This is a genomic window from Crystallibacter permensis, assembly GCF_025960875.1.
Taxonomy (GTDB): domain Bacteria; phylum Actinomycetota; class Actinomycetes; order Actinomycetales; family Micrococcaceae; genus Crystallibacter; species Crystallibacter permensis.
The window spans coordinates 115,344-173,014 of the sequence record NZ_JAODLR010000002.1 but is presented as its reverse complement, the minus strand read 5'-3'; the positions used below and the strand labels follow the sequence as shown (position 1 = coordinate 173,014).

The 57,671-nt window shown below is 63.8% G+C and carries 48 protein-coding genes (1 of these 48 only partly in view); 21 read left to right on the top strand and 27 right to left on the bottom strand.

The window, feature by feature from the left end:
* The 8 genes from B0G38_RS03145 to B0G38_RS03110 all read right to left on the bottom strand — a co-directional run.
* Positions 1-706, bottom strand: partial view of an MFS transporter gene (locus B0G38_RS03145; RefSeq protein WP_264668099.1) — the 5' portion only. The gene continues 533 nt to the left of window position 1, outside the view; 706 of the gene's 1,239 nt are visible here — the first part of the coding sequence; the start codon lies at positions 704-706; its stop codon lies off the left edge, out of view.
* Between the two features lie 893 nt (positions 707-1,599).
* Positions 1,600-2,643 (bottom strand): M20/M25/M40 family metallo-hydrolase, encoded by a 1,044-nt coding sequence (locus B0G38_RS03140; RefSeq protein ID WP_264668098.1) that lies wholly within the window; start codon positions 2,641-2,643, stop codon positions 1,600-1,602.
* Positions 2,644-2,702: 59 nt separating this feature from the next.
* Positions 2,703-3,383, bottom strand: coding sequence for a 4'-phosphopantetheinyl transferase family protein (locus B0G38_RS03135; RefSeq protein ID WP_264668097.1), 681 nt, complete (start codon positions 3,381-3,383; stop codon positions 2,703-2,705).
* Positions 3,383-4,636 carry a heparan-alpha-glucosaminide N-acetyltransferase domain-containing protein gene (locus B0G38_RS03130; RefSeq protein ID WP_264668096.1) on the bottom strand — a complete coding sequence of 418 codons (1,254 nt, stop codon included), beginning with the start codon at positions 4,634-4,636 and terminating at the stop codon, positions 3,383-3,385. Before B0G38_RS03130 ends, B0G38_RS03135 begins: the two co-directional genes overlap by 1 nt.
* Before the next feature lie 20 nt (positions 4,637-4,656).
* Positions 4,657-8,862, bottom strand: coding sequence for a Pls/PosA family non-ribosomal peptide synthetase (locus B0G38_RS03125; protein WP_264668095.1), 4,206 nt, complete (start codon positions 8,860-8,862; stop codon positions 4,657-4,659).
* A gap of 142 nt (positions 8,863-9,004) precedes the next feature.
* On the bottom strand, positions 9,005-10,483 hold the full coding sequence (locus B0G38_RS03120; protein ID WP_264668094.1) for an aspartate kinase: 1,479 nt from the start codon (positions 10,481-10,483) through the stop codon (positions 9,005-9,007).
* Positions 10,484-10,593: 110 nt separating this feature from the next.
* Positions 10,594-11,916, bottom strand: coding sequence for a diaminobutyrate--2-oxoglutarate transaminase (gene ectB, locus B0G38_RS03115; RefSeq protein ID WP_264668093.1), 1,323 nt, complete (start codon positions 11,914-11,916; stop codon positions 10,594-10,596).
* A 408-nt stretch (positions 11,917-12,324) separates the two neighbouring features.
* Positions 12,325-13,107 carry a hypothetical protein gene (locus B0G38_RS03110; protein ID WP_264668092.1) on the bottom strand — a complete coding sequence of 261 codons (783 nt, stop codon included), beginning with the start codon at positions 13,105-13,107 and terminating at the stop codon, positions 12,325-12,327.
* Between the two features lie 480 nt (positions 13,108-13,587).
* Here B0G38_RS03110 and B0G38_RS03105 point away from each other — a divergent pair, with 480 nt between their 5' ends.
* From B0G38_RS03105 to B0G38_RS03080, 6 genes are all read left to right on the top strand, one after another.
* Positions 13,588-17,622 carry a Pls/PosA family non-ribosomal peptide synthetase gene (locus B0G38_RS03105; protein ID WP_264668091.1) on the top strand — a complete coding sequence of 1,345 codons (4,035 nt, stop codon included), beginning with the start codon at positions 13,588-13,590 and terminating at the stop codon, positions 17,620-17,622.
* A gap of 28 nt (positions 17,623-17,650) precedes the next feature.
* Positions 17,651-18,586, top strand: coding sequence for a 4-hydroxy-tetrahydrodipicolinate synthase (gene dapA / locus B0G38_RS03100; RefSeq protein ID WP_264668090.1), 936 nt, complete (start codon positions 17,651-17,653; stop codon positions 18,584-18,586).
* Positions 18,561-19,796, top strand: a complete 1,236-nt coding sequence (locus B0G38_RS03095) for a DUF1624 domain-containing protein (RefSeq protein WP_264668089.1) — start codon at positions 18,561-18,563, stop codon at positions 19,794-19,796. Before dapA ends, B0G38_RS03095 begins: the two co-directional genes overlap by 26 nt.
* A gap of 42 nt (positions 19,797-19,838) precedes the next feature.
* Positions 19,839-19,982 carry a hypothetical protein gene (locus B0G38_RS03090; protein WP_264668088.1) on the top strand — a complete coding sequence of 48 codons (144 nt, stop codon included), beginning with the start codon at positions 19,839-19,841 and terminating at the stop codon, positions 19,980-19,982.
* A 202-nt stretch (positions 19,983-20,184) separates the two neighbouring features.
* A complete protein-coding gene (locus B0G38_RS03085; protein ID WP_264668087.1) occupies positions 20,185-21,516 on the top strand; it encodes a S8 family peptidase in 1,332 nt (443 codons plus the stop codon).
* Positions 21,517-21,529: 13 nt separating this feature from the next.
* Entirely contained in the window at positions 21,530-22,222 is a 693-nt protein-coding gene (locus tag B0G38_RS03080; RefSeq protein WP_264668086.1) for a TMEM175 family protein, read from the top strand.
* A 112-nt stretch (positions 22,223-22,334) separates the two neighbouring features.
* Here the strand turns inward: B0G38_RS03080 and B0G38_RS03075 are convergent, their stop codons facing one another.
* The 4 genes from B0G38_RS03075 to B0G38_RS03060 form a co-directional block, all read right to left on the bottom strand.
* Complete coding sequence (locus tag B0G38_RS03075; protein WP_169995062.1) at positions 22,335-22,556, bottom strand: SCO4848 family membrane protein; 222 nt, start codon at positions 22,554-22,556, stop codon at positions 22,335-22,337.
* A 12-nt stretch (positions 22,557-22,568) separates the two neighbouring features.
* Positions 22,569-23,069, bottom strand: coding sequence for a DUF2505 domain-containing protein (locus B0G38_RS03070; protein ID WP_264668085.1), 501 nt, complete (start codon positions 23,067-23,069; stop codon positions 22,569-22,571).
* Between the two features lie 77 nt (positions 23,070-23,146).
* Entirely contained in the window at positions 23,147-23,356 is a 210-nt protein-coding gene (locus B0G38_RS03065) for a helix-turn-helix domain-containing protein (RefSeq protein ID WP_169995058.1), read from the bottom strand.
* Between the two features lie 115 nt (positions 23,357-23,471).
* Complete coding sequence (locus tag B0G38_RS03060) at positions 23,472-25,571, bottom strand: M1 family aminopeptidase (RefSeq protein ID WP_264668084.1); 2,100 nt, start codon at positions 25,569-25,571, stop codon at positions 23,472-23,474.
* A gap of 282 nt (positions 25,572-25,853) precedes the next feature.
* Here B0G38_RS03060 and B0G38_RS03055 point away from each other — a divergent pair, with 282 nt between their 5' ends.
* Positions 25,854-26,132 carry a DUF1707 domain-containing protein gene (locus tag B0G38_RS03055; protein ID WP_264668083.1) on the top strand — a complete coding sequence of 93 codons (279 nt, stop codon included), beginning with the start codon at positions 25,854-25,856 and terminating at the stop codon, positions 26,130-26,132.
* A gap of 9 nt (positions 26,133-26,141) precedes the next feature.
* Here B0G38_RS03055 and B0G38_RS03050 read toward each other — a convergent pair whose 3' ends face one another.
* Both B0G38_RS03050 and B0G38_RS03045 read right to left on the bottom strand, forming a co-directional pair.
* Positions 26,142-27,041, bottom strand: a complete 900-nt coding sequence (locus tag B0G38_RS03050) for an HNH endonuclease (RefSeq protein ID WP_264668082.1) — start codon at positions 27,039-27,041, stop codon at positions 26,142-26,144.
* 23 nt (positions 27,042-27,064) lie between these two features.
* Positions 27,065-28,378 carry a UDP-glucose dehydrogenase family protein gene (locus tag B0G38_RS03045; RefSeq protein WP_264668081.1) on the bottom strand — a complete coding sequence of 438 codons (1,314 nt, stop codon included), beginning with the start codon at positions 28,376-28,378 and terminating at the stop codon, positions 27,065-27,067.
* A 294-nt stretch (positions 28,379-28,672) separates the two neighbouring features.
* Here B0G38_RS03045 and B0G38_RS03040 point away from each other — a divergent pair, with 294 nt between their 5' ends.
* The 3 genes from B0G38_RS03040 (at position 28,673) to B0G38_RS03030 (ending at position 32,299) form a co-directional block, all read left to right on the top strand.
* The gene (locus B0G38_RS03040; protein WP_264668080.1) at positions 28,673-29,515 is read left to right on the top strand and encodes a hypothetical protein; all 843 of its coding nucleotides are present in this window, start codon (positions 28,673-28,675) and stop codon (positions 29,513-29,515) included.
* A gap of 24 nt (positions 29,516-29,539) precedes the next feature.
* Positions 29,540-30,565 carry a M20/M25/M40 family metallo-hydrolase gene (locus B0G38_RS03035; protein ID WP_264668079.1) on the top strand — a complete coding sequence of 342 codons (1,026 nt, stop codon included), beginning with the start codon at positions 29,540-29,542 and terminating at the stop codon, positions 30,563-30,565.
* A 207-nt stretch (positions 30,566-30,772) separates the two neighbouring features.
* The gene (locus tag B0G38_RS03030) at positions 30,773-32,299 is read left to right on the top strand and encodes a M28 family peptidase (RefSeq protein WP_264668078.1); all 1,527 of its coding nucleotides are present in this window, start codon (positions 30,773-30,775) and stop codon (positions 32,297-32,299) included.
* A 24-nt stretch (positions 32,300-32,323) separates the two neighbouring features.
* Here B0G38_RS03030 and B0G38_RS03025 read toward each other — a convergent pair whose 3' ends face one another.
* Both B0G38_RS03025 and B0G38_RS03020 read right to left on the bottom strand, forming a co-directional pair.
* Entirely contained in the window at positions 32,324-32,962 is a 639-nt protein-coding gene (locus B0G38_RS03025; protein WP_264668077.1) for a VanZ family protein, read from the bottom strand.
* Between the two features lie 50 nt (positions 32,963-33,012).
* Positions 33,013-34,731 carry a sensor histidine kinase gene (locus B0G38_RS03020; protein ID WP_264668076.1) on the bottom strand — a complete coding sequence of 573 codons (1,719 nt, stop codon included), beginning with the start codon at positions 34,729-34,731 and terminating at the stop codon, positions 33,013-33,015.
* Positions 34,732-34,946: 215 nt separating this feature from the next.
* On the opposite strand from B0G38_RS03020, the gene B0G38_RS03015 reads away from it, so the two are divergent.
* Entirely contained in the window at positions 34,947-35,777 is an 831-nt protein-coding gene (locus B0G38_RS03015; RefSeq protein WP_264668075.1) for a response regulator transcription factor, read from the top strand.
* Positions 35,778-35,828: 51 nt separating this feature from the next.
* On the opposite strand, the gene B0G38_RS03010 is transcribed toward B0G38_RS03015, so the two are convergent.
* Positions 35,829-36,053: a hypothetical protein gene (locus tag B0G38_RS03010; protein WP_264668074.1), complete on the bottom strand. Its 225-nt coding sequence runs from the start codon at positions 36,051-36,053 to the stop codon at positions 35,829-35,831.
* 432 nt (positions 36,054-36,485) lie between these two features.
* Between B0G38_RS03010 and B0G38_RS03005 the strand changes: the two genes are divergently transcribed.
* From B0G38_RS03005 to B0G38_RS02990, 4 genes are all read left to right on the top strand, one after another.
* Positions 36,486-37,031 (top strand): alternate-type signal peptide domain-containing protein, encoded by a 546-nt coding sequence (locus B0G38_RS03005; protein ID WP_264668073.1) that lies wholly within the window; start codon positions 36,486-36,488, stop codon positions 37,029-37,031.
* Positions 37,032-37,104: 73 nt separating this feature from the next.
* Positions 37,105-37,680: a hypothetical protein gene (locus tag B0G38_RS03000; RefSeq protein WP_264668072.1), complete on the top strand. Its 576-nt coding sequence runs from the start codon at positions 37,105-37,107 to the stop codon at positions 37,678-37,680.
* 10 nt (positions 37,681-37,690) lie between these two features.
* On the top strand, positions 37,691-38,251 hold the full coding sequence (locus tag B0G38_RS02995) for a signal peptidase I (RefSeq protein ID WP_264668071.1): 561 nt from the start codon (positions 37,691-37,693) through the stop codon (positions 38,249-38,251).
* Complete coding sequence (locus B0G38_RS02990) at positions 38,248-38,724, top strand: hypothetical protein (protein ID WP_264668070.1); 477 nt, start codon at positions 38,248-38,250, stop codon at positions 38,722-38,724. The genes B0G38_RS02995 and B0G38_RS02990 overlap by 4 nt, the downstream gene beginning before the upstream one ends.
* 27 nt (positions 38,725-38,751) lie before the next feature.
* Here B0G38_RS02990 and nhaA read toward each other — a convergent pair whose 3' ends face one another.
* The 3 genes from nhaA to deoC form a co-directional block, all read right to left on the bottom strand.
* A complete protein-coding gene (gene nhaA / locus B0G38_RS02985; protein WP_264668069.1) occupies positions 38,752-40,098 on the bottom strand; it encodes a Na+/H+ antiporter NhaA in 1,347 nt (448 codons plus the stop codon).
* Positions 40,099-40,392: 294 nt separating this feature from the next.
* Positions 40,393-40,632 carry a hypothetical protein gene (locus B0G38_RS02980; RefSeq protein ID WP_074698728.1) on the bottom strand — a complete coding sequence of 80 codons (240 nt, stop codon included), beginning with the start codon at positions 40,630-40,632 and terminating at the stop codon, positions 40,393-40,395.
* Between the two features lie 56 nt (positions 40,633-40,688).
* On the bottom strand, positions 40,689-41,360 hold the full coding sequence (gene deoC / locus B0G38_RS02975) for a deoxyribose-phosphate aldolase (RefSeq protein ID WP_264668068.1): 672 nt from the start codon (positions 41,358-41,360) through the stop codon (positions 40,689-40,691).
* 166 nt (positions 41,361-41,526) lie between these two features.
* Here deoC and B0G38_RS02970 point away from each other — a divergent pair, with 166 nt between their 5' ends.
* The 4 genes from B0G38_RS02970 (at position 41,527) to B0G38_RS02955 (ending at position 46,643) form a co-directional block, all read left to right on the top strand.
* On the top strand, positions 41,527-43,182 hold the full coding sequence (locus B0G38_RS02970) for an ATP-binding response regulator (protein WP_264668067.1): 1,656 nt from the start codon (positions 41,527-41,529) through the stop codon (positions 43,180-43,182).
* 82 nt (positions 43,183-43,264) lie between these two features.
* Positions 43,265-44,800, top strand: coding sequence for a putative bifunctional diguanylate cyclase/phosphodiesterase (locus B0G38_RS02965; RefSeq protein ID WP_264668066.1), 1,536 nt, complete (start codon positions 43,265-43,267; stop codon positions 44,798-44,800).
* Positions 44,801-44,809: 9 nt separating this feature from the next.
* Entirely contained in the window at positions 44,810-45,607 is a 798-nt protein-coding gene (locus B0G38_RS02960) for a class I SAM-dependent methyltransferase (RefSeq protein WP_264668065.1), read from the top strand.
* 127 nt (positions 45,608-45,734) lie between these two features.
* Complete coding sequence (locus B0G38_RS02955; protein ID WP_264668064.1) at positions 45,735-46,643, top strand: formate/nitrite transporter family protein; 909 nt, start codon at positions 45,735-45,737, stop codon at positions 46,641-46,643.
* Between the two features lie 66 nt (positions 46,644-46,709).
* Here the strand turns inward: B0G38_RS02955 and B0G38_RS02950 are convergent, their stop codons facing one another.
* The 3 genes from B0G38_RS02950 to B0G38_RS02940 all read right to left on the bottom strand — a co-directional run bounded on the left by B0G38_RS02950 (position 46,710) and on the right by B0G38_RS02940 (position 48,861).
* On the bottom strand, positions 46,710-46,955 hold the full coding sequence (locus tag B0G38_RS02950; RefSeq protein WP_264668063.1) for a hypothetical protein: 246 nt from the start codon (positions 46,953-46,955) through the stop codon (positions 46,710-46,712).
* A gap of 133 nt (positions 46,956-47,088) precedes the next feature.
* On the bottom strand, positions 47,089-47,925 hold the full coding sequence (locus B0G38_RS02945; RefSeq protein ID WP_264668062.1) for a hypothetical protein: 837 nt from the start codon (positions 47,923-47,925) through the stop codon (positions 47,089-47,091).
* Positions 47,926-48,075: 150 nt separating this feature from the next.
* The gene (locus B0G38_RS02940; protein WP_264668061.1) at positions 48,076-48,861 is read right to left on the bottom strand and encodes a VOC family protein; all 786 of its coding nucleotides are present in this window, start codon (positions 48,859-48,861) and stop codon (positions 48,076-48,078) included.
* Positions 48,862-49,123: 262 nt separating this feature from the next.
* Between B0G38_RS02940 and B0G38_RS02935 the strand changes: the two genes are divergently transcribed.
* Both B0G38_RS02935 and B0G38_RS02930 read left to right on the top strand, forming a co-directional pair.
* Entirely contained in the window at positions 49,124-50,587 is a 1,464-nt protein-coding gene (locus tag B0G38_RS02935) for an aldehyde dehydrogenase family protein (RefSeq protein WP_264668060.1), read from the top strand.
* A gap of 120 nt (positions 50,588-50,707) precedes the next feature.
* The gene (locus B0G38_RS02930) at positions 50,708-51,070 is read left to right on the top strand and encodes a hypothetical protein (RefSeq protein ID WP_264668059.1); all 363 of its coding nucleotides are present in this window, start codon (positions 50,708-50,710) and stop codon (positions 51,068-51,070) included.
* Here the strand turns inward: B0G38_RS02930 and B0G38_RS02925 are convergent.
* The 4 genes from B0G38_RS02925 to nirB all read right to left on the bottom strand — a co-directional run bounded on the left by B0G38_RS02925 (position 51,067) and on the right by nirB (position 57,452).
* Complete coding sequence (locus tag B0G38_RS02925; RefSeq protein ID WP_264668058.1) at positions 51,067-52,047, bottom strand: type IV toxin-antitoxin system AbiEi family antitoxin domain-containing protein; 981 nt, start codon at positions 52,045-52,047, stop codon at positions 51,067-51,069. The genes B0G38_RS02930 and B0G38_RS02925 overlap by 4 nt on opposite strands.
* 363 nt (positions 52,048-52,410) lie before the next feature.
* Positions 52,411-53,610, bottom strand: a complete 1,200-nt coding sequence (locus tag B0G38_RS02920; RefSeq protein ID WP_264668057.1) for a uroporphyrinogen-III synthase — start codon at positions 53,608-53,610, stop codon at positions 52,411-52,413.
* Complete coding sequence (gene cobA, locus B0G38_RS02915) at positions 53,607-54,632, bottom strand: uroporphyrinogen-III C-methyltransferase (protein WP_264668056.1); 1,026 nt, start codon at positions 54,630-54,632, stop codon at positions 53,607-53,609. The genes B0G38_RS02920 and cobA overlap by 4 nt, the downstream gene beginning before the upstream one ends.
* Before the next feature lie 36 nt (positions 54,633-54,668).
* Positions 54,669-57,452 (bottom strand): nitrite reductase large subunit NirB, encoded by a 2,784-nt coding sequence (gene nirB, locus B0G38_RS02910; RefSeq protein ID WP_264668055.1) that lies wholly within the window; start codon positions 57,450-57,452, stop codon positions 54,669-54,671.
* Positions 57,453-57,671: the final 219 nt, after the last annotated feature.

The following is a 57,671-nucleotide window of genomic DNA, read 5'->3' as shown; positions in this document are numbered from 1 at the left end:
TGACCAGTACCATGGCGGTGGCGCACGCAACGACCAGGTTCAGCGCCAGCAGGCTGCGAAGCGTCGGAGTCGCCCGGAAAATCCTCGCCCCGAGCGTGGTGCGGTGCCAGAGCGAGCCTTCTACAGGTGCCGCTGCCGGCACTGGCAGGCGGCAACCGATCACCATCAGCGCCGAGAAAGCGAAGCCGGCAGCGGTTCCGACGAACAGGGAATGATAAGAAATCACGGTCAGCAGCAGTGCCGCCAGCGCCGGGCTGAGCAAAGACTCCAAATCATAGGCCAACCGCGACAGCGACAACGCCTTCGTGTAGTCCTTCTCCTGCGGCAGCACCGCCGGAATCAGCGCCTGGAACGCCGGTGTGAAGGTCGCCGAGGCCGCCTGCAGCAGGAAAACCAGCACGTAAATCTGCCAGACCTCCGTGATGAACGGCAAACACAACGCCATCGCGGCGCGCACCACGTCCGCCCCGACCAGGACGGCCTTCTTCGGCAACCGCTCCACCAGCGCCGCCACGACTGGGGCAACACCCACATACGCGAGCATCTTGATCGTCAACGCCGTGCCGAGCACGGCCCCGGCCATTCCGCCGGCCAGATCGTACGCCAACAGCCCGAGGGCAACAGTCAGCAGTCCCGTGCCGGCCAGCGCCACCACCTGGGCCGCGAACAACCTGCCGTACACCCGGTCACCCAATACAGCCAGCACGGCAATTCTCCCTTTGATCCGCTCCAAGATACATATGTGCATTTATGTGCACATAACTAGTGTAGATCCATGCGCTGGTTGCAACAGGCCTTCACGACTGCCCCAAGAGCAAGGCAAGGCCCGAAGGGCGCAGCAGGGCCAGTTATTTCGCGTTTTTACGTCAGCGCTCCTTGACGTCCTCGGGCAGCTCCTGCCTGCCACTATGGAACTTCCGGCCTCCGTAAGCACAGCAGTCATGGAGCTCTCCATAGAGCTCCTTGCCTGCTGACTCGCGCTCTTCCGGCTCGTGCGCCGCGGTCCTGTGAGCTGCTCCCTCCTACCAGAACAAATTGGCGATGCCAGCGGCGTTCAATTCTGCCGAGTCGTGGATTCGCAGAAGAATGTACCTCTGCGCACATAGAAGCAGTAGGTATCCACTTGGGTCTACAAAACGCACCTGGGTGGCGGTGGTCAGGTCCAAGGAGATGCAACTGCAGGATTCGCTCACGCCGGCCTGCACGTAGATCGGGTAGGACAGGTCCGCCTCCGGCTCCATGTCCGGCAGCCGGTTCTAGTTGATGCCAGCGGCCTGTTGGTAAAGCCTTCCTCATCAGCGTCCACAGATTTTCGCCCGGCTGGGCGCCCTTGCCCTCGAAGTACTGGTTGTAATGCTCGCCCGGACGTCCACCTCAGCGGTAGGACTGGTTGAGCTCGTGGTTTTCCAGGGCAGTCCCGGGACTCCCGCCCAAAGGCCTCGAAGGCTGTGTGGAATCCGGCAGGTGCCTCCAGCGAATCCACCAGCATGTCGCCTGAACGCCTGCACCCCTCGCTGCCTGTGAGGCCATCGTCCTCCCCCCGTTGGCTCCCCGAGTGGGCTTTCGACTTCCCGGGCTGCTCTCTCCTCGCTGCGCCGATTACTCGAGGGCGCTGCTGTCCTCAGCCAGGCTGGTAGCGGCATGTGTGATCGCGTCGGTCATAATGCTCAGCGCCTCCTGATCAACGTTGCTGATGTCATCGCCTGACGTGTGGTAATTGGGATCGCGCGGCTCCCTTGCCTCGCCGCCGAAGAGGTTGGCCTCCTTGCGCGATTTCCTCTCGTCGCCACCGGTGAACAGGCCGCCCACTGCAACGCCTTCCTCAATGAACGCCCTCTGATCGGAATCGAAATTCCACCCAGTAGCCACCCAGGGCTGGTCGCGGGAGTCGAAGTAGTCGGTGAAGAACTCCATGATCTGCCTCGAACCGTCGGGCACTTCGAGCCGGGGCCTGTGATCGGATTCCCGTGCATCATAGACCCCGATGACATAGTTGGGTGAGGCGACCATGTCGAAGTTCAGGTAGGCGGCGATGTTGTCGAGTTCGCCGTCGTCGTCCGCTGCCAAGTCCTCGACGTAGTGCTTGGAACCAGGTGACTTCGAAAATTCCTCCGCTCCCCACCATACAAAGCGCACTTTGTTGTTGGGGTCGTCCTGCTGGCTGAGTTCTTTCGCGGCCTCGAGCAGTGCCGCCGCGCCGGAAGCGTTGTCATTGATCGCCGGGCTGTTCCGCACCCCGTCCAAATGTGCGCCAAGCATGATCACATTGTCCTCGCGGCCGGTTTCGGTCTCGGCAAGGATGTTGAAAGACTCAAAATCTTCGCCGCGACGTTCGAAAGTGAAGTACTGGCGGCTGCTTTGATACCCAATTTTGGCGAGTTGATGTTCGACGTACCGGGCCGCGGCCTCATAACCGGAGGTGCCGGTGGCGCGGTCGCCGTGCTCATCGGCAATTGCTTGAAACACTTTCAGATGGTCATATGCTGTCGGATCCTGCACCTGCGGCTCGGTTGCTGCGGGAACCTGCGACTGCGGCCCGGAGTCGCCCGCTCGCGCAGTGACCAAAACAAGCGCCAAAAGGAGAACAATCGGCACGAGCACGGCGAATACAACAATCATTCTCCGGCGCCAGTACAGTTTCATGTCATCCTTATGACTACAACAATTACGACAGCAGTAGTCTAGCGCGGCGGGGCTGTTGGTCAGCGAATGTCCGAAGGCACATATGCGGTCGTGAGGATCAGGTCCGCGGTGGCCATCCAGCGGCCGTTCAGTTCTTCGATCGTGCTGGCCTGACCCACGCTGGCCGGAGCCGGTAAACGAGCTTGAAACGTCTGGGGATCGTGCTCGATCTGCACCGACACATCGTCGAAATCCAACCATGCCCCCGTGAGGGGGTACCAGGCCTTGTACACTGATTCCTTCGCGCTGAATAACACGCTGGACCATGGCAGCGACGGCTCCTGCCGCGACAGCGCATCGATCATCGACCACTCCTCGGGCCGGCAGATAATCTCACACACCTCCGGCGGCAATACCCTGTTCGACTCCGCATCCAAGCCGATGGCGGCGTAGGTGCTGGACTTGGCCACCACTGCGGCTCGATAGTCCAGGGTATGGGTCATACTGCCGACGATACCGAGGGGCCAGATCGGGGCACCTCGGGCGTCCGGCAGCAGCGGATGGACCTCGTATCGATGGTGGGCTTCCAGGGCGAGTCCTGCCAAGGCACGGCGGGCAAGGGCTCGCACCGTGTGGAACTCACCTCGACGTGCAGCAGTCGCCGTCCTGACTGCCGCGTACTCATCCGGAAGAACCACGTCTGGCAGCAGGTCACCGAAGCACTCCGCCGCGTACGTCCCCGGTGGCAGGAGATCTCTCATCAACGGATGGCCGACCCTGATGCCCCGTCAGAGTCTTCTGCCGGTGCGTATTCGACGATCCGTCGGAAGTTTCTGGCGGCCGCAGCAACCGGTCTCTCCAGCGGGCCTTGTCCCAGCCACTGCTTCCAGATCATGCTGAAAGCGATGGCGACCGTAAGATGCACGAGGAACCACACGTATGGTTCCTGGTAGTGCACCTCAGGGCTGAGCGCGAGCAGGTGCGCAGAGTAGAGGGTCAGGGTCATCGTGCCCATGGCAGCGAGGGGCGCCAGCCAGCGTCCGGCCTTTCGTGCGACCAAGAGGAATAGGCCAGTTACTAGGAGACCGAGACCAAGGCTGTTGGCGATCGACAGCGGCATGTTCGTGTGCGGAGTGACGATGGCGAGCCACCACCCGGAGGTATCCGGAACGGTCTCAGGTCCCCAGAGGATGGCTTCGTCCAGGCCCTCCACAGTCATTCCGGAAGTTGCCAGCAGCTGCTCGTAGCCGCCCGCGAGGTAGAGCAGGATCGAGGACGTCGCGCTGGCCAAGATCGCGAGGGCGGCTCCCGTTCCGGCGACGTAGGCGAGTCTGGAGTTCCTCCGCAGGTCCAGCCGTCCTACCCCCAATCCGACCAGGATGTAGCACATGTACGGTAGTGCCGGGTACGTTCCGGTCAGCAGTAGCTGCGAGGCCACGGCGGCCGGCTCGGAGAAGAGATGCCCCAGAGTGGGGTTGGTGGACGACCAATCAGGCAGCACCGGGGTCAGCCGTTGCAGCAGGATCGGCGAGACGATTGCGAAGACCGCTGCAATAAGGAAGAGTGCTCTGGGTCTTAAATGTAGGAACGGAATGGCCAGCAGGAAGAACACCGAGTAGAAGAGCAGAATGCCATAGGCCGGGGGATCGTCCGTAGGCATGAACTCCGCGATCACTAGGGCTATGACTCCGATAAGGACGGCCCGGACCGCCAGTCCAAGGCGGTTCCCCGCCATCCTCCGCCCCCGGTGCGGCCTCGGTCCACCAGATGACAGTGCCAGGCCCGCCCCGGCCAGGAAAGCGAACAGCGCTGCGGAGTGGCCGAAGAACGGTTGAAACAGCAAAGTTGGGTTGCCGGTGTTCTCATTCTCGCCCGGAAGGATGTGGACGACCATCAACCCAATCAGGGCTAGACCGCGTGCCGCATCGATGCCGGTCAGCCGCGTATTACTCTGTGTCGACGTCACGCCTGCTCGGGCGATGTGGCCTCCTTGGCTGTCCTGAATCAAGCCCATCTTCGTCCTTCTTTCGGGGTCTATGCGATTTCCTGTGCAGGGTTGCCGCCGTACCGGGCGCCTTCCGGCACTTGGCTCCCCTTCATCAAGAAGGAGTCGGCCTCCAGCACCGAACCATCGCCCATGACGACGTCGTAATGCAGGTAGATACCGATCCCCACTGTGACTTCGCGGCCGATAGTGATGGCGTCCAATTTGAAGACGCCGTCCTCCATCGAGTGACACTGCACGATGCTGTGGGCGTTGAGCGTCGTGTCGTCGCCAATACTGACCAGAGTCTTCTCCGGAATGGTGCAGCCGTCGTCGAAGACCCGTCTGCCCATCCGCACGCCCTGCAGGCGCCAGAACAAGGGCTTGAACGGGGTCCCATCCAAGAAAGGCAGCGGATAAGTAATGAACTTCCAGAACCGTTCGTGCCGCCAGAACTTCACGTCATAGACCGAACACATCATCGGACTCAGCGGTTTGAATCCCTGGGCGGCCCGCTCGAGCACGATCAAGAAGGCGATCATGAAGGTGAAGAAACTGACGGTGCCCACATAGAGCCCGAGTCCCTCAACGTCCGGGAATAAGGTAAGCGCGAGCGAGGCCGACAGCAGGCCGGCGAGGACGAGAGCCCACCGGCTGAGCAGGTACAGCCCAATCGTCACTGCATTGTGCCAGTTCTTGGCCGGCAACCTGCGGGCGATCTCGTCCCGGCTGTCTATCTTGAGGAACGCTGCGTCTCGATCGACCGTTCGTGGAATCTCGAATGCCGGTGAACCCAGCAGACCGACATCCCGGCGCACCTCGCCGTGGATAGGGACCATGGCTTTTGTGGCGAAGAGAATGTTGTCGCCGGCACGGGCACTGGCGGGATACGGAACGTCATTGCCGAAGAAATTCTTCGCCCCGATTTTCACCTCGGAGACACGGAAGGACGTGCCCGAGTACTCGGCGTTCATGATCGACAGGCCGTCTGAAACCATGGTCCCGGATCCCACTGTGGTCAGGTATGGATTCTCATGGGTGAGTTCGGGACCGAAGTTCGATCCGGTCTGCTCCAGGTTGGGTTGTTTATAACCCAGTAGTCGGAGGTAGTGCACGACCAGGGAGCTGTCCGCGGTGATATGCATGAATTGGAAGACATTGGTCATCCGGAAGATTGCCCGGTGGACCGCATAGCGTAGGCCATATAGAGGGTAGGTCTGCCCCGGCTTGATCAAGAGGTTGAGCAGCCGAGGAAGCGTCAGCACCCCGACCAAAGCGGTAAGCAGGCCGCCGAACAGCAAGACGAACGAGACCAGCACCAGATCGGCGTAGAACCGCGGGTTCGAATAGTTCAGATGCCCGGTTTGCAGATAGGCCGGCACGAGCTGCGCGATGGCAAACAGACCCAGTGGGCTGAACAGCACCGTGTTGTTGATCAGGACGAAGGCACTGTAGATTACCCGCCGGCGCAGGCTGCTCCGCAGCGGCTCCACCACCCGGTAGTTTACGTCGGTCGGCATGGCAGGTGATCCATGCCAGCTTTCGCCTGGGGGCACGGACTGCAGTCGCTGCAGCGAGGACGAGTGCCCTAACTGCGCCCCGTCACCCATCGCGGAGCCGATATCCAGGACGCACTTCTCGCTTACCTGAACGTCCTTGCCGAGCGTGACCCTCCCCGTCTGAATCCATCCGTTATGGGCGCGATAGCAAAGGTACCGCGTGTCCTTGTTGATCACAGTCCCCTCGCCGATCGTCAACAGATCGGTACACACTGGAATCGTGGGAGTCAGGATGGTGACGTTGGAGCCGATCTTGGCGCCCAGCAAACGCAGATAGAACGGAAGGATGGGAGTGCCGATAAAGAAGACCATCGGGTTGATTCTGAGCAGGACCCGGACGAACCAGAATCGGACATATGACAGACTCCAGATACGGATGTTCTGTTCTTCCCACCGCCCAATGATCATCCATTTAAGCAGGATCGGGACGATGGCGAGGGCGAAAAAGACGCTGGCCCCGAAGATGACCGCACGTCCCCAGACTTCCAGGACACCGGCCCCTGCAGCGACCCAGGTATAACCGACCACCATCGCGGTCATGAAGGCATATGAGTAGCCGATGGTGAACACGGCCTGCAGAAAACCGCAGAGCACGATGTCGAAAGTGGTGGCCCGCCTTCGTTTGGGCCGGGGACGTGGTTCGTGTTCCGCCCATACGTCGGCGGTGGCCGGAGCTGCGATTGCCGCAGCTAGACCTCGAATCGTCGGATGCTCGTAGATGTCCTGGACGCCGACCGGTGGCAGGTCGGAGTTTTTGCGCAGCGCGGCGGAGAAGTGCGCAATCAGCAGGGAGTTCGCCCCGAGGTTGTCGAAGATGTGAGCCTCGACGGAGACGCGTCCCATTCCCAGCACGGCAGCAAGCTGCTCGGCCAGAGCCGCCTCGATATCCGTGGTGGGCTCAGAGTACTCGGCGTCGACTGAAGCGCTCACCCGGTGGCTGGGCGTCGGCAGGTTCTTCCGGTCGGCTTTGTCGCTGGGCAGCATCGGCATGGTCTCAAGCTGCTCGTAGAAGGCCGGGATCATGTAGCTCGGCAGCCGGTCGCGGAGCTCCTCCCTGATCAGCTGCGGCGCGAGATCGGAGACGCCGTTGCGCAACGTATAGAACGCGGCGAGCTCTGTCATCCCCGGTGCTGATTCATGCGTCGCGACCACTGCCTGCGCGATCCCGGGGACTTGCAGGAGCACCGATTCAATCTCGGACAGCTCAATCCGGTATCCGCGGATCTTGACCTGGGTGTCGATCCGGCCGTAGTACTCGATCAACCCGTCGTCCGTGATGCGGCCAAGGTCGCCGCTGCGGTAGATGCGTCCGGAGGGGTTGTTCGGAATGCCCATGAAGTCGGGGATGAAGACTGCATTCGTCTTCTCGGGATGGTTCATGTACCCGACTGCGAGTCCGATCCCGGCGATGCCGATCTCACCCATCTCGCCCCGCGGCAGGGCCCGTGGCTTCTCGGGATCCAGGATCATGGTCGTGTAGGTCGGCAGGGGCTGACCGAGGGTAATGGGCTTGTTGGGGTGCATGACGTCCCACGTGGCGGTCACTGTCGCTTCGGTAGGTCCGTAGACATTGAGGAATCGCCGGCCCGGCCGGTGCCAGCGCTCGGCCAGATCGCGCGGGCAGGCTTCACCGGAGACGAGCAGGAAACGCAGGCCGGGGAGCTCATCCTCCAGCGTGGCCAGCAGGGTTGGTACACAACACATCGCGGAAATACGGTTGTCGGTTACGAAGCGTCCCAGGTCCGCTCCGAGCAGGCTCTTCGAACTCGGCTTGGGCACCAGCGTCGCTCCGACCATCCACGGCACCCACATCTCCTCGACCGAGAAGTCGAAGGCGATCGTCAGCCCCTGATAGACACGGTCGTCGCTCTGATATCCGTAGACCTCGGCGGCGACGCGGACGAAGTTGCAAATGCTGGAGTGTTCGATGCCCACCCCCTTGGGGCGGCCGGTGGACCCCGAAGTATAGATGACGTAGGCCAAGTCCTCGACCGGTTCGGGCTTCTCGATGTCCGTGAGTCGGGAGCCAGGCAGACCCGCCACGTCCGTGGCGGCCGCGTCCAAAGCCAGAGCGCGGCAGCAGACTTCCGGCAAGAGACTGGTCAGGTGGCTCTGGGTCAGCACGCGGCTGGTCCCGGAGTCCTCCATGATGTATCCCATCCGGTCCGTGGGGAACCCGGCGTCCAACGGAACATACGCCGCCTGAATCTTCAGCACCGCCAGCATCGCGACATAGGACCACACCGCGCTGTCGAACAGCAGCGCAATGCGGTCGCCGGCCTGTGCGCCGTCGGCCAGCAAATGACGGGCCAGCTGATTGGCCTGCGCGTCCAGCTGATCGTAGGTCAACGTCGAGTCCCCGGAGTCGACCGCCAACTGGCCTGATCGGCCATCGCGGCGTAACGAGTCGCATTGGCTCTCGAAGAGCGTTTCCAGACGCTCACCCGGTGACCACCGCACACTCTGGTGGTGCGAGGACTGCAGCAGCAACTGGTCCAAAGTAGCTGGCACCGTCTCATGAACTGCGTCAGTTGCGCGTGCCGAAGGGTCCGAGAGCACCTCATACGGCGCTGCGCTGAACTTTGACTCGCTGAGTTCGACGCTCCGTCCGGCGAGTTTGACATGCTCGTCGGCCCGGCCGGCAGAGACCTGGCCTTCACGGTCGCGTGCAGGATAGGAATTATCAGCCAGAGCCATCGGTACCTCTCGTTTTACTGTGCTTTCGGTGTCTGGGGGGGGGCGTGTCTCGGTTAGGGGCCGGCTGAGGTGGTTTTTGACCGCGGGAACGGGCCAGCACGAGCAGGGCGTCCAAGCGTCCGCCTTCCCTTCCAGCCGAATGTCATGGAAATTCCCTTTGCCCCGTTGACGCGGCCGCCTGAACACGAACAGGGGACGTGTGTCTGGCGTGCGGATCGGCCGCCACTTCCTCCTCCGGCGGCGTTAGACCAAAAGCGATCTGGAGCGCGCGGACAGCATCGGCAAGCTGATTGGCAGGCGTCACAGCCGCGATGCACAGTTCCGAAATTGAGATGATTTCCGGACTGATTCCGGCGTCGGCCAGCGCTTGGAAAAATGTGCTGAAGGCAGTGGGGGAAGAGCGCATCCCAAGTCCGGTGAGCGAGACCTTGCCTACTTCGTCGTTGTGGTGGAGGGCTTCGAATCCGATGCGGCTCTGGGCCGCGTCCAGAGCCGCAATCGCTGCCGGCACCTCCGCGGACGGAAGGGTAAAAGTGATATCGGCGAGTTCGGTGCTGGCATCTCGCGGGTTTTGGGCGAGCATTTCAATGCTCAGTCCCGCTGCGGCGAGGTCCTGAAGGAGCCGTGCGGCGGTCCTGGAGCAGTCTGGGATACCAGCGACGGTGACTTGTGCTGCAGAGTTGACGCTTGCCACGTTCGAAACCAGAGTCTGTTCGCCTGCCTGCGCCTCCGAATGGTGCTGGTCGAGACTGGGCAGAATCATTGTGCCCTGCTTTTGCGCGAACGAGGATCGGACATGAATCGGAACGCCGAAGCGGCGAGCGTACTCGATGCATCGGAGGTGGAGAACCTTTGCTCCCGAGGCTGCGAACTCAAGCATTTCCTCGCTGGCGAGCACATCGATCTTGCGGGCATTGGGAACGATCCGCGGATCCGCCGTGTAGATACCGTCGACATCCGTATAGACCTCACAGACGCTTGCGCCTAGTGCTGCGGCGAGCGCGACGGCGGTCAGGTCCGAGCCTCCCCTCCCGAGAGTGGTGACCGTCTTCCCTTTGCGGCTCCTGCCCTGGAAACCTGCCACGACGGCGATCTGACCGTTCTTCAGGCAGGCGCGGATCCGGCGCGGGTCGACATCGACAATGCGGGCTTTGCCATGGAAGTCGTCGGTAATGAGGCCCGCCGCGCTTCCTGTGAATGTCCGAACATCGGCTCCCAGATCCGCCAACGCGATCGCCAGCAAGGCCGCGGAAACGAGTTCACCGGTCGTCAATAAGGTGTCGAGCTCCCGGGCAGGCGGATGAGGCGAAACACTGGCCGCGAGATCCAACAAGTCGTCGGTGGCGTCGCCCATAGCGGAGACCACCGCTACTACCTGATGTCCAGATGCCTGTGTCTCGGCCACCCGCTGAGCAACGCGCCGAATACCTGCGGCATCCGCCACCGATGAGCCGCCGTACTTCTGCACTATGACATTCTTCGAGTGTCCCGCCGTGCCCACCGCTGGCGGCAGTATGTCTAGCGGCAGTGGCCCATCGATCGTCGGGGCGCTGTGCTGCTGGGCGAATGCGTCGTTCGCCATGCGGACAATAGCTTCATCCAGGCGCTTGAAGTTGTTCACCCTGACCCCATCTCTTGGACTGCCGCTACAACTCCGGCCTGTTCTCCTGGTGCATCCGGCGCGCTATCCGCCGCTTGCCAATGTGTGCTCGGACCCGACGTGCTGACCGCCTACTGCAGAACTGAGCTGGACGCCGGTGGCTCAAGGACTTCCCCGCCGAAGTCACTTGATAGTTCTTCGGGCCGTTCACAGCTAACCGAGCGGACCGCCCCTGCGAGAAGGTCGAGCCCGCGGGCCATGTTCTCCGCGCTGATCGTCAGCGCCGGCATGACTTTGACCACTTCTCCCTCCGGTCCGGAGGTTTCTACCAGCAAGCCGCGGGCGAAGGATTCGGCGGCAATTTTTCGTGCCATTGTCCGGTCCGGAAAATAGAGGCCGGCCAGGAGCCCTCGGCCGCGGACGCGAGCGCCTTCTATGCCGGCCGCCAGCGTTGCCAGAGCTGCGTGCAGCTGTACGGCCCGGGCGGCGATCTGTTGCTCGAATCCGCGGCCGTTCCAGAAATGCTCCAGCGCAGCAGTCCCGGTCACGAAGGCCGGGTTATGGCCTCGGAATGTGCCGTTGTGCTCCCCGGGCTGCCAGATGTCCAGTTCGGGCTTGAGCAGCGTAATGGCCAGCGGAAGCCCGAAACCGGAAAGCGACTTGGACAGGCAGACAATGTCGGGACGGATGCCTGCTTCCTCGAAACTGAAAAACGTGCCGGTACGCCCGCACCCGGCTTGAACATCGTCCACAATGAGAAGGACACCGTGCTGTTGACAGATATCAGCGAGCCGGCGCAACCAAGCTCCACTGGCTGCCCTGAGCCCTCCCTCGCCCTGAACCGTCTCCACAATGACTGCGGCGGGTTTGTCCAGCCCGGATCCGCTGTCCTCCAATGAGCGCTGCAGCCACAGCAAATCTTCCGTCTGCCGGTCAAGATAGCCATCATAAGGAATGCTGGAGGCGTTGTTGAGCGGAACTCCTGCCCCCTGGCGTTTCATGGAATTGCCGGTTACCGCCAGTGCGCCGAGGGTCATCCCGTGAAACGCGTTGGTGAAGCTCAGCACCTGATGCCGGCCAGTCACCTTGCGAGCCAGTTTCAGCGCCGCTTCAACACTGTTCGTTCCGGTGGGACCGGTGAACATGACCTTATAGTCCATCCCGCGCGGTACTAGGATCAGTTCCAAGAACGTCTCTAAGAATCGCCGCTTCGCCGTCGTCTTCATATCGAGCGAATGAACTACCGAGCCCGAGCGCAAGTACGTGATCAGCGGTTCCAGCAGGAGCGGATTATTGTGCCCATAGTTGAGTGCTCCGGCGCCTGAGAAAAAATCCAGATACTCTGTGCCGTCCTCGCTGTACAACGAGTCCCCGGCAGCATGGTCGAAAACAGTGTCCCAGCCCCGGCTGTAGCTGCGGACCTCGGACTCCAGGGATGCAAAAATATCCGTCATTTTCTCTTCCTTAGGGGTCGCTGGCTGCTCCGGACGCATCTCCTCGGAGCGGGGCAATGAAGTGAACACGACCCTAGGGAGCAGACCTTTGGAAAATGTTGGGGATAGTCTGTAGATGCGGCCCAGGCATTCGGGCAGGGCAAGGGGGTGGAGCCGTTCTCTGGCCATGGGTTTTTATTGCCCCCGGCAGACCGCTCGTCGTGGTCGTTGGGTTGCTGCCTAGGGATGGGATTTACGCTGGCGCCGAAGAATGCGGCGAACTATGGTTTCTGGATCGCTGATGTGCACTTCTCTGAGCTCGCCTCCGCCGGTGCTGATGGGGGCGAAGAGTACCTGGACCAGACGCTGCGAACGGCGCCAGGAATCGGAGAACTGGGTCTAAAATGGTGCCGAACAATTAGTGCGGGCTTATTGTTCCGTGTCCGGGTCCACGAGGGCGCTGGAGGCATCGAGAAAGACCTCGCGGTTCACGCCCATGACAATTCTGTCGCCGGGCACGGCCGTCTTCAGGAAGCGGGTGACGATGGCCAGGTCGGTGGAAAGGCAGCCCCAGGATTCGCTCATGCCCGCGTGCAGGAAGATTGCGTAGGACAGGCCGGGCTCCGGCTCCATATCCGGCAGCCGGTTGTAGTTGATAACAGCGGCCTGTTCGTAAAGACCTATCTCCATCAGCTCCCAGAGATTTTCGTCCGGCCAAGCGCCTCTGCCTTCGAAGTACCGGTTGTGATGCTCGCCCGGACGTCCGCCCCAGCGGGAGAATTCGTTGAGCTCGTGGTATTCCAATGCCGTCCCGGGATCCTTGCGGCCAAAGGCCTCGGTCACCGTGTAGGACCCGGTGGGTGTCTCCAGCGAATCCACCAGCACGTCGCCGGACCGCCCGAACCCCGCGCTGCCCGTGAAGCCGGTTGCTTCCCATTCCTGGACATAGCCGCCCGGCACCTGCACGCAGCTGGTGAGAACAACCTTGGTCTCCTGGTACCGGTCTGCAATGGCAAAGGTGACCCGTTCCGCATCCCCGGTCTCGAACGCAACCAGCCCTTCGCCCAGGCTGTGGCAGGGACCGTCTACGGCTGCCGACGGCGGAGCTGCCGCCGGCGTGGCGGGGCCGCGGAAGTTTGCAGGCGAAGAACAGGCAGCGAGGGCGCAAACCGCCGCCATCCCCATCCCCATCAGTGTTTTGCGAGTTCCCATCGTGCCCATCTTCGCAACAGACTTAGCTACCTAGTTACACATTTGGGTAAGAAGCCGCGGTTTTCACGCCCTCCGGTACGAAACCAAGTAGTGCGCGCCTCTGGCGCCGGTAGGTGAAACCTGCAAGCGAGTAGCTCGGCCTGCAGAACTCCGGTACCCACTACGCACTACAAAACGGTTACGGCTTCGTAGTGTCAGGGACATGGGGGAATTCAGCGTGGGCAAGGTTCGATGCAAAGTTGCGCCTCGAAGCGATTGCACGAGCGCGCCTTGTTGGGCAGCTGCCGGATCGTTCGCTGATGCGTCGAATCCACGCTGACACCATGTTCTGCCAGTAACATCCGGCTTTCACTCAAGCCATAGCCGGCGCTCCGGTGAGCCTAGATGCCCGGTGCGCCTTAAGCAGTCCTTTGCCGCCATGCCTGTCGGGTCGCGCCGGGCAGGCAGGGCTGCGGGGAAAACAACTTTATGGGGGATCTTTTGGACTTGTCATACAGTCCTGCAACAACCGGGGATATCGCAGAAGGCGTTGCAGACAGGCACACGCACCACCGAATACACAACGATGAACGGCCCGGGGGCCGGCACGGCTTCGGCCCCGATGCCGCCATCTTTCCCCGCCGGGCTGCCACAGACGAGCGCACCCTGGTCGACATCATCCAGTCGACCATCGCGGCCTATCCCGCGGCACCGGCGATCGACGACGGCGAACGATGCCTCACCTACGCAACGCTCGGCTTGCATATTGATGAGATAGCGCGGCGACTCTGGGCCGCGGACATCGGAGCGGGGGACCGCGTCGGGGTCAGGGTGCCGTCCGGATCCGTTGACCTCTACATCGCCATCCTGGGGATCCTGGTTTCCGGTGCGGCCTACGTGCCGGTGGACGCGGACGAGCCGGATGAACGGGCCGAAACCGTCTGGGCCGAAGCCGCGGTGTGCGCCGTCGTCGGTGAAGGGTTGTCGATCACGCCGATGCCGGGCGTGCAGACTCTCGGCAACAGCCCGCAGCCGCACCCCGACGACGACGCCTGGATCATCTTTACCTCGGGCTCCACCGGCAAGCCGAAGGGGGTGGCCATCCAGCACCGATCGGCGGCTGCGTGGGCCGATGCGGAGGCGGAAATGTTCCTGCCGAAGCGCCCGCTCACCCGCGGAGACAGGGTGCTGGCGGGGCTGTCCGTGGCCTTCGACGCCTCCTGTGAAGAGATGTGGCTGGCCTGGCGCAACGGTGCCTGCCTGGTTCCGGCACCCCGCTCCCTGGTCCGTTCCGGTGGGGATCTGGGGCCGTGGCTGGCAGAGCGGGACGTCACCGTGGTTTCCACCGTGCCCACGCTGGCGGCAATGTGGCCGGCCGAGGCGCTGGAGAATATCCGGCTGCTGATTTTCGGCGGCGAAGCCTGCCCGGCGGAACTGGTGGCGCGGCTTGCCGGCCCCAACCGCGAGGTCTGGAATACCTACGGTCCCACCGAGGCGACGGTGATCGCCTGCGGCGCGGCGCTGGATGGCAGCGGGCCGGTGCGGATCGGCCTGCCGCTGCGCGGGTGGGAGCTGGCGGTGGTGGACCCGGACGGCAACCCGGTCAGCTGGGGCGAGGAAGGCGAGCTGATCATCGGCGGCGTGGGGCTGGGCCGCTACCTCGACCCGGCGAAGGACGCCGAAAAGTACGCTCCGATGGACACGCTCGGCTGGGAACGCGCCTACCGCAGCGGTGACCTGGTCCTCGCGGACCGGGACGGGCTGATCTTTGTGGGCCGGGCCGACGAACAGGTCAAACTTGGCGGCAGGCGGGTGGAGCTGGGCGAGATCGATGAAGCCCTCGCCCAGCTTCCGGAGGTGGCGACGGCGGCCGCCGCGGTCCAGTCCACGCCGAGCGGCAACAAGGTGCTTGCCGGCTACCTGGTCCTGGAAGATAGCGGGCAGATTGATCTGGCGGCAGCGCGGGCCCGGCTGCAGGAAATGCTGCCGGCGCAGCTGGTGCCGGCGCTCGGCGTCGTCGACCAACTGCCGGTGAAAACGTCGGGCAAGGTGGACCGCAAGGCGCTGCCCTGGCCACTCCCGGGCAATGGGTCCGAAGGAGCCGGGCATACGCTAACCGGAACGGAAGGCTGGATTGCCGACGCGTGGACCAACCTGCTCGGGCCCGTGCCGCTGACCGGGGAGAGCGATTTCTTCGCCCTGGGCGGGGCCAGTGTCGCTGCGGCCCAACTCGTGGCCACCCTGCGCAGCCGGCACCCCGAAGTGTCCATCGCCGACATCTACGACCGGCCAACGCTGGGCAGCATGGCCGCCTACGTGGATAGTCTCGGGACCAGTACCGCCGCAGAGCGCGATGTCCGGCCCACCCCGTGGTGGACGGGCCTGGTCCAAGCCCCGCTGATCGGTGTGCTCTATTCGATCACCGGGCTCCGGTACGTGACGGGCATCGCCGTCGTCTGCTTCCTGATGTTCAATATTACCGATGCCCCGTGGGTGCCCAATCCACCGCTGCTGCCGCTGCTGGCCGCGTGGGTGGTGCTGTTCACGCTGCCGTTCCGGATGCTTTTCGCCGTGGCCTCGGCCCGGTTGCTGCTGTGGGGTGTCCCGCCTGGTGTTTATGCCCGCGGCGGATGGACGCATCTGCGCTTGTGGGCGGTGGACCGGATTGTGACTTTCTGCAAGCTGGAGCCGATGATGGGTACCCCGATGGCCGGCTGGTATGCGCGGGCCTTGGGCTGCAAGGTCGGCAAGGACGTGCATCTGGATGCAATGCCGCCGGTGACGGGGCTGGCCGAATTCGGCAACGGTGCAACCATCGAATACGAAGTAGACTTGGCCGGACACTGGCTCGACGGCGACCGGCTGCACATCGGCCGGATCCGGATCGGCGAGCGGGCCCGGGTGGGTACCCGCTCGCTCCTGATGAACGACGCCCGCATTGGCGACGGTGCGGAAGTTGACCCGGGGACGTGCGTGAGCGGTCTTGTTCCGGATGGTGAGCGCTGGGCCGGATCGCAGATGGAGCGAGTGGGAACGGCCGGCGATGACTGGCCGGCGGACGCCAACGAGCAAAAGCCCAAGCTTCTCGTCCGGTTGCTGTACCCGCTGGGACTGGCCGGCTTGACGCTGATGCCCATTGCCGCCGTCGTACCCGGTGCTCTGCTGGTGATGTTCGTGATCCGCGGCATCGAGAACCTGAGCGTGGCGCTCTGGACGCTGGCGGCGTGGTCGCCCGTGTTCCTGGTGCTGGCCGTTGTCACCTACCTAGGCATGACTGCCGGGCTGGTGCGCCTGCTGAGCCTGCTGCTGAGGCCCGGCTTCCACTCGCTGCATGGCATCGCGGCCTGGGCGGCCTGGCTATCCAACCTGCTGCTGGCCAAGTCGCTGGTTTCGGTCTATCCGCTCTACGCAAGCCTGCTGACACCGTTCTGGCTGCGGGTACTCGGGGCGAAGGTGGGCAAGCATGTGGAGATCTCCACAATGGAGACGATCCCGCATCTGACCACGTTCGAGAGCCGCTCATTCCTGGCGGACCACTCGATGGTCTCGTCGCCGCGTGCCCGGGGCGGCTGGCTGCACCTCGGTCCGGCCAGCGTGGGGGAGAAGTCCTTTGTGGGTAACTCGGGCATTGTCGGTCCGGACACCCATGTGCCGGATAACTCGCTGATTGCCGTGCTCTCCTCGGCGCCGAAGAACATGCCGTCCTCGTCCAACTGGTTTGGCCGTCCCGCGATGGAACTGCCGCGTCCGGTGGACAATGGTGATTCGGCCCTCACCTACAATCCGCCGCGCCGGCTGCTGGCCGCCCGCGCCGCCGTCGAAGTCTGCCGGTTTCTGCCGGCCGTGATCACGGCTTGGCTGGCACTGGCCACGGTCTGGGTGCTGACGCAGATCTACCTGCAGGCGGGCCTGCTCATGACCGCTGTCCTGTCCGGACCGGTGCTGCTGGCCAGCGCGTTCGCGGCTTGCCTGGTGGCGCTAACGGCCAAGTGGGCACTGGTGGGACAATTCAAGCCGTCCGAACATCCGCTGTGGACCTCTTTCATCTGGCGCAACGAGCTGGCCGACGTCTTCTCCGAATCCCTCGCCGTTCCCGGCCTGATCCGGATGAGTCTGGGCACGCCGATGCTCAACTTCTGGATGCGGCTTATGGGTGCCCGGATTGGCCGGCGGGTCTGGTGCGAGACCTGGTGGCTGCCCGAATTCGACCTGATCAGCATCGGCGACGGCGTCAGCATTAACCGCGGCACCGTGCTCCAGACGCACCTGTTCCACGACCGCATCATGCGCATGGACGAAGTGAAGATGGAAGATTACTCCACCCTGGGGCCCAACAGTGTTGTGCTGCCGGGCAGCCTGGTTGAAACGCAGGCCACGGTGGGACCGGGCTCGCTGGTAATGCGCTCGGAGACCGTCCCCGCCGGCGGAACCTGGGCCGGCAACCCGCTTCGCAACTGGGATCCGGTCCAGGCCCGGCAGCGCCAGCAGTTGCTCGCCGATGCCAGCAATGCCTCAGGCACCGGCCACTCGCAGTAAATCAAATAATCAACAGGGGGAAATTGAAATGACAACCATAGAAAACCTCGAGTTTACGACGCCGGCAGGTTGCGTCTTCGGAAGCGTACTGACGGCCATGGTCACGCCTTTTGATGGATGCGGACGGGTGGACCTGCCGGCAGCCGAAGAGCTGGCACGCTGGCTGACCCGGGATGGCTGGAATGACGGCGTGGTGGTCAACGGCACTACCGGCGAGTCCATCGCCACCTCTGACCACGAGAAGTCCAAGATGATCGGCGCCGCCCGCCGCGCGGTGGCAGGAACCGGGAAAAAGGTCATCGCCGGAGTTGGTTCGGGGGACACCCGGCACAGCATCAAGCTGGCGCAGAACGCAGCCGATTGGGGTGCAGACGGGCTGCTGCTGGTGGCGCCGTACTACTCCCGGCCGTCCCAACGCGGGCTGCTGCGCCACTTCCGGGAGATCGCGGACAGCACCGAACTGCCGGTCATGCTCTACGACATTCCCAAACGGACCGGTGTGGCCATCGAACCGGAAACGCTGGTTGCCGCGGCCCAGCACCCGAACATCGTGGCGGTCAAGGATGCCAAGGGAAACCTCGAAGCCAGTTCCTGGGTAATGCGGGAAGCGCCGCTGGCCTACTATTCGGGCGACGACGCGCTGAACCTGCCGCTGCTGTCCATCGGGGCCGTTGGCTTCGTCTCCGTGGTGGGCCATGTGGTGGGGGACCGGCTTCAGGATCTGTTCCACCTGTACTCGCAGGGACAGATTGACCAGGCCCTCGCCGTGCACCGGGAACTGCTGCCGGTCTACCGCGGCATGTTCCGTGCCCCGGCTGCTGCGTCTGTCAAGGCAGCACTGCAGTCGCTGGACCTGCCCGGCGGCAGCGTCCGGTCCCCGATGGTCGAACTGACCACAGACGAAACCAAGGCACTGCTGGCGGATATGGAGGCTTCCGGTGTTCTACGGACGGTCACTGTTTGACCAGAAGACCGCCACCACGGCAGCTAAGAGGAAGGACCGGATCATTGGGGTAGACGCAGCCCGCGGACTGGCCCTGATCGGCATGATGGCCATCCATATTCTGCCCGGCTGGAACGAGGACGGTGAGCCCACGTTCGCCTGGCAGCTCCTCTCCGGGACCTCGGCCGCGCTGTTCGCGTTCCTGGCCGGGATCTCGCTGGCCTTCGTCTCCGGAGGTGCGCGGGCTGTTGGGGGCCGCACACTGACGGCGGCGAAGGCCTCGCTGGCCGTGCGTGCCCTGATCATCGCGGGTATCGGGCTGCTGATCGGCCTGCTGGACCCGCCTGCCGCGATCATCCTGGCGTACTACGGCATGATGTTCCTGCTGGCCATCCCGCTGCTCGGCCTGAGCCCGAGGATGCTTGGCTTTGCAGCAGTGGGCTTCGCCATCCTGGGGCCGATCCTGATGCAGGCACTGCGCCGGCCGCTGCCGGACCTGGAGGGGTACGACCCCTCATTGAGCTTGCTCTTCAGCGACCCGGGAGGGGTGGTCAGTGCCTTGCTGTTCACCGGCTCTTTCCCGGCCGTTCCGTACATGGCCTACATCTGCGCAGGGCTGGCCATCGGCCGGATGAACCTGCGCTTGCGGGATGTCCAAAAGCGGCTGGTAATCGGCGGAGCCATCCTCGCCGTCGCAACCTGGCTGTTCGCCCTGCTGATGCTCGAGCCGATGGGCGGACGGGAAGCATTGGTCGGGAGTTCCCCCCGGCTAGGCGCCGAGGGAGTGGAAGAGGTCCTGATCTGGGGGCCGGAAATAGGGCTGCCGACCTCCTCCGGATGGTGGTTGACCGTTCTTTCGCCCTACTCATCCACCCCGGTGGAAATCCTGAACACGCTGGGAGTCGCCGCCGTCGTTCTTGGATTGATGTTGTGGGTGGGCAGCAAGGTCATGTGGATCATCACTCCGCTGGCTACGGCCGGTGCCATGACCCTGACTCTGTATTCGGTCCATCTGGTGGTGCTGGCTACCGGATTCCTGGCCCAGCAGCCGCGCCTCTCGCTGGCCATCCAGATTGCCGCCGCTGTGCTGTTCGCGGTGTTGTGGCGCAACGTCACCGGCAGGACGCAGGGCCCGCTGGAACGTGTGGTCGCGCAGGCCTCGGACCGCACGCGTCGGCGCATCCTCGCTTCTGCAGGAACAGTCAGCCCGAACCCCGAACACAAACCGTGAAGAGTTTCGCCGAATCCCGCCCGATGCGGGATACTTTTATCCGTGACCACAGACCGGGAGGCCGCCGGCAAGGCCCTGTATGAAGAGCGCATGAAGCTGCTCGACGGCCTTTGGATGCCGGACGCCCCGCCGTGGGCGGAACTCCCCGAAGACGTCAAGGAACGCTGGCGCACCTATACGGACTGAACCGTTCTCTCCGCAAACGGTGGATTTCCGGGCGGCAACGTCATGCGGGACATGATTTTGCCGCAGCTATGGACGGTTCTTCCTCCGGGGGTACATACTGTGATTCCAAAGGGGTTTATAACGATATGGTGAAGCGCTTGGGGGCAGGTGGCCGCATATCGATTTTGGGGATATTGGGATCGAACCTGCTTCGGAGGAAATCATGGGGAGTCTGCATCCAGCAGCGCGCCGTTTGCTGGCCATTGTGGCTGCATCAGCAACCGCTACGGCCGGAATGGCTTTTCTCGGATCGCCGGCACTGGCCGAGACCGAGGACGACTACATCGTTGTTTTAAAGGACTCCGTTGCCGATGTTGAGGACATTGCGGCGGACCACCACGAGGAATTCGACGTCGAGGAGACCTCGACATACAGCGAGGCAATCTCCGGCTACGCCGCGAGCATGACCGCTGCCGACGCCGAGCAGCTGGGCGACGACCCGGCAGTGGCCTACGTTGCCCTGGACCGACAGTTCACCCTCGCGGCGCAGAAGACGCCGGTCAGCGTGACGCGCACCGGGGCTGATCAGTCCAGTGCCAAAGCCGGCGACGGCGCCGGTGACGTCGACGTCAACATTGCCGTCATCGACACCGGCGTGGACGCGACCCACCCGGACCTCAATGTCCGCGGCGGCGTCGACTGCAGCAGCGGCTCCGCGGTAGACGTACCGGCGCCGGTGGACGTGATGGGCCACGGAACTTCGGTGGCGGGCGTGGCGGCGGCACGCGACAATGATCTGGGCGTGGTGGGCATGGCTCCCGGTGCGCCGATCTGGTCCGTGCGGGTGCTGAGCGACGCCGGGACGATCTCGTTGTCCAGCCTGATCTGCGCGTACGACTGGGTGACCGGGACGCGGACCGATAACGATGCGGACAACGACATCGCCGTCGCCAACGTGAGCATTGCCGGACCCGGGACCGACGACGGCGCCTGCGGCAGCGAGAGCGGCGACCCCATGCATGCGGCGATCTGCCGTTCGGTTGAAGCCGGCGTGACCTATGTGGTGGCGGCCGGCAACGGCGCGACGGATATGGCCGGAGTGGTTCCTGCCGCCTATGACGAGGTACTGACCGCGACGGCGATCGGCGACTTTGACGGCAGGCCCGGCGGGGAGGCATCGCCGGTGTGCCTGGGCCAGGACGTGAGTGCTTATGCGAGCGATGACCGGCCCGCGAGCTTCTCCAACTTCGCAACACAGGGTGACGACCTGGAGCACACCGTCGCCGGCCCAGGAGTGTGTGTTGAAACGACGGCCCGTGGCGGTGGCACAGCTTCCCCGCACGGCACCAGCTTCTCCTCGCCTGCTGTGGCCGGAACGGTGGCGCTCTGCCTGAACCAGGGCACCTGCACCGGATCCGTGGCCGAGGTGATGGACAGCTTCGTGGAGGCGACCGAGCAGTACAACAACGACAACCCCGACCACGGCTACGAGGGGGATCCCCAGCGGCCGGGTTCGATCTACTACGGCCACCTCATCCGCGGCTCGTTGTTCTAACCTGAGGCTGGCCTTGACGGAGGGCACCGGCGCAGGGCAGGAAGGAGAGCCGGAGCGCCGCGAAGGATTGCGGGAGCGGCACCGGAAGCTCTTCGGCTCCGGTGCCTCCCTCGAGCGGCTGGTGTTTTTCAGCGACGCGGTCTTTGCCATCGCCATGACGCTGCTGGTGCTGGAAATCATCATTCCCGAAGGACTGGATCAGGAGCACTTGGGCGCTGCCCTGCTGGCGGCCACGCTGGAGTTCTTCGCCTATGCCGTCAGCTTCGCCGTGATCAGCACCGCCTGGATGAACCACCACCGAAAATTCGTTGTCATCCGGCGTTATGATGCCCGTCTGCAGTGGCTGAACCTGCTTCTGCTGTTCTTCATTGCGGTCCTGCCGATGCCTACCAGTTTCCTGAGCAACTATGGCGGGGAGATTTCACCGTGGCCGGCGGTTCTCTATGCGAGCGTGACGGCGGCCGTTTTTGTCATGCTGAACCTGATCTGGATGCATGCGTGGCGGGCAAAGCTAATGACCGAGGACGTGGACCGGGCTATGTACCGGTACGTGTTCTGGTCCATCCTGCCGGTGCCGCTGGTGTTTGTGCTGAGCATCCCGGTAGCGTTCTTCCACACGGATGCGGCCATGTATATGTGGCTGCTCATCATCCCCGCCGTGGTGATCACCCGCAGAATCGGCAGGAAGGGGGCGGACGCCGTATGACCGGCCCCTGGGAAACGCGAGAACGTCCCTGCCGGTACCGCCGCCCTCGTGGGAGGGACGATCTGGTTCGTCAGGGACGTTCTCGTGAAAAATCAGCCAGGCAGAAGAAAAGCTAGCCCGCCATGAGCCGGAAGCCGATGACCAGGGTGGCGATGCCCAGGATCATCGACGTGGTGATGAGCATGAACCGTGTGGTGAGGTAGCTGGTCATATTGCCCTTGTCGTCCTTGGACCGCGGGTCCTTCCAGACTTGGAGCAGGAACGGCACCCAGGCGATGACGCTCCACAAGCCGGCGAAGACCAGGATCCAGGCCAGGGCAGCAGGTACGTTCACAGTCTGTAAGCCCTATGCCCGGCCGGCGATCCAGGCTTCGGCCTGCTCCGCCTGGATCCGCAGCGCCTTGCCCAGCATCGGCTCGGCCGCAGAGGCGATCTTGCCGCCCAGGAACGGGATGCCGGAGGTGACTTCACCTTCGAGATCCACGCGGGTGGAAGCGCCTTCGGAAACCAGCTTCTGCACCGCGGCCACGTCCACGGGAGCACCGGCAATCTTGACGCCGACGTTAACGGTCCGGGAACCGTCGGCCTCCGGGGCCTGCCACTGCTCGGTCTGCGTCACGTTCAGGAACTCGCCCAGCATCTTGCGCGCGATGTCCGGGAGCCGGGTGGTGGGAATGTTCCGGACCACGGTGAGCGTGAAGGGACCATCGACGTCGCCCTCCTGCTGCACGGAGACCAGGCTGCCGCCGACCATCTCGCTGATGTGGCGGAGGAAGTCCGCGCTGACAAAGGTCTCGGTAACCTCGGCAACAGGGTGGGACAGGTTGGTGGAGGCGCTCAAGGCCATAGGTGGACTCCAAAGATCGGTCTCGGTTGGGATCAGAGTCCATCCTACTGGCTGGCACGGATGTGGCGCCCCCGGTGCTAGCTCGACGGGTCGGCCTCCACTGCGGCGTCCGCAAGATAGTCCGCGACCGCCGTCTCGTTGATCCGGAATGAGTGGCCGATGTGGACGGCCGGCATCTCGCCGGAGTGCACCAGGCGGTACACGGTCATCTTGCTGACATTGAGCCGGGCGGCGACGTCCGATACTGTCAGGAAGTTGCCGATGTCCAGGTTTTGTTCATGTGACATTTTTCCTCCCCAGGAAAGGTAAAGCCACTGTAGGCCTTGGCTGTGGCATGGGTGGCGGAAACACGCTGGTGTTGTCGTTTCGATACCGCGGGTGGCCCGCCGTTACCTGATCGCGTCACAGCTCGCCGGGCTTCCCGGGGGTGAAGAGCCAGGTGTCGAAGAGTTCCGTCAGGTCCTGCCCCGAGTACTGCTCGGCAAACTGGATGAACTGTTTCGTGGAGACAACCTTGCCGGCTTTCCCGGTACTCCAGGCCTTCAGCAGCGGGAAGAATGTCTTGTCGCCGAGCTCCTCGCGCAGTGCGTGCAGCACCATCGCGCCGCGGGCCTGCACCGAGGCGTCGAAGACGCGGTCCGCTCCCGGATCGGAGATGCGCAGGTCCCAGAAGGGATCGTCGTCCGGAATGCCGCCGTAGAATTCGAACGCATCCCGGGCCTTGCCGAGATTCTGTTCCTCATTCCACAGCCACTGCGCGTAGGTGGCGAAACCGTCCGCCAGCCAGGCATCCCGCCACGAGGCGAGCGACAGGCTGCCGCCGAACCACTGGTGCGCGAGTTGGTGCACCATCATCGAGTCGGCGCTGGCCGGATCGTAGAACCAGTCTTCGGAGTAGGTCGGCCGGCTCTGGCTCTCCAAGGCAAACCCCAGACCGTCAATTCCACTAACGACGCCGCCCGCGGCCTCCGCGGGATAGTCACCGAAATTGTCGGCCAGGAAACCGATGATTTCGGGCTGGCGGGCCAGTCCCTTTTCCACCCTGGCGCCAATGGAGACCGGAGTGGAAACGCCCGCTTCCCAGTCATCCTCGTTGCCCGGGCTGCCTTCCGGCGCACCGGGAACGGTCCAGCCTTCCAGCCGGTCCCGGTTGCGGTCGTTCTCGAAGGACGTGGTGCCCTCGTCGGTGGAGACGATGATGTCCTCGATCAGCACGCCGTCGCGCTGGCCGTTGATGTCGCTGGCGTAGGTGATGGAGAGCTCCACGTCCGTGCCCTTGTAGGCGGACAGATCGAACTCCCACTTCTCCCAGCCGTCGCTGGTGCCGCTGGCAGCCCACCACTTACCCGAGGTGCCTTCGGCCGTGCAGCCGCCCTCGCCGTCGTCGGTTTGGTAATGCTTGAGGAACGGGTGCACCTCGTGCCAGGCGGGGCAGGCCAGGCCGGTGTCGGCGGTGGCGTGGCCGGTAGTGTCCTTGAGCGTGGTCCAGTCCTCGGTGCCAGCAGTGCGGGCCTCCACGAACGCGAAGTCCCAGCCCGGTTCCGTATCGCGCTCAAGCCAGAAGGACAGCTCGGCGCCGTCGTTGGGAATGCTGATGGTGCGGCTGAGCCGCTTGTAGGAGGCGTCCGAGGTGTGGGACCAGGCCAGGCCGTTGCCGTTGCGCGGCGTGATGACGGACTTCAGTTCCGGATCCAGCGCGTCCCAGTAGTCGATGCCGTCCTTGGCATAGGAATCGATCTCGAACTCGCCGACGCTCATCGAGGCCAGGTACGCCGGCAGCTGCTCCTTGGCTTCCCACGTCCACGTGGTCCGGCCGCTCTTGGACTTCTTGTCGGTCAGCGCGCCGTTGGCGAGGGCTTCCCAGCCGTCCGGCACGGAGATGTTGTAGGTGTAGGTGGCCTTGTCCCGCGGGTGGTTGTTGGACGGGAACCAGGTGGGCGCAGTCAGCGGGTGGCCGGTGACCGTGGCGCCGGTTTCGGTGTGGATGAAGCCGGCCAGGCCTGGCTCCTTGATGGTTTTGGGTACGCCCGAGTACTTGACGGCCACGGTGAACTTGTCGCCCTTGCGGATATTCTGCGGCGACTGTACCTTCAGTTCGCCGTCCTCCGGAACGGACCAGTAGGCAGAGAGGCCGTTGACCTCGACTGACTCCACCGAGAGACCGCGCAGGTCCAGGTGGAAGGAGGAAAGATCCTGGGCGGCACGGGCGCTGATGGTGGCAATGCCGTCCAGCTTGTCCGTGGGCGGATGGTAGGACAGGTCCAATTGGTAGTGCTTGACGTCGTAGCCGCCGTTGCCGGCCTGCGGGAAGTACTTATCGCCCACGCTCGCCGCGCCGGGCTGGGATTCGAACAACCGCGGATCGGGCGCTGCGAGGGCAGCAGTTCCCGGCAGGACAGTCAGGCCCGCGGCCAACGATGCCGCAACGGCCACCGCGATGCCGGTCCGGCGCCATACTGCCGGCCCGGTTGGTTCCGTGCCTGACCTGGATCTGAAACTCATGCTGCCCCCTGAAACAGCGCTGTCGGTGTCTCTACCGTGCGCTGCTTCTGCAAGTGGTGTCAATGAATACGGTGGGTGCAGTTGTTACTGCGCTCCGGTGCCATTCTTCGTCCCGGTGCTTGGGAAAAAGTTATGTTGCAACGTTTACGTTGCGGTGGCACGCGCACCCCTGTATCTCGTCAGCGGAGATGGGTAATCTGGCTATAAGGAATACCGTTCAGGGGCGACATTGTCCGCGGCTCTATGGCAAGGTTGCTTCCGCGTCGAGGGAGATGCATTGCAATGAATGCAGAATGGTTCTTAGTCGGAGGAGCGTGGCTTTTCGGCCTGGTGTTGCTGATGGTTGTGGTGCTGCTGGCTGTCATGGTGGTGCGGGCCTTTGTGACCACCACCCGTGGCGGGCAGGAGCCGTACCTGTTGACCCCGGCAGCAACGCATCATGCGCCGCCGCCCCGAAGCGTGGCACGGCAGATCCTGGACCAGAGGCTGGCCCACGGCCAGATCACGTTGGACGAATACCAGGAGCGGCTGCGGGTCCTCGGCGAAAGCAGCAACGTGTAGCCCGTCGGGTCAGTCCTGGTTTCCGGTGCCCTTGATCTGCAGCAGCCGGGCGGCATCCCGCTGGGCCGATTCTTCCTCCGGGCTCAGCACCGAACCGGAAATGTGCGGCGGGGCCGCCATCAAGCGTCTCAGTTCTGCGGGGGAGTAGGCCACGGGCGTGCGTTGGTGCGCCATCACGTGGCAGTTGGCGCAGAGCGGTACCAGATCGGTCAGCGGATCCAGCTGATAGTCCGCGCCCTGTTCGGCGGCCGGAACGATGTGGTGGACCTGGATGTAGTCTTTGCCGAGCCCGCCGTAGGCCGCTGCGAAATTGAAACCGCAGGCCGCGCAGCTGGATCCGTGGTGGCGGATGCAGGCCGTTCTCGCCTGCGGACCGACTTCGTACCGGTTGGCGGAAACCTTCAGCAGGGCCTCATCCGGAAGCGCACCCGGCACGGCCAGCGTCGGCTCAAACTGCGACGGCCCTGCATAATCGGCCCAGACATCGCGCAGCGCGGGAAGTTCGGCGGGCGGGATAGGCTCGCCCCAGCCGCGGACCGAGTCCCACGGCATGCCGGGAACGCGGCTGGCCAGCTCGTCGCGGGGAACATGTTCGCCCTGGCGCAGGAGGGCGTCGAAAACGACGTCGACGGCGGAGCCTGGTTGGGGGTCCGCGTTGCCATGCCCGGAAGCCCCGTCCGGTCCCACCACGCCATGGCCGATCAGTCCGCGGTCCTTCCCGCCGGTGAGCAGCAGCCACACCTCGGCGCCCGGGGAAGTCTCTGCCTGCCAAACGGGATCCTGAGGAAAGCCAAGGCTCCAGTTGGTCCGGAACCCGCCGGTTTCGGCGACAAGCTCCACTACCTCGGGGAAGGCCGGTTGCCAAGCATCCCAATCGGCAGGATCCCAGCCGAGGACGATCGCGTTCATGGGTTCCTCCCCGGCCGTCGGGGTCAGGGGCGGCCGATTCCCTTGTAGGTCCAGCCGGCCTCGCGCCAGATGGCGGCGTCGAGGACGTTGCGGCCGTCGAGGATGCTCTTCTCGTCGACGAGATTGGCGACGGCGGCCGGGTCCAGTTCGCGGTATTCCTTCCATTCGGTCAGGAGTACCAGGGCGTGGGCCTTGGCCAGCGCAGTCTTGGTGTCGGGTTCGTAGGACAGTTCGGGGAAGCGGCCCTTGGCGTTGGGCAGCGCTTCGGGGTCCGTGACGGTGACGGTGGCGCCCTGGAGCTGGAGCTGCTGGGCGACACTGAGCGCGGGGGAGTCGCGCACGTCGTCGGACTCGGGTTTGAATGCAGCGCCCAGGACGGTGATGCGTTTGCCGATCAGGGAGCCGCCGACGAGTTCGCGGGTCAGCTCGACCACGCGGGAGCGGCGGCGCATGTTGATCGCGTCCACTTCGCGCAGGAAGGTCAGGGCCTGGTCGGCGCCGAGTTCGCCGGCGCGGGCCATAAAGGCGCGGATGTCCTTGGGCAGGCAGCCGCCGCCGAAACCGACGCCGGCGTTGAGGAACTTGCGGCCGATCCGCTCGTCCATGCCGATGGCGTCGGCCAGGGCGGTCACGTCGGCGCCGGCGGCTTCGCAGACCTCGGCCATGGCGTTGATGAAGGAGATCTTCGTGGCCAGGAAGGAGTTCGCGGCGGTCTTGACCAGCTCGGCGGTGGCGTAGTCGACCACGAGGCGCGGGGTGTCGTTGGAGAGCGGGGTGGCGTAGACCTCGTCCAGGGCGGCGGTGGCACGTGCGCCGTTCTCACCGGCCGGGACGCCGTAGACGAAGCGGTCCGGGGTGAGGGTGTCCTTCACGGCGTGGCCTTCGCGCAGGAACTCCGGGTTCCAGGCGAGGACGGCGCCGGGTGCCTTGGCGGCGACCATGTCGGCCAGGCGGGCGGCGGTGCCCACGGGAACGGTGGATTTGCCGACGGCGATGTCGCCTTCGTGCAGGTACGGGATGAGTTCGTAGAACGCGGAGTCGACGTAGGTCAGGTCCGCGGCGTATTCGCCCTTGCGCTGCGGGGTGCCGACGCAGACGAAGTGGACCTGGGCGCCTTCGGCGTCGGCCATTGACGTGCTGAACTTCAGCCGGCCGGTCTCCTGGACCTCGGTCAGCAGTTCCGGCAGGCCGGGCTCGAAGAACGGTGCGCGTCCTGCCTGGAGCTCGGTGATCTTGCGCTGGTCTACATCGATGCCAACGACTTCATGACCGAGCTTGGCCATGGAAGCCGCGTGGACGGCGCCTAGGTAACCACAGCCAATGACGGAGATACGCATACAGATCCTTTGAACGAGACTTCTTGGAAAAACCCTATTGACAGTATCCCGCAAACATGAAGAGAAGATTAAAACGGCACGGAACTTGAGGGGACCTTGAGGTTCATGCTTTAGGGTGTGGACAAGCCTAAACGCTTGTGCCATCTGGGGACGGTCATGCGATGGGCGATTAGTGGGGAGTTGGGGAACTCATATGTCTGTACTTTTTCGCGTCCAAAGTGCCATCCATCCGTCTGGACAGAAGTATCGAACAGCCAGTTGTGCAGAACAGCTGGTGTTGCCATGACCGGATTCATGAGCGCGCGCGTCCATGCCGCCGCGGACAACGGAACGGTCCTGGTCGGTGTGCTGTGTCTGGCCCTGGTGTTCCTGTTTTTCGCGCTGCAGCGCAAACCGCCGCGGCTGCTGAAGACCGATCCTGCCATGCTGCCGTCCACGTTTTTCACCGGCGTCATGGCAACGGCCCTGTTCGCCGGGCTTACCGGCGGCGGGACCTCGGAGATGATCGGGGCAGGCCTGGCGGCCGGCGCTGTTTACGGGCTTTTCTGCAGCTTCGTCCGGCAGCGGCCCGCGCGGTCGGGCAGCCTGCACCTTGTCCGGTCTTTCATCGAGTTCATCATCGCCGCGGCCGCGCTGTTCTACGCGAGCACTGCTTACTTTGAGCTGGCGGTGCAGTCCTCCGCAGCCGGGCTGCCGCGCCCCTTCTGGACGGCGGCGTACATTGCCCTGCTGGCCGCTGCGTTCATCGCGGTCCTGCCCAATACGCTGCACAAAATGGGCAGCCACGGCTGCATCCTTGACGTGGGAATGTGCACTTATGCCGCCCTGGTGTTGCTGACCTTCTGCCTCGCGCCCACCGGCCTGGCGACGCTGGAGCTGCCCGGGGTCGGCTGGATCTGGGCGATCGCAGGCGTGGCCGTGGTCCTGATCGCCAGCGTGCTGGCGCCCGGAGCAGTGACGGCCGCCGGCGGCCTGTTCCTGCTGCTGGGCGGGGTGCTGCAGGACGCCTCGGCCGGGACGGATTTCTCGCCGTCGTCGCTCGTCTCCGCCGCGGTTCTGGGCGCTTATGCGGTGTGCTTCTGGCTGTGCCTGGGTTTGACGCAGAAAGTACTTCCGCCGGTCGTGCAGATGCGCTAAGTTTCATCGCAAGGGGGAACATCCATGAAAATGCATAGAGGTGTCCGGGCAGGTGTTGCCGCAGCGGCCGCGGCCGCCGTCGTTGTTCTTGCAGGTTGTTCCGCCGCTCCGCCGCCGCTGGTTCCCACGCACAGCGCTGACACCGGTGCGCTGCGCGAGGCTGTCAACGCCCGGGACATCATGGACCACCTCGAGGCGCTGCAGGACGTGGCCGATGCCAACGGCGGCCACCGGGCCGCCGGCAGTTCCGGCTACGAGGAATCCGCCCGGTATGTCGAGGAGCAGCTGCGCGCGGCCGGGTATAACCCTGTGCGCCAGCATTTCACATACAGGGACGACGGCGAGGAAGTCGAGACGTTCAACATCCTCGCGGAAACCGGCGGCAGCGACGAGCACGTCATTGTGGTGGGCGGGCATCTGGATTCGGTGCGCCGCGGGCCCGGCATCAACGACAACGCCAGCGGGGTGGGCGCCATCCTCGAAACGGCGCTGCGGATGGCGGACTCCGGGACCGAGCCGGCCAATAAGGTGCGGTTCGCGTTCTGGGGCGGCGAGGAGGAGGGGCTGAACGGATCGCAGCATTACGTGGACGAACTCAGCGGCAGCGAGACCCGGCAGCATGCGGTCTACCTGAACCTGGATATGGTGGCCTCACCCAACGGCGTGCGATTTGTGCACGACGGCGACGGCTCGACTTTCGGCGACAACGCGCCCAATGGTTCGGATGAGATTGAGGACGTTTTCGTCGACTATTTTGCTGACCGCGGACTGGAGGTGCTGCCCACTCCGTTCGAAGACGGCGACTCCGACTACACAGCCTTCGTCAAGGCAGGCATTCCCGCCGGCGGGCTCTTCACCGGCGACGCGGGCACCAAGAGCGGGGCGGAAGTGCAGGACTTCGGCGGCGAGGCGGGAGTGGCATACGACATTTGCTACCACGAGTCCTGCGACACAATCGAGAACGTGGACACGGACCTGCTCGAGGAAATGGCGGACGCCCTGGCACACGCCACCATCGCCTTCGCCACGGCCACTCCCGCGGAGGATTGAGCGGGCTTAGCCCGGATCGCCGCGGCTCGAGTTCGGACTGAGTTTCCGAGTCCGGCACAAGGTTTTGTCAACCCCTGACGGCGATTTTCCCTCCTCGCAGGGCGAACTGGTTGTGCGCTCTTCCGGCCCGGGAATCCCTCGACTAACGTCAGCAACACGACCGGTGTTGGGGGCCATGCCGGGCGACATTCAACCGAAATCAGGGGAATGACGAAAATGAATCATCGTCGCAATAAGCGCATCGGGGCGATAACCGCCGTCGTCGCTTTGGCACTCGGCGCCGGGCTGCCCGCCAACGCGGACAACGGGACGGACACGGAAAAGCTGCGTGAAGCCGTCACTGCTGAGAGCATCATGGACCACCTTGAACAACTCCAGAAAGTGGCCGCGAACAACAACGGGAACCGCGCAGCCGGAACGGAAGGCTACGAGGCAAGTGCCGAGTACATCGAGGACGAACTGGAGGATGCCGGCTACGATCCGGAGCGCCAGTACTTCGACTACGAGCAGTTCGTCGAGCACACGCCATCGGAGCTGGCACAGGTCTCGCCGACGGAGAAGACCTACATCAACGGAACCGACTTTACGACCATGGAGTACTCGGGTGCGGGTGAAGTCGAGGCCGCAGTAACAGCGGTGGATGTGAACTTCACCGATCCGGCGGCCTCGACCAGCGGATGCGAAGCGGCCGACTTCGAAGGCTTCACAGCCGGCCACATCGCGCTCATCCAGCGAGGCACCTGCACCTTCGGAGTGAAGGCACAGCTGGCTGCGGATGCAGGTGCTTCGGCAGCCATCATCTTCAATCAGGGCAACGGGGACGACCGGTCCGGCCTCCTCAACGGCACGCTGGGCGAGGCCGTTAAGATCCCGACCGTGGGTGCCACCTACGCGGTGGGCCAGGCCTTGGCCGCGGAACCGGCGACAACGGTGCGCGTCAACGTTGATGCTGAAGTCAAGCAGTCGAGGACCTTCAATATCCTGGCGGACACCGCCGGGCGCGCGGACCGCACCGTAGTGGCCGGCGCCCACTTGGACAGCGTGGCCGAAGGCGCCGGCATCAATGACAACGGTTCCGGCAGCGCTGCCATCCTGGAGACAGCCATCCAGATGGCTGAGCAGGACGAAGACGGGCCGCGAAACCGCGTGCGCTTTGCATTCTGGGGAGCAGAGGAAAGCGGACTGATCGGGTCCACCCACTATGTCTCCCAGCTGAGCAAGGAGGAGATCAAGCAGCACGCACTCAACCTGAACTTCGACATGGTTGGCTCGCCAAACTTTGTGCGCTTTGTGTACGACGGCGACGGCGATGCTTTCGGCCAGATCGGTCCGAACGGGTCAGCTCATATTGAACACGTCTTCAACGACTACTTCGCCTCGCAGGGGTTGGCCTCAGCGCCGACGGCCTTCGACGGGCGCTCCGACTACTTCGCCTTCATTGAAAACGGCATTCCGGCCGGTGGTCTGTTCACCGGCGCAGAGGGGATCAAGAGCGAAGAGCAGGCCAGGGATTTCGGCGGCACGGCGGGTGCAGCCTACGACCCCTGCTACCACTCGGTCTGCGACGACACTAGCAATATCAGCATGGACGCCTTGGAACAGATGTCCGATGCGATTGCGCACGCCACGCTGACCTTTGCTGAGACCACTTCCGCGGTCAATGGCACGGCCAAGGGTGCCTCCAACAGCGGTGCTGCTGACATGAAGTTCAAGGGCAATGCCGCACAGAAGTAGCCGAAAATAAACCGAGCGCTACAGCTAGCGGTCAGCGCCGCCGTCGTTCATCTGTTTCGGATGTTCGGCGGCGGCGTCCTCTTTGGCCACGCGCCGGTATTCGAGGAACGCATACAGGATCACCAGGCCCAGCGCCGAGCCATGGGTGTTGGCGAGGACATCCTGCATGGTCCCGAAGCGGCCGGGCAGGAACGTGTCCTGGACCAGTTCGATCATGAACGAGACGGCGAAGGCAGCGGGCACGGCGATCCAGCGGTAGCCGGCGCGCAGGAGGGTGCCGCCCAGCAGACCGATCGGCACGAACATCACAATGTTGGCGCTGGTCTCCACCAGGTTGTAGTCGATCCAGTCCGGCGCCCCGAAGGCATGTAGCTTCGCCAGCACCTGCAGGATGGTGCCGCTCGCGTCGCGGTCCACCGGCGTTGGCCACAGGACTACCAAAGCCACCGTCAGCAGGTAACCGATCAGCAGGAAGCCGGGCAGATGCCCGCGCCGGCCGCCGGCTGGTGCCCTCAGCAGCCGGGCGCCGTTCTTGGCGTCGTGCCGTCGCCGGAACCAGGATTCAAGCCTGGCCCAGAGCCGCGACCGGCGCATCGCCAGCACGGCGGAATTCCACCTCGCCGACAACGGTGCCAGCTTCGTCCCGAACTTCTTTCCCAACATCCCCAACTTCGTTGCCCACGTCCCCAGCTTGGTCGCTAACGCCTGCCGCATCAAACCCTGTCCGCCGACGTCGTCTCCGTAGAAGGGACCCGGTCACCGCCGTCGGCCGGAAGCAGGACCGTGAACGTGGTGCCCTTGCCGAGCTTGCTGGTGAAGCTGATCGAGCCTCCGTGCGCCTCCACGATGGCCTTGGTGATCACCAGACCAAGTCCAACTCCGGGGATCGCCGCCCTACGCACCGTGGGGGTGCGGAAGAACTTGGTGAAGACCCCGCCCAGGTCTTCTTCCGCGATGCCCATGCCGTGGTCCTCGACTTCGAAGCCGACCCGGCCCTCTGCCTGCCATGCACGGACGGTAACGTGACCGCCCGCGGGGGAGTACTTGATGGCATTGGAGAGCAGGTTGTCCATCACCTGGCACATTCGGTCATGGTCAATGAACGCCTCGAGATCGCTAGGGCTCTCATTGACCAGTACGACGCCGGCTTCCTCCGCCCGAGGTGTTGCCGAAGCCAGGCAGGATGCGATGACCTCGGCCAGATCGACGTTGCGTTGCTCGATCTTGGCCGGGCCGGAGGCGGTGGTGAGCAGGTCCGAGACTAGCTGGAGCAAACGCTCGGCATTGCGCAGCGCCACACGTAGGGATACGGCCAAGGAGCCGTCCGGATCCTTCAGCTGGGTCTCCTCCAGCGACAGATCGAGGTAGCCGATGATGGAGGTCAGCGGGGTGCGCAGCTCGTGCGACACGCTGGCGACGAAATCGTCTTTGGCAGCAAGGGCGTTCACCAGATCCGTGACATCGCTGAAGGCAACGACAGAACCGGCGAAGGTGCCGTCGTCGTCCCTCATGGACCTGGCGGAGATGGACATTGCCCGTTGCTGCTTGCCCTCGCCGATCCAGACCAATTCGTCGGAGAAGGTCTCCCCGCGCACGGCCCTCAAGACCGGCCGCTCATCCTGCGGAATCGGCGAGGTGCGGTCCGGTTTGTACACGTGCAGCTGGCGTTCGTTGGGATCAGTATTTCCCGGGGGAGCAGCCAGCATATGGTTCTGCTGCTGGCGCCGGTTCATCAGGATGTCATGCCCGTCCTTGTCCACGGCGACCAGACCGACGCCGACCGTGTCCATCATCGTCTGCATGAGTCTGGAACGGTTCCTGGTTTCATCCAGGACAGCCTGAAGTTCGCGGTCTTTGGCTTCAAGCACTGCCTGTTTGTCCGTCTCGCTCAGGCTGAATATCGACGCCGTAACGCAAATGGCGAGCATGATGATAGGTATGAGGAACGGATCGGCCAGCCCGGCTGCGGTAACCGGCTCACGGGAGGTCAGAACGGGTACCCAGACCAGCAGCAAGGGTGCGAAGAAGCTGATGATTCGGGCGGCAACTGGGGCTATGCCGGACCATGCCAACCAGAACACCGGGAAAACCGCCAGCATGCTCAGTCCGCTCAGCGACTCCGCCCCGCCTGTCCTCAGCGCCGCTACGACAACGAAATCCAGCAGCGGGATGACCCAGTAGGTGGGGTAGGGCAGGCGGTCCCAAGGGACCAGAAAGCTGGCAGCCGTCAGAACTGCCAGCATGATGAGCCCCGCCTGGAAAGCGACGTCGTTAAAGCTGTCCGGAAAGAAGATTGCCGCCACCAGGGCCACCAAGGTCACGGAAATCACCAGCGGCATCTGGCTCAGGAAGACCCGGTACCGCAGGTTCAGCTCATGAAACTGCTTCCGCACGCCGATCATGGCCAGCGCGTTCTTGACGACTGCGGACATGTTCCCCGGTTTCCTGTTCCTGCAGCAGATGAGACCTGATACCCGGCACAGTTTTGTTCTACCCGCCGGAAATTCAGTATAAAGGTGGGCCTGTCCCGTTCCGGCCATGGTAGCCCGGCAACGCCGCAAAAAGTGTCCTTGGTGAAAGGTATAATACGAACAGTTGTTGCACCGAGGTGCATCATGGGTGTGCGGGCAAAAAGTTCGGGGGGATTTTGGAAGCATCACGGGTAGCGGTCATCGTCGAAGATGACCGCGACATACGGGACCTTATCGAGGCTGTTCTGATCCAATCTGGCTTCGAGGTCCATGCTGCGGCGAGCGGTGAAGAAGGCGTACAAGCCGTGGAGAAACATGACCCGTCCATCGTGACTCTGGATCTTGGCCTGCCGGATATGGACGGGTTCGAAGTAGCCCGACGGATCCGTCTCTTCAGCGACAGCTACATCATCATGCTCACCGCGCGCGCGGAAGAGTTGGATACCTTGCTGGGACTGGAATCCGGCGCCGATGACTACATCACCAAACCCTTCCGCCCGCGCGAACTGCGGGCCCGCGTCGCAGCGATGCTCCGGCGGCCACGCATGGGCGACACTGGTGCGTCTCCCGTGGGGCAGACACCGGTGCCAGCCGCCCCGGCCAACGGATCAGAGCAACCGGAAGGCAATGGGCAGACTCAGGTAGCCGAACCAGCGACTAATGGAAACCCTCCCGGCACGTACTTGCACAATGGGCTTCTGCTGAACCACCAAACGCGAACTACCGAGGTCAACGGCCAGGAGATTGAGCTCACCCGCACCGAATTCGACCTGCTCCACGCGTTGATGGAAAGCGGGCGAGTGGTGCGCACGAAGACGGACCTTGTCCGCCGGTTGCGCTACGAGGACTATGACACCGGCTCGTTCATCAGCGACGCCGATATGCGCGCTATCGAGGTCCACATCGGTAATCTTCGCAGGAAACTGGGCGATAACTCGCGTGAGCCGCGGTGGCTGGAGACCGTTCGCGGAGTCGGTTACCGGCTAGCCCCCAAGACCCTCCGCTAACCGACCCCGCTATACCAGGCGTCTGGCTTGCCCTCCTGTATCTGACGCCGTTCAGTTCCTCCGACGCTCTGCTTTTGCTTCCAGGTACTCCAGCCGTAGCTGGACCATGGTGGCGCGACCGCACGCAGCGATTTCTTCCAATAGGTTCAACGTGCAGGAAGTCCTGATGTCCTCGCCCAGACGAAGTAGCATCGCTTGCAGGTTTGCTGCCAACTGGGACAGCCTGCCGGCGCCGGCCATCGCACTGGATACCTTCAGGCTCAGGACCACGTCCATGGCAGCCTTTGCATCAGAACCTTGGATAGCCTGGCACAACCGGGCATGTCGTTCCTCCCAATTGCAAATGAAGCCCCGGACGAATGACCGGCATCTCTCTTCATCCTCAAGCTCAGCCGCCAGCTGACGCAGCGTCTCCAGAGAGACTAGCGGCGCAACTTTCGGCATATCGCTACCGCCCTTCTGCCAGTCAATTGACCGCCCGCACTTGTTCCCTGATCCTGTAGTTCGTTACGGGATTCATCGTGCCTTGCCATACTCAGGATGCACGGCAAGAAAGACTCAAGATCGGCTCAAGATTGCTTGAAGTGCAAACTTCGTCCAAATCTTGAGGAAATCTTCCTGTTTTCTTTCGTGTTCCCAAAAGCGATTCTTGAGCCAGCCCTAGCAAGGTGACTTAAGTCAGCAATAAAACGAGTGTTGGGGCTAAACATGAACAAGATGACAAAGGGCTCGATCGCGACCGGGGTGGGAGTAGCGCTGCTTCTCGGAGGCGGCGGAACCCTAGCGATGTGGAACATCAACGAGCCTTCCGACGCCGGTTCCATTAAGTCTGGAAACATGACTCTGGAAGCCAGCGTGGGTGAGTGGACGATCAACGGGGACACTTTCTTATCAGCCGCCCAGATCAGTTCCCATCCCATAGTTCCAGGAGATGTACTCACCTACTCTCAAAACCTCAAGGTGGGTCTTGTCGGTGATCTGAGGGCTCGACTCACTGTTGAAAAGCCACAGGACGACGCGACGAATTTTGACGCCGATACCTTCGAGATTTCGGAGGTCGTCCTGAAAGATGCAATCGGGGGATCAGCCGTCGCCAATCCGCTCACTGCTCCTGAATCCTCCGTCACCGCGACAACGACTTTTACATTCCGTGGCGACACCGGTGAGCTTCCGGGAGACATGGGAAATGAAAGCATGGACGCCACCTACAATTTCGGTACCGTGCAGTACAGGCTGGAGCAACTCGAACTGTAAGCCGTTCGCGGGTTACTCGGGAAACTTAGAATCTGCGTCGAATCACCGTGTATTTGTGTAAAGGGACATCAACATGGGGACTAAGTCGTTGCTGAAGGCCAGCGCTCTCCTCGCTGCCGCCGTCGTGCTTGGCTTGTTGGCGGTCCAGGGGACTTATGCACTGTGGAACAAGATGGTGCCGGTGGGGGCCGGCACCATCCCGACAGCGGATTTCCGTGTGAGCCTGACTGATCTGAGCACTGGCGTTCCGATTGATATGACAGACAGCACCGGGACTTCAGCGCTGGTGTCTTTGAAACCAACCGGCAGTCCTTCTCCAGGGAAACCTGCGTATGCAGGGGTCAGGATCTCTAACGTCACAAATGCTGGCTCGGATTTCGCGGTCCGGGCCAGCACCGGCGAAGTGAGCATTACCAATGTTGCACCCGGCCTCTCGGGGCTCTTGTCAGTCAACATGCAGGCCGTGCTGGTTGAAAAAACGAACTGCTCAGCGGAAGACTTTGCCGGCACAGCGTCCTCGGGCTCTGCCACTGCCAACATTAGCAAGAACAGCTCAGCTGTTTTTTGTTTTCAGATCCTCATGACCGGGGACGCGCCAAGTGGCGGTTCGGCTCGCGTCGACGTCCCCATTATTGTGAATCAGCTCTGAACGGAACATCATGACAGTCACCTATGTTGAGGCGAAGCCACACCAAAGAAAGCACTTCCTGGGCAAGGCCATAGGCATTGTGGCGCTCTGTCTGGCCTTGTTTGCGGCCGGGATTCTGATCGTCATCCCCGCAGCTACGGGCTCACAGCCGTATACCGTCCTGACGAATTCGATGGCTCCGAAGTGTCCACCGGGCACACTGATGATCGTGAAGCCAGCCGACTTCGGTTCCCTGAGCCTCGGCGACGTCATCACCTATCAGCTGGACTCCGGGAAACCAGAAGTCATCACACACCGAATCGTGTCCGTCGGGGTAAATCAGGAAGGCGATCGGACTCTCATCACGAAGGGAGACAATAACTCTGTCGAGGATGAAGTTCCAGTCCAGGAAGTTCAGGTCAGAGGAAAACTCCTATACGCCGTTCCGTACGTGGGGTGGGTATCCAACTGGATGGAAAGCGGTAATCGTAACGGCCTGGTCAAATGGCTGGCTGTAGGGCTAATCGCTTATGGAATGTACAGTATTGCTCGCGGTACCCGAGACTCCCGCCGAAAGAAGAAAGCATCTTGAGCGCTCAGGGCGGGCCATTGCTTTATCGCCTTCGCCGGATGCCGGGCCTTATAGGCGCCGCTGTCATGTTCTGCCTGGTTGTCCTCATGGGTCTTGGCGGAACGTCGGCCGTCGCAAAGTGGTCCCAGTCAGCGACGGTAGGCATCGAGATTGTGGCCGAAAGTTGGTCACCAACTTGTACGGTCTCCACGGACGGAACGACGTTCACGATTCAATGGGCACAAGTTCCGGGAATTGAGTACGTCCTTGAAGCCGTCTGGATGAACGGCGAGGGGCATGCACCACCTGGTCAGCAGAAGCCCTTCGATTTTGTGCCGATAGATTCGGGAACTGGTCTGATGACACTGCAGCTAACACAGTCGGATCTCGACTTGAAGAGCGGCTGGAGGGTTCGCGTGACAGGTGGATCTGCCGGAGAGGAAATTTTCGTCTTCAACCTGACTCAATCCGGAGGAACCGGAACATGCGCGTAGGAGCTTGCCAGCCAACTCAGTTGGGATCTAGCTGCGGCCCTCGCCCTCAAACACATCGGGGATGCCGTCCTGATCCGTGTCCGCCGTCTCGATTTCCTCGACCTTGCGGTAGTGGCGGTTGCGGGCACGGAGGATGACGGTGGCGGCCAACGCGGAAACCAGGGATCCGGTCAGCACCGCCACCTTCGCGTGGTCGTGATGCTCGGACCCGAGGGCGAAACTAAGGTCGTTGACTAGCAGCGATACGGTGAATCCCACGCCAGCGAGAATCGCGATCCCGAAAACGTCGATCCACTTCAAGGTCGGGTCCAGATTGGCCTTGCTGAGTTTGGTCAGGGTCCAGGTGGTCAGCATGATGCCGATCGGCTTGCCGACAAACAAGCCGAGGATGATGCCCAGGGCAACGGTATCCGTGAGGGAGGCACCGAACCCATCCCAGCCGCCCAACGCGACGCCAGCGGAGAAGAATGCAAACACGGGAACGGCGAAACCCGTTGAGAGCGGGCGGAAGCGGTGCTCCAGCTGCTCGGCCAAGCCTGGGCCAGCATCCGGGCCGCCGTCCTTCTTGCTGCGAAGTACCGGCACCATGAAGCCCAGCAGAACGCCGGCCACTGTGGCGTGCACACCGGAGGAGTGCATCAGGCCCCAGGTGATGATGCCCAGCGGGAGGAGGATGACCCACGCAGCGATGTGGTTCTTGGCGAAGAACTTTGCGTACTTCTGCGTCAGGAATGCGAACAGCGCCAGCGGGACAAACATCAGGAGCAGGAACGGGACATGGACTTCTTCGGTGTAGAAGAACGCGATGATGGCGATGGCAATGAGGTCATCCACCACAGCCAGGGTGAGGATGAAGATGCGCAGTGCGCTGGGCAGGTGCGAACTGATGACGGCGAGTACAGCGACGGCGAAGGCGATGTCCGTAGCGGTGGGAATGGCCCAGCCACGCAGCGCCTCGGGGCCGGCTGCAAGGTTGACGATCACATAGATGAGGGCCGGAACTGCCACGCCACCGAAAGCCGCGGCGATAGGCACGATTGCTCGGCTGGGGGAGCGCAAGTCGCCTGCGACGAATTCCCGTTTGAGCTCAAGGCCGGTGAGGAAGAAGAAGATCGCCAGCAGACCGTCGGAAGCCCATTTCCCGATGCTCAGGTCCAGGTGCCAGGGCTCGTAGCCGATCTTGAAGTCGCGGATGGCGAAGTAGCTGTCCGCGGCGGGGGAATTGGCCCAGATCAAGGCTGCCACCGCGGCAATCAGCAGCATGATGCCGCCGACGGTTTCCTTGCGCATCAGATCGCTGAGCCGGACGTATTCCGGATAGCTGCCGCGGCTAAGAATGGTCTTCTTGCCGTTTCCGGGGGCGGGGTTAGTCACTGGTTCTCCAGACGATTTTTGACATCACGGACGTACTCGACGACCAGACTTCCCGTCACACCGTGAGCCAGTTTACATCCCAGGGCGTGAGGTGCGTCATCTGTTACTGCGTCAGCCGGACACTGCGAACGACCGCGACGGATGGCAAGCTGCGGGGCAAATTGGCTTGCCTTAACGAGCTGAGCGCACAGCCTAGCTGTAGGTGCCACCGGGTTTTCGGCCAGAGCCGAGCACCGGAGTTCTCCTACAACCAAAGGCTGTGCGCCCAGGTGTGTGGGGCTGTGAAGCCTGGACTTAGCGGGAAGTGTTGAGTTCTTCGTGCGAGTCCGAGCGCCCAAGGATTTCCTTGGGGATGAAGAATGCGAGGGCAAAGAGCAGCAGCCCGATGCCGAAAGCCGGAATGGCGCCGATCTGGGGCTCCAGGCCAAAGGCGACCAGGCTGGCGCAGAAGAGAACCATCATGATGACGAAGGTGATGATGTTGCTGACCAGATGGCCTTCGCCGGAATGGGAACGCTGCTTGGGGGTTGCCATGGAACTGATTCTCCTCGTTGATGCCGTGCTAAAAGAAGTGCCCAAAATTGAGCGGATTAGTATGCGGAAGTAGCTTGCTCACCGTTAACAATAGCCACTGATGAGCTCGCTCCAATTCTCGTGGCACCGGCTTCGAGCATCGCGCGGGCGTCCTCGAGTGAGCGGATGCCCCCGGAAGCCTTGACTCCGAGCTCCGGACCGACCGCCTTGCGCATCAGGGCAATGTCTTCAACGGTTGCCCCGCCGCCGCTGAAACCGGTGGAAGTTTTCACGAAATCCGCGCCCGCCTCGGCCGCGACCTCGCAGACCAGGGTCTTCTGTTCGTCCGTGAGGAAATGTGTTTCCAGAATGACCTTCAGGGCCGCGCCGCCGGCGTGTACGGCATCGGCGACGGCGGCGATGTCCGTGTAGAGCGAGTTGCGGTCATTGGCGCGGGCCGCGGCGATGTTGATCACCATGTCGATTTCGTCCGCGCCGTCCAGGTTGGCACCGCGGGACTCGTAGACCTTCACATCGGTGGGAGTGGCTCCAAACGGAAAGCCGACGACGGAGCAGGTCTTTACACCGGAACCCTTGAGCGTGCTGTGCACCAGGGCAGTCCAGAGCGGGTTGGTGCAGACCGAGGCGAACTTGTGCTCCACGGCCTCCTTGCACACTGCAAGGATGTCTTCGCGGGAAGCGTCCGGCTTGAGCAGCGTGTGGTCAATGTAGGAGGCAATCCCGGACATAGTCACCCTTTCGACGGCTTGTTCTGGAGCTCCCATCTTTGCATAGAAGCACTGCCCTCGCATGGGTCACGGCGAGTCGCCCGCGGTGGCGGCGAAGGGGTCCTTCGGCAGGCGCAAACGGGCGTGCCGGTAGGTTCCAGCGCCGAACACGTGGTGAGATATTGGGATGACACCTACCGCGGACTCACCGGCCGACGGCGAGCCTGCACCTTTGGCCCTGGTTGCGGGATGTTCCCACGCGCTGGCGGGCATCCCGGCGGCGCTGCGTGCCGCGGGCATCTCGGTGGCTGACGCAGCGGGGGCGGCAGGCGCGGCACCGGATGTCGCCGTCGTTGCCGTGGGTCCGGATGCAAACGGAGCCGACGTGCTGGCCGGACTGTCAGCCGAAACCGCCGAAGGAACCGGTGGGCACCTGCCGGTCATCCTGCTGGCCAGCGAGGGCATGTCCGCAGAGGAAATTGCGGCCCTGGACGTCGCCGATTTCCTGATCGGACCTGCGCCGGAACAGGAACTGGTCCTGCGGATCCGCACCTTGCTGCGGCGGACCAAGCAGCAGCAGCGCCGGCGCGAGTCTACCGCGCAGTTGCGCCAGCGCACCCGGGCGATTTCGGCGGCAATCCGTTCATCAAACGACCCGCAGTTCATGGCCGAACAGGTGATCGCCGGTCTGAGCGAGACTTTCGGAGCTGACCGCAGCTGGATCCGTACCTTCGGCGACGAACGCGTTCCGACGCTGGAAATGGGCTGGGACAGCGACGGCATCAGTGCCTCCGCACCCGCCCTGCCCACGGAGGAGGCCGAGCGGCTGGCAGCGATGCTGTGGGAGGACGAGAGGGTCCTGGCCGTGCCGGACCACGACGGCGCGGAGCTGCCCGATTTGGAATCCTTGAACAAAGCGGCCGGCAAAGACGGGCTCAAGACCTCCGTAGTGGTCCCGCTCGGCCACGGCGGTAAAGCATTCGGGCTGCTCTGGCTCGCCGGGATAGCCACCGCCCGCGAATGGGCGCCGATCGAGCTGTCGCTGATCCAGCATGTCGCCGGCAACCTCGCCCACGGCCTGGTGCAGGGCCAGCTCATCACCGCCCAGCGGCAGGTGCTGAACCGGGTGCGCGAACTGGACCAGGCCAAGAGCGAATTCGTCGCCACGGTCAACCACGAACTGCGCACCCCGCTGAGTTCGATCATCGGCTACCTGGACATGATCATGGACGACGGCGTGGGCGAACTTCCGCACGAAACAGCCAGAATGCTCAAGATTGTGGACCGCAATGCCCACCGGCTGAACGGCCTCGTTGAGGATGTGCTCACGCTCTCCAGGAGCGACGCCGGAAACATCCAGCAGTCCATCCGGCCGGTCAGGCTCTCCGTCTTATTGCAGTCCGTCCTCAGCACGCTGGCGCCTGCGGCAGCGGCCGGCCGGATTGACCTGAGCCTTCGGGAGCCGGCTTCGGACGTCCAAGTGGACGCGGACCAGGAACAGCTGGAGCAGGTGTTCGTAAACATCATCTCGAATGCGGTGAAGTTCACGCCCGCCGGCGGCAGGGTCGCCGTCGACATCAGCAGCAGCGTGAGCGACGCCGGGATCCCGCGGGCCTGCGTCAGGGTGCGTGACACCGGTATCGGCATCCCGGCCGACGAGGTGCCCAAGCTGTACGGCCGGTTCTTCCGTGCGTCCAATGCCACCGCCGCCGCCATCCAGGGCACGGGACTCGGCCTGTCCATCGTGCAGGACCTGGTGCACCAGCACGGCGGGGAACTGCATATTTCGTCCCGGCTGCATGAAGGGACCACGGTCTCCGTCCAGCTGCCAGCGCGCCGCTGAAAGAGCAACCGGTTGAGGTAGCAGCTGAAGGTAAAGGTTTCACATAAACTGGTGGCGTACGTTGCTATTTCGAAGGGGAACCATGGACTCCGCACCCGTTGAGGACCCGCGGCTGCAACAGCTGGTCGAGGGTGTCGTCAAGCTGGCCGCGGGCGATCTCAGCGCCAGGATCCAGCCTTCCGAGAAACGGGATGATATCGACGCCGTCATCACCGGCGTCAACCTGCTGGCCGAAGAGCTCCACTTCATCTACTCGGACCTTGAACAGCGCGTCGAGGAGCGTACCGCGGCGCTGATCGAGGCGCAGTCCAAGCTGCAGCGGATGGCGATGACGGATGCGCTCACCGGGCTGGCCAACCGCTCGGCCCTGCGTGACCGGACCCGGGAAGCGCTTGCCGCGGCCGACGGCGGGAAACGTGCGCCGGCCGTGCTGATGCTGGACCTGGATTCGTTCAAGCCGATCAATGACAGCCTCGGCCACAGTGCCGGGGACGAAGTCCTGGTGGAGGTGGGCCGCCGGCTGTGCTCGGCCGTCCGGGACACGGATACAGTGGCCCGGCTGGGCGGGGACGAGTTTGCCATCCTGATTCCGGAGGCCACCGAGCAGGATGTCGAAGCGATTGCGGACCGCGCGCTGCGGGCACTGCAAAGCAGCATCACCGTGGGCACAGTGAACGTCTGGGCGATGGCCAGCATCGGGGTGAGCATCGGCGCCGAGGGGACTTCGGCCGCGTCCCTGCTCCGCGATGCCGACGTCGCCATGTACGAGGCCAAATCGCGCGGCCGGAACAACGTCCAGGTTTTCCACCCGTCCATGCTCCATGCCACGCAGCAGCGCTCGCGCACAGCCGCCGAGCTGCGCAACGCCATTGAGAACGGTGAACTGCTGCTGTACTACCAGCCCGTGGTGGAGCTGGCGACCGGCAGGATCATTGGCATCGAGGCGCTGGTCCGCTGGGTGCATCCGACCCGCGGCATGATCATGCCGGAGAGTTTTATCCCGGTGGCCGAGGAAACCGGACTCATCGTGGATCTGGGCAGGTGGGTCCTGCAGGAGGCGCTGCAACAGCTTAAGTCTTGGAACGACGTCGTACCCTTGCCTTCGCAGCTCAAGCTCCACCTGAACCTTTCGGCAGCCGAGCTGATGCGGAACGACCTGCTGGAGGACATCGCAAGGTCGCTGGAGCGGCATGGCATCGACCCGGGGCGGCTGGTTTTCGAAATCACCGAGACCGTGCTCATGACCCGGGAAACCGAAGAGGCGCAGGTGCTGGGAAAAATACGCGGACTGGGCGTCGGGCTGCAGATCGACGACTTCGGCACGGGCTATTCCTCCATCAGCTACCTGCGCACGCTGCCCGCCGACACGGTGAAAGTGGACCAGTCCCTGATCGAGGGGATGGACAACGACGCCGGTCAGCAGACCTTCGTGGCGGCCGTCCTGCAACTGATCGCGTCGGCCGGGCTGCAGGCCATTGTCGAGGGCATCGAGACGGCGGAGCAGGTTGCCCAGCTGCGCCGGCTGGGCTGCCGCTTCGGCCAGGGCTATTACTTCGGCAGGCCTGTCCCGGCGGAGGAAACCGTGGCTTTACTCAATTCACCGCTGCCGTCTGCGTAAGGTAACTTCATGCCAAAAATCTGGGATTCGGTTCTGCTGCTCCCCAAGCTCGCCCGCCTGGCTTCCCGCGTACCCAAAAATCCGCACCATGCGTGGGAAAACTACTGGGCCGGCATCACCCGCACCGGCAAAGACGGCGAGGTCCTGTGGGACGCCGCCGCCGAGTCCGAACGCCTAAGCTACCTCGTGCCGATCAAGGAGCACTTTGATCCGGCATTGCCGGTGGTCGACGTGGGCTGCGGCAACGGCACCTTCACACGGTGGCTGGCCACCCTGTTCCCGCAGGTGCTGGGCGTCGACGTTTCCGCCAGCGCCGTCCGCCGTGCCCAGGCCGAGGCCGAAGCGGAAGGCCTGCGCGATGTGGAGTTCGCGGCGATGGACGTGGTGGCCGACGGCGCCGGGGACCTGCTGCGCGAGCGGCTTGGCGGCTCCGCCAACGTGTTCCTCCGCGGCGTGCTGCATGTGCTTAAGCCGGAGGAACAGGCACGGCTGGCGGCGAACCTGCACACTCTGGTGGGGGAGCAGGGCAGCGTGTTCCTCGCCGAAACCAATTTTCAGGGGAACCGGTTCCAGTACGTGGGCCACCTTGGAGCCACCCGCCGCGGCATTCCACATCCGCTGCGGCGGGCCATCGAGGGGCTGCCCATGCCCGGACACTTCGGCCAGCCGGAACTGTCCGAGGTCTTTCCATCCTCGGAGTGGCAGCTGCTAGCTGACGGACCGGCGATCATCGAAGCGGTGCCGATGAAACAGGACTCGGTGACGGAGCAGATTCCCGGCTACTTCGCCGTCCTGCAGACAAACTGAGCCCTGGACGTCACTGCCGTCGCTGATGCGGGTGAGGCTCAATTTACAGAGCGGACATCAAGGTGCAATCCCGCCGGGACACCGTCTCCGTAGCGTTGCTTCACATCAACGAGCAACCGGAGGAAACATGTCCTACGTCAAACCGGAACAGGTAGTCGAGGCAGCCGTCGCGGCGGGCAAGGCCAAGGCCGAAGCAGGCAATCTGCAGTTGCTGATGCGCGGCGTTCTCGGCGGGGCGATCCTGGCCTGCGCGACCACGCTGGCCCTGGCGGCGACCGGCCAGACCACCGGAATTGTCGGCGCGATCGTCTTCCCACTCGGCTTTGTGATCATCGTGATTCTCGGCCTGGAGCTGGTAACCGGCGCTTTCGCGGTCGTCCCGCTGGCCGTTTACCGAAGGCAGGCCACGATGGCGGATATGCTGCGCAATTACGCCGTCGTCATCCTTGGACACCTGGTCGGGTGCCTGGGGTACGCGGCGGCGTATGTCGCGGTGATCACCCGGATGGGAACCTCCGACGCCGATCCGATGGTCGCCACGCTGGTCAACCTCGCGGAGGCCAAAACGCTGGCGTACGCCGAACTGGGCGGAGCCGGGTTTGCGCTCGTGTTCATCAAGGCCGTCCTGTGCAACTGGATGGTCACGCTCGGGGTGGTCATGGCTATGACCTCCACCTCCACCGGCGGCAAGATCCTGGCGATGTGGCTGCCGATCACGTGCTTCTTCGCCCAGGGATTTGAGCACGCGGTGGTGAACATGTTCGTGATCCCGGCGGGCATGATGCTTGGCGCCGACGTGGGTGTGGGGGACTGGTGGCTGTGGAACCAGGCGCCCGTGCTGCTGGGCAATTTCGTCGGCGGCGTGCTGCTGACCGGGTTCGCGCTCTACCTCGCGCACTGGAATACCACCGCTGCGGGGCCGCTGCTGGAGTTGCAAGAGGAGCGGGGGCACGGGCTGGCGGAGCAGCTGGAGAGCGAACTGGAGGAAGAACTGGAAACAATGGCGTCTGCCCAGGGCGAGCCGGCCAAACGCTGACGCGGCTGTGCGCATGCGGACGGCCGGCGATGCTCAAGATCATGTCCCTTGGCCTTGGCCCGGAACTCAGCCGCGTCCGGTCCCAGCCTCGTCTTCGCCGCCGTGCCCCGCAGTGTCCTCGGCTTCCCTGGCCTCCTCCTCGGCCTCTCGCCGGTGCTGCTCGAGCTTTTCCTCAGCCTCGCGCCGCCGCTTCGCCACGGCCCGCGGGTCGTCGACGGGCAAGGCGCCGCCTGGCTTGGCAGGCCCGGCATACGAGCTGCGGTCATGCTCCCGGGGACCGTGGCCAGAGGATTTCGGTTCGTTTTCGTTCATGTGCGCATAGTTCCACATTCGTTACGCCGGCAAAAGGGCGTGTGCATAGAAGGAAAAGTGGTCTCTGACTCCGGGCCGTTCGCGGCCGGGTGCTCCCGGGGCTCCGCGCGGTGTCGGCCCGGCGCACCCGGAGTCAGAGCCTTTTGCCGGCCAGGAGCTTGGCCGCCGCTGTTCCCCGCGCACCGGCGCAGTTCTTGGTGTAGGTGCCGAAGATGAGTTTGCTGTTCACGCCCATCTGGAAAGCCATGCAGTCTGCCGCCTGTTCTATTCCGCCGGTGCCGGTGGTTTTGTAGATCTTGTTCAGTTTGGCCCGCAGTGTGCCCTGCTGCGACGGCGGGTAGAGGCTGAACTCGCGGATGTGCGCGCATTCATGCAGGGCGGCATATTTCAGCAGGTTCCCCGCGGGCCGGCGGGCTACATTCATCCGCAGCGACGTGCTGTAGGTGTAGCTGCGCAGCCGGTCCTCTTCCAGGATGATCACGTTGGGGCAGTATTTCTTGACCTGGTTGTAGACGGTCTTCTTGTAGCCCTTGTATGATCTGGGGTTCTCGTGCCGCAGCGTGACGTGCTTCGACTCCCACCGGGCTTCCTTGCCGCTGGCGTTGACCACCAGGCGGTACTTCTTCTTGACGGTGGCCGCGGTGTGGGTGGTCCGCACGGTGACAGCAGTGGAGCTGGCCTTCCCGGCCTGCTTCTTCCACGTCAGCTTCTGCAGCGTGATCCACTTGCCGTTGCGCGATTCCTGCAGCACACCCGTCCGGTTGGTCTTGATGTTCTTCAGGACATAGTGCTGCGAGAAGCGTTTATAAGAGGCGACGTACCCGCCGGCATTGCTGAACAGCGCCTTCGAGTTCGAGCTTCCCACGGCGATCACGGAAGTAGCAGGCAGGGCGGCGTTCGCCGGCGCCGCGGGAAGCATCACTCCCACTGTGAGGGCACCGGCAAGCAGGGCAGTCGTGCAGCGTTTCACATCGAGATCCTTCTCGAGTGACGGACAAGGCCCTACTGCCCCGCTGAAGGAACTGCCCGCGAATGATTATGGATGAGTCTCCATCGTCGATGCACCGCAAACGTGGGTCAACGCCCCAATAATGGGGGCCCGATTTTGAGTGTTCCGGGGTCAGCCCTGCACAGCCGGCTCCTGCAGCACCCAGAAAATGGCGCCGTGCGGATCCTGCAACATGGCCATCCGCCCCACGCCCGGAATGTCCACCGGCTCCCGCAGGACCGTGCCGCCGCCCTTCTGCGCAATAACGGCGGCGGCGTCCGTGTCTTCGGTGCCGAAGTAGACCTCCCAGCGCGGAGACTTGTCCTCGGTCTCGGGCTCCTTGAAGCCCGCCACATACATCCCCGCGGCCTTGAGCATGGTGAACGTGCCGCCGTCGACCTGCTCCTCGTGTGCCTCGCCGCCCAGAACATCGAGGTAGAACGGAACGGCGTGGTCCCAGTTGTCGGCTGCCAGTTCGTGCCAGACAATGGTGCCGGGCTCGTTGATCAGTCCGGCACCGGTGTGCTGCCCGGACTCCCACAGCAGCAGCGGCGTCCCGACACCGTCCTCGATGGCGGCCATGCGGCCGGACCCGGGGACGTCCGTGGCGGGCATGACGATGAGCCCACCGGCCGGAATCACTTTCTCCAGCGTGGCATCAAGGTCATCGACGGCAAAGTAGGTATTCCAGGCAGTCGGCACACCCGCTTCCACCGCTTCCGGGGTCTGCCCGGCAATCGCGGCGACGGGAACGCCGCCGATCGTGGCCGTGGCGTAGCTGCCTTGGGCCGAACTCGAGCTGTCCGTATACTGCCAGCCGAACAGGGCGCTGTAGAACGTCTTGGACGCCCCCGGATCCGGCGACTGCAGGTCGACCCAGGCCGGGGCGCCCTGCGGAAACTTCTCGACTGTGCTCATGGCTGCTCCTATGATCGGGCGGCTGATGTTGCAGTTCCCGGCCAGTCTAACCGCGCGCACGGACAGGATGGTGCCGGAAGGATGACAGCGGTCTGCCGCTTGCCTTGGGAAGCGCAGAAGGTGGGGCGGACGCACACCTATCTTTCCGCCGTCGTGCGTGATAGCAAGGAAAGTAACCTTACTATTCAATGCAGGCGCGGCTGTGCGTGTTGCAGCGCGTGGGCGCACAGGCCCGGGCGCCTGCCGGACAGGGAGGCACATCATGGCAATTCAGCGTGACCTGATCATCGGCGGAAAGCATGTTGCCGCCGCATCCGGCAAGACCACGGAGGACATCAACCCCTACACGGGCCAGCCCTATGCCACGGTCGCTGCCGCCGGTGTGGAGGATATGACCCGTGCCGTCGACGCCGCCGCCGGTGCCTTCGACCAATGGGCGGGCATGGCCGCCAGCGCACGGCGCAAGATCTTCTTGCGGGCGGCCGACCTCCTCGAGGAACGCGCCGAAGACGGCGTCTCACTGATGGCCGGCGAAGTGGGCGGGGTGCGGAGTTGGGCGCTGTTCAACATCGGCCTGGCCGCGAACATCCTGCGCGAAGCGGCTGCAGCGACCACGGCTCCGCAGGGCGATGTGCTCGCCACGGATATGCCCGGCGCGTACTCGCTGGCGGTCCGGCAACCGTTCGGCGTGGTGGGTGCCATGTCGCCGTGGAATGCGCCGTTCATCCTGGGCATCCGGGCGGTCGCGATTCCGCTGGCCGTGGGAAACACGGTAGTGCTGAAGCCGAGCGAGGACGCGCCGCTGTCCTGCGGGCTGTTCCTGGCCGACGCGCTGCTTGACGCCGGGATCCCGGATGGGGTGCTGAATGTGGTGACGAATGCGCCCGAGGATGCGGCCGACGTCGTTAGCACCATGATCGCCGACGAGCGCGTCCGCTGCGTGAACTTCACCGGTTCTACCGCCGTGGGCCGGAAGATCGGCGTGCAGGCGGCCGAGCACCTGAAACCCGCGATTCTGGAGCTCGGCGGGAAGAACAGCCTCGTGGTGCTCAAGGACGCCGATCTGGACTATGCGGTGGACGCCGCCGCCTTCGGGTCCTTTATGAACGCCGGGCAGATCTGCATGTCGGTGGACCGGGTGGTGGTGGACAAGAGCCTGGCAGCGGAGTTCACCGAAAGGTTCGCGGCGAAGGTCTCCGGGCTGCCGACCGGTGACCCGACCGACCCGGACACCGTGATCGGGCCGGCGGTCAACGCGAAGTCCGCGCAGCGCCAGTACAGCCTGATCGACGACGCGCTGGCCAAGGGTGCCACAGCGGTGGCCGGCGGCCACAAGCTGGAAAACTCGCTGGTTCCCGCGACCGTGCTGACCGGGACGACGCCGGACATGAAGATCTACCACGACGAGATCTTCGGCTCCGCGACCACCGTGCTGGAGGCCGACAGCCCCGAGCATGCGGTCGAACTGTCCAACGACACCAAGTACGGACTGACCGCGGGCGTGATCACCGAGAACATCCACGAGGGTCTGAAGGTGGCGCAGCGGCTGCGCACCGGGATTGTCCACGTGAATGACCAGCCGGTGGCGGACGAGCCGATGGCCCCGTTCGGCGGCGTGCAGAACTCCGGTTACGGCAAGTTCGGCGGGCAGGCCGGGATCGATTCGTTCAGCGAGCTGCGCTGGGTGACGATCCAGCAGTACGGCCACGCGCAGTACCCGTTCTAACGGCAAGTGTCTGTTCTTCTTGCGGTTAGATAACGAGTGAAACGAATGATCGGTAAATCCTTCCATCAACCTGTCCGGCAGGGTAAAGTGTGCCTGTTGTCACTATGAGGATAGTGAACTATGACTCCCTGGAAAGGGGACAAAATGCCGCATGAGGTGGCGATGCTGCGCACCGACGAGCCGGTGGCCACAAGGCCGTCCGACAGCACGTTGGAGCTTGGCGAATTTCTTGGCGCCCACGGGGAATGCCTCCTGCAGGAAATCCAAACCCTGCTGGCGGAACTCGACGGCAAGGTCACCCGGTACACCTGGCTGAAGTCTTCCCAGGACGCGCCGAAGGAACAGCGGGCCGAGAACATGCGCTCCCTGGCGTTCATGCAGACGGCGTTGGAAGACATCACCGCCACGGTGGTCGGCATTTCAGTGAGTTCCCAGAGTGGTCCGGGCATGGAAACTACCGGCAAAGTCTCCAGCTGGGGCTAGCGAGCCTGCTGGAGCGCTGCAGTGCGGGCCGAAGCAAGCTTCATCGCGTTTATGAGCCGGGCTTTCAGTCCTTCGGGATCTGAAAAGTCCGGCCAATACACGCGACAGAAGTTCCAATGAATCTCGGTCAAAGCGTTTTCGCGTTTCCGCTCTTCCAGAAGAACTTGGTCGGTCGGCCCATAATCGAAGTACTTGATCCGGCCATCGAATTCAAGAGCCAGCATGATGTCCTTCCACGCGAAGTCCAACCTATGATCACCGTGTCTCGTTGAAACCCGGAACTGAGGTTCAGGCATCGGAATGCCGAAGGTACCTAGAAGCAGACGAGTGCGCGTTTCGCCTGGTGATTCGGAGCGGCCGTCCAGGAGGCTGAGGACTCGGCCCGCTTTTTTGATGCCGCGCTTACCCGCGTGCGCGTGCACAAGCTCGCGCATCCCCGTTAGGGATGCTCCGCGGTGGAGCGCATGATCACCGATGACCGCAGCCTGATGAAGGTTCAGTGTGCGGGCACAATCAACTACTGTTCGTTCCAGCGTGGTCACCGGAAACAGATTCCCACCGGGGCCTTCAATCCAGGTCACCTGGTCGGGGTCTAGCTTCAATGTGTGGGCCAATGTATCCCTGCTCTGTGATGACCTCGTCCAGGAAAAGTCGAGAGTCACATGCACCTCCGAGGAGACGCCCCAGGTGTGGAGGCCGTGGAGCCGGGCAGCTGTCACGTGGCTGTAGGTGCCGCCATGCCGGGCTGCCAGCAAATGTGCTTGGATCCGGAACAAGTCCCGTTGGTCCGGCAGGCTGTCCCTCCAGACGTCCAGCGGAATGTAGGCGCCTCTGCGTATCCGCACGAGCACGTTATTTCGAACAGCCGCGGCCAGGAAGGCGGTGCTGAGACCCAGGTCCGCCAATTGGGCTGTAGTGGCCACAAGAGAAGAAGGCCAGACATCGAGTGCTTTCATCTTGAGCAAGTCGCGGTCCATTCCTCCAGTCTGGGAAGAACAGGCGTCGAGGCTACGCATGCAGGGACCGAATGTGGAAGTCGAGATGTGCTTGTGCCACTGTGGAGGCCAGATGCAGGCCCCCGGTGACGCGCACCGCCGGTCCGATGCGTGTGCTAATTCCGTCGGGGTCTCCTGAATGAGAACTTGCATGCACGAGATCGTTCCTCGGCCGCGAGATCGTGGCTTACAGGAGGGCTGCCAGGCAGGGAGGGACGATCTCGCAGCAGCGCGCACAAGCGAGGCGGGTATGCAGCACATTTTCGGTGCACCGCATGAGGCACCGTACCCGTAACGGCGGCCGTGATGAGGCCCCCCGGAGTGGCTCAGGGGAGGTACCTCGAGCTAGACGTTGAGGCGGTAGCCGCGCTTGATGACGGTGGCTACCAGCGACGGATCTGGCAACGCCTGGCGGAGCCTGCTGATCGCCATGTCGAGCGCGTGCTCGCCGGGGGCGTCGGGCAGGCACTCCAGCAAGGCCTCGCGCGGCAGCACTGCTCCGCCGGCGCCGGCCAGCGCGCGGAAGATCGCCAGGGGCGTGGGGGACAGGTCCACCCGTTCGCCATCCAGGATGACCGAGCGGCCGCGGATCTCAAGCTCCCCGAGGACCGTGTTGAAGCGCTGGATCTGGTTGCCGGACAGGTGCTCCACCACCAGCCGGATGAGCGCGCCCATCCGGTACCGCTCCGGCATGATCGGCCGTACGCCCGCGTCCTCCAGCGGCTTGGCGGTGACCGGTCCCACCGCGGCGGCAACAACGTCGTGCTTGAAGGCGGTGACGAGCGCGTCGAAGAGGCCCAGCTCATGCGCGGTGCTCCACAGCGCATCGACCGCGGGCGCACTGGTAAAGGTGACCACGTCCAGTTGCCGGGTGATGACCGCCTCGATGAGCCGGCCCACCTTGCCATCGGCACCCTCCGGTTTGATCCAGCGGTAGGGAGTGACAGTCAGGATTGTGGCGCCGGCCTCGCGCATCCGGGCCAGCTGTTCGGCATCCGTGTACCCGTGCAGTTGGATGGCGACGGTCAGCCCTTCCACCCCCTCTTCCAGCAGCATGTCCACCATTGTGGCGGTGCGTTCGTCGTGGCTGATGCCGGCGTCGTCGAGTCCAGCCGCCCGCACTGCGCCGCGTGCTTTGGGACCGCGGACGAAGATCCGCGACGCCGCGAGGATGTCCATCAGGTCCTCGCCGAGACCGTGGGCGTCCGCGGCCTCGCACCAGCGGCGCATGCCGTAGGCGGTGGTGATCAGCGTGATGTCGGGGCGGGCGCCGAGAATGGCTGCGGTGTCCTGCATCAGCAGATGGTCTTCCGCCACCGGGGCGATCCGCAACGCGGGGGCATGCAGGACCTGGGCGCCGCGGCGTTCCAGCGCTGAGATCAGGTCTTCGGCCCGGCGGTCGGAGGTGACGCCGACGCGGAAGCCGGCCAGGGCGTGCGCGTTGGGCAGCTCCGCCACGTTGCGGAGGTCCTGGTCCGGAGGTTGGATAACGTCCCGGTCGGGAGCGGGAGCGGGAGCGGGAGCAGCGACTGGCGTGCCCATCATGCTCCCAGTTTGTCGGCGAGCTCGGCTAGCCTGCCGGCGGTCTCTTCGCAGCCATTGGCCAGTCGCACCACTTCACCGATGACCAGGATGGCAGGCGGTTTCACTCCGGCTGCCCCGGCGGCCGTGACGGCACCGGTCAGCGTGGAGATGGTGGTGCGTTGCGAATCGCTGTAGCCGCGCTCGATGATTGCTATCGGCATGTCGGCTTTCATCCCGGCGCGGCGCAGTCCAGCTGTGAGCTGGGGCAGGGTGCCGACACCCATCAGCACCACCACGGTTCCGCCGAGACCGGCGAGGTGTTCGTATTCAGCGTCGGTCAGCGGCGCGTGCCCGGAAACCACCGTGAACAGGTGGCTGACTTCGCGGTGCGTCACGGGGATGCCGGCGGCGGCCGGGACCGAGATGGCGCTGGTGATACCGGGGACCACGGTGACGGGGACACCTGCCTTAGCGCAGCTGATGACTTCCTCGCCGCCGCGGCCGAAGACATACGGGTCCCCGCCCTTGAGCCGGACCACATTGTTGCCGTCCTGCGCGGACTGGATCATCAGCCGTTCGATCTCGCGCTGCGTGACTTTATGGTGCCCGGGGCGCTTGCCGACGTCGATCAGCTCGGCGCCCGGCGCGTACTCGGCCAGGTTCCGGTGCGGGGCCAGCCGGTCAAAGAAGACGACGTCGGCCTCCTGCAGTACCTGCCGTGCCCGCACCGTCAGCAGGTCCCCGGCCCCGGGACCGCCGCCGACCAGGGTGACCTGGCCGCCCGGTGCTGCGGCTTCCTCCCGGGACACGAGCAGCCCCAGCCTGCGGCAGGTTTCCGGCAACGCCGACCAACGGATGTCGCCGTCGTCAATCGCCACCACCAGTGCCACGCCGTCGAGCATTTCCGGTTTGTACGCAGCGGGGGAGGACAGGGTGCGGACGGTGGCGCCGGCGGCACGGTAGCGGCGGATGGCACGCCGCGCAGCCTCGGGAGCGCCGGCGACGAGGACCGTGTAGCCGGTCAGATCCGTATTCGTGAACATAAGGCTTCTCCTTCAGGGGCGGACGTAGGCGTTCGGTTATTCGGCAGTGCGGACAGGGATCGAGGAGCCGAGCAGCACCGGGCCCTCGCCGGCGGCTGCAGCGGCACGTTCGTCCTCGGTTGCGGGGCGGATCATGCCGCGCTCGCTGACGTTGGCGATCGAGTTATCCTGCTGGTCCGGCGCGTTCACAAACGAGCGAAAACGCCGCAGCCGGTCCGGGTTTTTCAGCGTAGCGGCCCACTCATCCTCGTAGTTATCAACGTGACGTGCCATTGCTGCCTCGAGGTCATCGGCGATCCCGAGGACGTCATTGATGACGACGTCCTTGACATGTTCGATGCCGCCGTCCAGGTCTTCGACCCAGCGTGCCGTACGCTGCAACCGGTCCGCCGTGCGGATGTAGTACATCAGGTAGCGGTCGATGTATTTGACCAGCGTTTCGTCGTCCAGGTCCTTGGCCAGCAGCTGGGCATGTGCCGGGTTGGCCCCGCCGTTTCCGCCTACATACAGGTTCCAGCCATCCGCGGTGGCGATCACCCCAACGTCCTTACCTCGGGCCTCCGCGCACTCCCGGGCGCAGCCGGAAACACCCATCTTGAACTTGTGCGGGGCACGCAGCCCCCGGTAGCGCAGCTCCATTCGGGTGCCCATCGCCACCGAGTCCTGCACCCCGAAGCGGCACCAGGTGGAGCCGACACAACTCTTCACATTGCGCAATGCTTTGCCGTACGCCTGGCCCGACTCGAAGCCCGCTTCCACCAGTTCCTTCCAGATCTCCGGCAGCTGCTCCAGCCGGGCACCGAACATGTCAATCCGCAGGGCGCCGGTGATCTTGGTGTAGAGCCCGTACTTCTCCGCCACGCGGGCGATCACGCCGAGCTTCTCCGGGGTGATTTCGCCTCCGGGGATACGCGGGACCACCGAGTAGGTGCCGTTTTTCTGCATGTTGGCCAGTGCGCGGTCGTTGGTGTCCTGCAGCGTGCCGCGGCCGCCGTCGAGCGGGTATTCGGTCAGCTGCGACGCGAGGATGGAGCCGATGGCGGGCTTGCAGATGTCGCAGCCCAGCGGGGCACGCGTGGCCGTGGTGCCGTCCGCAAGCTCCAGCTCCACCGGGGTGCCGAAGCGCAGGAAGATCTCCTCGGCACTGGTCAGCTCCAGGGCGCGCACCGCCTCGAAGAGCTCCGCGCGGGAGAGAGCGAAATGCTCGCACAGGGCTTTCGAAACGGTGATGCCGTTCTTGGTCAGCTCGGTTTCGAGCAGCTTCTTGAGCATCGGGACGCACGAGCCGCACTGGGTGCCCGCGCGGGTGCAGGCCTTCAGTCCGCCGAGGTCCTGGACCGGGTCCTGGCCCTCGCAGGCGCCGCAGCCGTTGACCGCGTCCCGGATGGAGCCGGCCGCCACGTTGTTGCACGAGCACAAGATCGCGTCGTCCGGCAGCTCGGTGTCCGGGGCGTCCCCGCCGCCAGCAGCGGAGAGGTACGCCCCGGGTTCGGCGGGCAGCTCACGGCCCAGCAGCGGGCGCAGGCTCTGGTACGGGGCGGCGTCGCCAACGAAGATGCCGCCGAGCAAGGTCTTGGCGTCGTCGGTGGTGACGATCTTCTGGTAGACGCCGCGGGCCGGATCCGCGTAGACGATTTCCAGCGCGTGCTCCGTCTTCGCGAACGCGTCGCCGAAGCTGGCCACGTCCACGCCGGAGAGCTTGAGCTTGGTGGCGGTGTCGAAGCCGGTGAAGGTGGCTTGCCCGCCGGACAGCCGGTCCGCGACGATCTCGGCCATGGAGTTCGCCGGCGCCACCAGTCCTACACACAGGCCGCCAAAGTTGGCGACTTCGCCCACGGCCCAGATATTCTCGACGTCGGTGGCGCAGGTTTCGTCGATCACGATGCCACCGCGTGCGCCCATCCGGAAGACGGGGACGAAGTCCTCATCGCCCAGCTCCACAGGCTTACCGGCGGCCCGGCTGGCGGCCGCTTCGGCTTCGGCCTTGGTCCGGTTGTTGATGGTCCGCGCCAGTTCGTCGCGTGGCCGGACGCCGATGGATACCACTACCATGTCCGCCGGGATGATCCGGCCGTCGGCCATTTCGACGCCGGTGACTACCGGTTCGCCGTCCGCGCCGGGCTCGGCCAGGACGGCCTTGGGGAAAACGCCGCCATGGACTTCCAGGCCCTTTTCGGCGACGAGCCGTCCCATGGCCTGGCCCGCACCCTCGTCCAGCTGGGTGCCCATCAGCCACTTGCCGCCGTCGATAATCACGGGCTTGGCCCCGAGGCTCTGCAGCCCGGCCGCCGCCTCAAGCCCCAGCAGCCCGCCGCCGATCGTCACCGCGTTGATGGTGCGGCCGTGATTTTTGGTCAGCTCGGCGACCTGTTTGTTGATGCCCCAAACATCCTCCAGCGTGCGGTACACGCTGGTATGCTCGCTGCCGGGAATGGGCAGGGTGGCGGCGTTGGATCCGGTGGCCAGCACCAGTTCGTCGTACGGGTAGCGGCCGCCGCCTGTCGTGATGACTTCTTTGGCTGCCAGGTCCAGATCCACCGCACGTGCCCCGGTAACCAAGGTGACGCCGTCGTTCTCCCAGAGGTTCTTGTCTCCCAGCGTGAGGTCCACGTCCGTTTCGGTCAGCGCCTTGCTCAGCGCCACTCGGTCGTATGGCAGGTGGACTTCCTCGGTCAGCACAGTGATGGCCGTTCCGGCGGCGGCGACGACGTTCCGGGCGCACATGGCCTCGACGAAGCGGTGCGCGGCGGGGCCGCCGCCGATGACCACAATCCGGCGCGGTGCAGTGAATCGCGGTTCAGTGGATTCCGACTGGTTCATGGGCCTACCTCTGGTTAGGGTGCGGTTTCCTGGCGCCGGCCCGAAGGTTGCGGACAACTTGAGTGTTGCGGCCTGCAGGTCCCGGAGCGTTGGATCCCAGCCTAGGAGCCTGCCGTTGCGCCCTAATTTCCCTACTGTTTCCCGCAGTTGACTTTTCCCTGGCCATTTCCCGGGGAGGGCGTGAAGAATCCGAAATCTGCCCGAAACATACGACGGCGG

Excerpts from the sequence above, each read along its gene's own strand:
- B0G38_RS03140 (WP_264668098.1), bottom strand. The coding sequence starts at position 2,643 with ATGAAACTGTACTGGCGCCGGAGAATGATTGTTGTATTCGCCGTGCTC.
- B0G38_RS03135 (WP_264668097.1), bottom strand. The coding sequence starts at position 3,383 with ATGAGAGATCTCCTGCCACCGGGGACGTACGCGGCGGAGTGCTTCGGT.
- B0G38_RS03130 (WP_264668096.1), bottom strand. The coding sequence starts at position 4,636 with ATGGGCTTGATTCAGGACAGCCAAGGAGGCCACATCGCCCGAGCAGGC.
- B0G38_RS03125 (WP_264668095.1), bottom strand. The coding sequence starts at position 8,862 with ATGGCTCTGGCTGATAATTCCTATCCTGCACGCGACCGTGAAGGCCAG.
- ectB (WP_264668093.1), bottom strand. The coding sequence starts at position 11,916 with ATGACGGATATTTTTGCATCCCTGGAGTCCGAGGTCCGCAGCTACAGC.
- B0G38_RS03110 (WP_264668092.1), bottom strand. The coding sequence starts at position 13,107 with ATGGGAACTCGCAAAACACTGATGGGGATGGGGATGGCGGCGGTTTGC.
- dapA (WP_264668090.1), top strand. The coding sequence starts at position 17,651 with ATGACAACCATAGAAAACCTCGAGTTTACGACGCCGGCAGGTTGCGTC.
- B0G38_RS03085 (WP_264668087.1), top strand. The coding sequence starts at position 20,185 with ATGGGGAGTCTGCATCCAGCAGCGCGCCGTTTGCTGGCCATTGTGGCT.
- B0G38_RS03070 (WP_264668085.1), bottom strand. The coding sequence starts at position 23,069 with ATGGCCTTGAGCGCCTCCACCAACCTGTCCCACCCTGTTGCCGAGGTT.
- B0G38_RS03065 (WP_169995058.1), bottom strand. The coding sequence starts at position 23,356 with ATGTCACATGAACAAAACCTGGACATCGGCAACTTCCTGACAGTATCG.
- B0G38_RS03060 (WP_264668084.1), bottom strand. The coding sequence starts at position 25,571 with ATGAGTTTCAGATCCAGGTCAGGCACGGAACCAACCGGGCCGGCAGTA.
- B0G38_RS03055 (WP_264668083.1), top strand. The coding sequence starts at position 25,854 with ATGAATGCAGAATGGTTCTTAGTCGGAGGAGCGTGGCTTTTCGGCCTG.
- B0G38_RS03050 (WP_264668082.1), bottom strand. The coding sequence starts at position 27,041 with ATGAACGCGATCGTCCTCGGCTGGGATCCTGCCGATTGGGATGCTTGG.
- B0G38_RS03045 (WP_264668081.1), bottom strand. The coding sequence starts at position 28,378 with ATGCGTATCTCCGTCATTGGCTGTGGTTACCTAGGCGCCGTCCACGCG.
- B0G38_RS03040 (WP_264668080.1), top strand. The coding sequence starts at position 28,673 with ATGAGCGCGCGCGTCCATGCCGCCGCGGACAACGGAACGGTCCTGGTC.
- B0G38_RS03035 (WP_264668079.1), top strand. The coding sequence starts at position 29,540 with ATGAAAATGCATAGAGGTGTCCGGGCAGGTGTTGCCGCAGCGGCCGCG.
- B0G38_RS03030 (WP_264668078.1), top strand. The coding sequence starts at position 30,773 with ATGACGAAAATGAATCATCGTCGCAATAAGCGCATCGGGGCGATAACC.
- B0G38_RS03025 (WP_264668077.1), bottom strand. The coding sequence starts at position 32,962 with ATGTTGGGAAAGAAGTTCGGGACGAAGCTGGCACCGTTGTCGGCGAGG.
- B0G38_RS03020 (WP_264668076.1), bottom strand. The coding sequence starts at position 34,731 with ATGTCCGCAGTCGTCAAGAACGCGCTGGCCATGATCGGCGTGCGGAAG.
- B0G38_RS03010 (WP_264668074.1), bottom strand. The coding sequence starts at position 36,053 with ATGGACGTGGTCCTGAGCCTGAAGGTATCCAGTGCGATGGCCGGCGCC.
- B0G38_RS03005 (WP_264668073.1), top strand. The coding sequence starts at position 36,486 with ATGAACAAGATGACAAAGGGCTCGATCGCGACCGGGGTGGGAGTAGCG.
- B0G38_RS03000 (WP_264668072.1), top strand. The coding sequence starts at position 37,105 with ATGGGGACTAAGTCGTTGCTGAAGGCCAGCGCTCTCCTCGCTGCCGCC.
- B0G38_RS02995 (WP_264668071.1), top strand. The coding sequence starts at position 37,691 with ATGACAGTCACCTATGTTGAGGCGAAGCCACACCAAAGAAAGCACTTC.
- B0G38_RS02980 (WP_074698728.1), bottom strand. The coding sequence starts at position 40,632 with ATGGCAACCCCCAAGCAGCGTTCCCATTCCGGCGAAGGCCATCTGGTC.
- deoC (WP_264668068.1), bottom strand. The coding sequence starts at position 41,360 with ATGTCCGGGATTGCCTCCTACATTGACCACACGCTGCTCAAGCCGGAC.
- B0G38_RS02970 (WP_264668067.1), top strand. The coding sequence starts at position 41,527 with ATGACACCTACCGCGGACTCACCGGCCGACGGCGAGCCTGCACCTTTG.
- B0G38_RS02965 (WP_264668066.1), top strand. The coding sequence starts at position 43,265 with ATGGACTCCGCACCCGTTGAGGACCCGCGGCTGCAACAGCTGGTCGAG.
- B0G38_RS02960 (WP_264668065.1), top strand. The coding sequence starts at position 44,810 with ATGCCAAAAATCTGGGATTCGGTTCTGCTGCTCCCCAAGCTCGCCCGC.
- B0G38_RS02955 (WP_264668064.1), top strand. The coding sequence starts at position 45,735 with ATGTCCTACGTCAAACCGGAACAGGTAGTCGAGGCAGCCGTCGCGGCG.
- B0G38_RS02950 (WP_264668063.1), bottom strand. The coding sequence starts at position 46,955 with ATGAACGAAAACGAACCGAAATCCTCTGGCCACGGTCCCCGGGAGCAT.
- B0G38_RS02940 (WP_264668061.1), bottom strand. The coding sequence starts at position 48,861 with ATGAGCACAGTCGAGAAGTTTCCGCAGGGCGCCCCGGCCTGGGTCGAC.
- B0G38_RS02935 (WP_264668060.1), top strand. The coding sequence starts at position 49,124 with ATGGCAATTCAGCGTGACCTGATCATCGGCGGAAAGCATGTTGCCGCC.
- B0G38_RS02930 (WP_264668059.1), top strand. The coding sequence starts at position 50,708 with ATGACTCCCTGGAAAGGGGACAAAATGCCGCATGAGGTGGCGATGCTG.
- B0G38_RS02925 (WP_264668058.1), bottom strand. The coding sequence starts at position 52,047 with ATGGACCGCGACTTGCTCAAGATGAAAGCACTCGATGTCTGGCCTTCT.
- B0G38_RS02920 (WP_264668057.1), bottom strand. The coding sequence starts at position 53,610 with ATGATGGGCACGCCAGTCGCTGCTCCCGCTCCCGCTCCCGCTCCCGAC.
- cobA (WP_264668056.1), bottom strand. The coding sequence starts at position 54,632 with ATGTTCACGAATACGGATCTGACCGGCTACACGGTCCTCGTCGCCGGC.
- nirB (WP_264668055.1), bottom strand. The coding sequence starts at position 57,452 with ATGAACCAGTCGGAATCCACTGAACCGCGATTCACTGCACCGCGCCGG.